Origin of the sequence: Nocardia vaccinii NBRC 15922 (assembly GCF_001613305.1) — a bacterium.
Lineage (GTDB): Bacteria > Actinomycetota > Actinomycetes > Mycobacteriales > Mycobacteriaceae > Nocardia > Nocardia vaccinii.
The window spans coordinates 1-57,671 of the sequence record NZ_BDCC01000069.1 but is presented as its reverse complement, the minus strand read 5'-3'; the positions used below and the strand labels follow the sequence as shown (position 1 = coordinate 57,671).

The 57,671-nt window shown below is 63.4% G+C and carries 51 protein-coding genes and 2 pseudogenes (1 of these 53 running past the window's edge); 39 read left to right on the top strand and 14 right to left on the bottom strand.

Going from position 1 to position 57,671, the window contains the following annotated elements; all coding sequences use genetic code 11:
* On the top strand, positions 1 to 30 hold the end of the coding sequence (locus NV1_RS35305; RefSeq protein ID WP_157117577.1) for a hypothetical protein. Its footprint begins 348 nt before the window's first position; only the last 30 of its 378 coding nucleotides appear in the window; its start codon lies off the left edge, out of view; its stop codon occupies positions 28 to 30.
* Positions 31 to 315: 285 nt separating this feature from the next.
* Here NV1_RS35305 and NV1_RS35300 read toward each other — a convergent pair whose 3' ends face one another.
* The 7 genes from NV1_RS35300 to NV1_RS35270 form a co-directional block, all read right to left on the bottom strand.
* On the bottom strand, positions 316 to 633 hold the full coding sequence (locus tag NV1_RS35300; protein ID WP_245714089.1) for a DUF222 domain-containing protein: 318 nt from the start codon (positions 631 to 633) through the stop codon (positions 316 to 318).
* 831 nt (positions 634 to 1,464) lie between these two features.
* Entirely contained in the window at positions 1,465 to 2,130 is a 666-nt protein-coding gene (locus NV1_RS35295) for a fumarylacetoacetate hydrolase family protein (protein WP_067901778.1), read from the bottom strand.
* Positions 2,131 to 2,166: 36 nt separating this feature from the next.
* Positions 2,167 to 4,500, bottom strand: coding sequence for a thiamine pyrophosphate-binding protein (locus NV1_RS35290; protein ID WP_067901841.1), 2,334 nt, complete (start codon positions 4,498 to 4,500; stop codon positions 2,167 to 2,169).
* A 358-nt stretch (positions 4,501 to 4,858) separates the two neighbouring features.
* A complete protein-coding gene (locus NV1_RS35285) occupies positions 4,859 to 5,581 on the bottom strand; it encodes an MlaD family protein (RefSeq protein WP_084526269.1) in 723 nt (240 codons plus the stop codon).
* A 338-nt stretch (positions 5,582 to 5,919) separates the two neighbouring features.
* Positions 5,920 to 7,239, bottom strand: coding sequence for a PucR family transcriptional regulator (locus NV1_RS35280; RefSeq protein ID WP_157117575.1), 1,320 nt, complete (start codon positions 7,237 to 7,239; stop codon positions 5,920 to 5,922).
* Positions 7,227 to 7,745: a creatininase family protein gene (locus NV1_RS35275; protein WP_084526267.1), complete on the bottom strand. Its 519-nt coding sequence runs from the start codon at positions 7,743 to 7,745 to the stop codon at positions 7,227 to 7,229. Before NV1_RS35275 ends, NV1_RS35280 begins: the two co-directional genes overlap by 13 nt.
* Positions 7,736 to 8,860 (bottom strand): tetratricopeptide repeat protein, encoded by a 1,125-nt coding sequence (locus NV1_RS35270; protein WP_157117574.1) that lies wholly within the window; start codon positions 8,858 to 8,860, stop codon positions 7,736 to 7,738. The genes NV1_RS35275 and NV1_RS35270 overlap by 10 nt, the downstream gene beginning before the upstream one ends.
* Between NV1_RS35270 and NV1_RS35265 the strand changes: the two genes are divergently transcribed.
* Together NV1_RS35265 and NV1_RS35260 are read left to right on the top strand one after the other, a co-directional pair.
* Positions 8,853 to 9,692, top strand: coding sequence for a hypothetical protein (locus NV1_RS35265; protein ID WP_157117573.1), 840 nt, complete (start codon positions 8,853 to 8,855; stop codon positions 9,690 to 9,692). The genes NV1_RS35270 and NV1_RS35265 overlap by 8 nt on opposite strands.
* Positions 9,689 to 10,474, top strand: coding sequence for a phosphotransferase enzyme family protein (locus NV1_RS35260; RefSeq protein WP_067901769.1), 786 nt, complete (start codon positions 9,689 to 9,691; stop codon positions 10,472 to 10,474). Before NV1_RS35265 ends, NV1_RS35260 begins: the two co-directional genes overlap by 4 nt.
* On the opposite strand, the gene NV1_RS35255 is transcribed toward NV1_RS35260, so the two are convergent.
* Positions 10,431 to 11,141, bottom strand: coding sequence for a TetR/AcrR family transcriptional regulator (locus NV1_RS35255; RefSeq protein ID WP_218027307.1), 711 nt, complete (start codon positions 11,139 to 11,141; stop codon positions 10,431 to 10,433). The two genes, NV1_RS35260 and NV1_RS35255, sit on opposite strands and share 44 nt — an antisense overlap.
* 70 nt (positions 11,142 to 11,211) lie before the next feature.
* The gene (locus tag NV1_RS35250; protein ID WP_067901763.1) at positions 11,212 to 12,171 is read right to left on the bottom strand and encodes a C-terminal binding protein; all 960 of its coding nucleotides are present in this window, start codon (positions 12,169 to 12,171) and stop codon (positions 11,212 to 11,214) included.
* Between the two features lie 212 nt (positions 12,172 to 12,383).
* Here NV1_RS35250 and NV1_RS35245 point away from each other — a divergent pair, with 212 nt between their 5' ends.
* From NV1_RS35245 to NV1_RS35195, 11 genes are all read left to right on the top strand, one after another.
* Positions 12,384 to 13,379, top strand: coding sequence for a LysR family transcriptional regulator (locus NV1_RS35245; protein ID WP_218027306.1), 996 nt, complete (start codon positions 12,384 to 12,386; stop codon positions 13,377 to 13,379).
* Between the two features lie 156 nt (positions 13,380 to 13,535).
* Positions 13,536 to 15,167 (top strand): flavin-containing monooxygenase, encoded by a 1,632-nt coding sequence (locus NV1_RS35240; RefSeq protein WP_067901758.1) that lies wholly within the window; start codon positions 13,536 to 13,538, stop codon positions 15,165 to 15,167.
* Positions 15,168 to 15,198: 31 nt separating this feature from the next.
* On the top strand, positions 15,199 to 16,569 hold the full coding sequence (locus tag NV1_RS35235) for an NAD-dependent succinate-semialdehyde dehydrogenase (protein WP_067901755.1): 1,371 nt from the start codon (positions 15,199 to 15,201) through the stop codon (positions 16,567 to 16,569).
* A gap of 18 nt (positions 16,570 to 16,587) precedes the next feature.
* Positions 16,588 to 17,475, top strand: a complete 888-nt coding sequence (locus NV1_RS35230; protein WP_067901753.1) for a fumarylacetoacetate hydrolase family protein — start codon at positions 16,588 to 16,590, stop codon at positions 17,473 to 17,475.
* A 108-nt stretch (positions 17,476 to 17,583) separates the two neighbouring features.
* Entirely contained in the window at positions 17,584 to 18,849 is a 1,266-nt protein-coding gene (locus NV1_RS35225) for an FAD-dependent oxidoreductase (RefSeq protein WP_084526265.1), read from the top strand.
* Complete coding sequence (locus NV1_RS35220) at positions 18,846 to 19,301, top strand: flavodoxin domain-containing protein (protein WP_067901750.1); 456 nt, start codon at positions 18,846 to 18,848, stop codon at positions 19,299 to 19,301. Before NV1_RS35225 ends, NV1_RS35220 begins: the two co-directional genes overlap by 4 nt.
* Positions 19,302 to 19,332: 31 nt before the next feature.
* A complete protein-coding gene (locus tag NV1_RS35215) occupies positions 19,333 to 20,529 on the top strand; it encodes a cytochrome P450 (protein ID WP_067901747.1) in 1,197 nt (398 codons plus the stop codon).
* Positions 20,530 to 20,613: 84 nt separating this feature from the next.
* Positions 20,614 to 23,475 carry an FAD-binding and (Fe-S)-binding domain-containing protein gene (locus tag NV1_RS35210; RefSeq protein WP_067901744.1) on the top strand — a complete coding sequence of 954 codons (2,862 nt, stop codon included), beginning with the start codon at positions 20,614 to 20,616 and terminating at the stop codon, positions 23,473 to 23,475.
* Between the two features lie 427 nt (positions 23,476 to 23,902).
* A complete protein-coding gene (locus NV1_RS35205; RefSeq protein ID WP_218027305.1) occupies positions 23,903 to 25,414 on the top strand; it encodes an APC family permease in 1,512 nt (503 codons plus the stop codon).
* Positions 25,415 to 25,794: 380 nt separating this feature from the next.
* Positions 25,795 to 26,145, top strand: a complete 351-nt coding sequence (locus tag NV1_RS35200) for a nuclear transport factor 2 family protein (RefSeq protein ID WP_067901741.1) — start codon at positions 25,795 to 25,797, stop codon at positions 26,143 to 26,145.
* A 267-nt stretch (positions 26,146 to 26,412) separates the two neighbouring features.
* The gene (locus NV1_RS35195) at positions 26,413 to 26,829 is read left to right on the top strand and encodes a hypothetical protein (RefSeq protein ID WP_067901738.1); all 417 of its coding nucleotides are present in this window, start codon (positions 26,413 to 26,415) and stop codon (positions 26,827 to 26,829) included.
* Between the two features lie 36 nt (positions 26,830 to 26,865).
* Here NV1_RS35195 and NV1_RS35190 read toward each other — a convergent pair whose 3' ends face one another.
* Positions 26,866 to 27,462 (bottom strand): VOC family protein, encoded by a 597-nt coding sequence (locus NV1_RS35190; protein WP_373864690.1) that lies wholly within the window; start codon positions 27,460 to 27,462, stop codon positions 26,866 to 26,868.
* On the opposite strand from NV1_RS35190, the gene tnpC reads away from it, so the two are divergent.
* A complete protein-coding gene (tnpC, locus tag NV1_RS35185; RefSeq protein WP_218027304.1) occupies positions 27,443 to 28,924 on the top strand; it encodes an IS66 family transposase in 1,482 nt (493 codons plus the stop codon). The two genes, NV1_RS35190 and tnpC, sit on opposite strands and share 20 nt — an antisense overlap.
* A 438-nt stretch (positions 28,925 to 29,362) precedes the next feature.
* On the opposite strand, the gene NV1_RS35180 is transcribed toward tnpC, so the two are convergent.
* The 3 genes from NV1_RS35180 to NV1_RS35170 form a co-directional block, all read right to left on the bottom strand.
* Positions 29,363 to 29,578, bottom strand: a complete 216-nt coding sequence (locus tag NV1_RS35180; RefSeq protein WP_067901733.1) for a hypothetical protein — start codon at positions 29,576 to 29,578, stop codon at positions 29,363 to 29,365.
* Positions 29,579 to 29,618: 40 nt separating this feature from the next.
* Positions 29,619 to 30,338 (bottom strand): hypothetical protein, encoded by a 720-nt coding sequence (locus tag NV1_RS35175; protein ID WP_067901731.1) that lies wholly within the window; start codon positions 30,336 to 30,338, stop codon positions 29,619 to 29,621.
* A 361-nt stretch (positions 30,339 to 30,699) separates the two neighbouring features.
* On the bottom strand, positions 30,700 to 31,572 hold the full coding sequence (locus tag NV1_RS35170; RefSeq protein ID WP_067901730.1) for a LysR family transcriptional regulator: 873 nt from the start codon (positions 31,570 to 31,572) through the stop codon (positions 30,700 to 30,702).
* 108 nt (positions 31,573 to 31,680) lie between these two features.
* Between NV1_RS35170 and NV1_RS35165 the strand changes: the two genes are divergently transcribed.
* From NV1_RS35165 to NV1_RS35085, 19 genes and pseudogenes are all read left to right on the top strand, one after another.
* A complete protein-coding gene (locus NV1_RS35165; RefSeq protein WP_067901727.1) occupies positions 31,681 to 31,989 on the top strand; it encodes a UxaA family hydrolase in 309 nt (102 codons plus the stop codon).
* The gene (locus NV1_RS35160) at positions 31,986 to 32,903 is read left to right on the top strand and encodes a UxaA family hydrolase (RefSeq protein WP_084526260.1); all 918 of its coding nucleotides are present in this window, start codon (positions 31,986 to 31,988) and stop codon (positions 32,901 to 32,903) included. Before NV1_RS35165 ends, NV1_RS35160 begins: the two co-directional genes overlap by 4 nt.
* 11 nt (positions 32,904 to 32,914) lie before the next feature.
* Positions 32,915 to 34,057, top strand: coding sequence for a UxaA family hydrolase (locus NV1_RS35155; protein WP_067901827.1), 1,143 nt, complete (start codon positions 32,915 to 32,917; stop codon positions 34,055 to 34,057).
* Positions 34,058 to 34,405: 348 nt separating this feature from the next.
* Positions 34,406 to 36,250 (top strand): sigma-54-dependent Fis family transcriptional regulator, encoded by a 1,845-nt coding sequence (locus tag NV1_RS35150; protein ID WP_067901720.1) that lies wholly within the window; start codon positions 34,406 to 34,408, stop codon positions 36,248 to 36,250.
* Positions 36,251 to 36,365: 115 nt separating this feature from the next.
* The gene (locus tag NV1_RS47050; RefSeq protein WP_157117572.1) at positions 36,366 to 36,575 is read left to right on the top strand and encodes an SDR family NAD(P)-dependent oxidoreductase; all 210 of its coding nucleotides are present in this window, start codon (positions 36,366 to 36,368) and stop codon (positions 36,573 to 36,575) included.
* A gap of 51 nt (positions 36,576 to 36,626) precedes the next feature.
* A pseudogene (locus NV1_RS47045) lies at positions 36,627 to 36,974 on the top strand (SDR family NAD(P)-dependent oxidoreductase); the annotation flags it as partial.
* 122 nt (positions 36,975 to 37,096) lie between these two features.
* Positions 37,097 to 37,285, top strand: a complete 189-nt coding sequence (locus NV1_RS46095) for a hypothetical protein (RefSeq protein WP_245714088.1) — start codon at positions 37,097 to 37,099, stop codon at positions 37,283 to 37,285.
* Between the two features lie 93 nt (positions 37,286 to 37,378).
* The gene (locus NV1_RS35140) at positions 37,379 to 38,209 is read left to right on the top strand and encodes a mycofactocin-coupled SDR family oxidoreductase (protein ID WP_067901714.1); all 831 of its coding nucleotides are present in this window, start codon (positions 37,379 to 37,381) and stop codon (positions 38,207 to 38,209) included.
* Positions 38,210 to 38,282: 73 nt separating this feature from the next.
* A complete protein-coding gene (locus NV1_RS35135) occupies positions 38,283 to 39,656 on the top strand; it encodes an MmgE/PrpD family protein (RefSeq protein ID WP_169813481.1) in 1,374 nt (457 codons plus the stop codon).
* 81 nt (positions 39,657 to 39,737) lie between these two features.
* Positions 39,738 to 40,853, top strand: coding sequence for an LLM class flavin-dependent oxidoreductase (locus tag NV1_RS35130; RefSeq protein WP_067901708.1), 1,116 nt, complete (start codon positions 39,738 to 39,740; stop codon positions 40,851 to 40,853).
* Positions 40,854 to 40,914: 61 nt separating this feature from the next.
* Positions 40,915 to 42,354: an aldehyde dehydrogenase family protein gene (locus tag NV1_RS35125; RefSeq protein WP_157117571.1), complete on the top strand. Its 1,440-nt coding sequence runs from the start codon at positions 40,915 to 40,917 to the stop codon at positions 42,352 to 42,354.
* A gap of 74 nt (positions 42,355 to 42,428) precedes the next feature.
* Positions 42,429 to 43,238, top strand: coding sequence for a fumarylacetoacetate hydrolase family protein (locus NV1_RS35120; RefSeq protein ID WP_218027303.1), 810 nt, complete (start codon positions 42,429 to 42,431; stop codon positions 43,236 to 43,238).
* A 156-nt stretch (positions 43,239 to 43,394) separates the two neighbouring features.
* Positions 43,395 to 43,889 (top strand): flavin reductase family protein, encoded by a 495-nt coding sequence (locus NV1_RS35115; protein WP_067901705.1) that lies wholly within the window; start codon positions 43,395 to 43,397, stop codon positions 43,887 to 43,889.
* A 12-nt stretch (positions 43,890 to 43,901) separates the two neighbouring features.
* On the top strand, positions 43,902 to 44,972 hold the full coding sequence (ribB, locus tag NV1_RS35110; RefSeq protein WP_067901702.1) for a 3,4-dihydroxy-2-butanone-4-phosphate synthase: 1,071 nt from the start codon (positions 43,902 to 43,904) through the stop codon (positions 44,970 to 44,972).
* Between the two features lie 43 nt (positions 44,973 to 45,015).
* The gene (locus NV1_RS35105) at positions 45,016 to 46,077 is read left to right on the top strand and encodes an Ldh family oxidoreductase (protein WP_067901699.1); all 1,062 of its coding nucleotides are present in this window, start codon (positions 45,016 to 45,018) and stop codon (positions 46,075 to 46,077) included.
* Between the two features lie 371 nt (positions 46,078 to 46,448).
* Positions 46,449 to 47,963, top strand: a complete 1,515-nt coding sequence (locus tag NV1_RS35100; protein ID WP_084526250.1) for an APC family permease — start codon at positions 46,449 to 46,451, stop codon at positions 47,961 to 47,963.
* Positions 47,964 to 48,014: 51 nt separating this feature from the next.
* A complete protein-coding gene (locus NV1_RS35095; RefSeq protein ID WP_157117581.1) occupies positions 48,015 to 49,205 on the top strand; it encodes an IS701 family transposase in 1,191 nt (396 codons plus the stop codon).
* Positions 49,206 to 49,381: 176 nt separating this feature from the next.
* Positions 49,382 to 50,293 (top strand): annotated as a pseudogene (locus NV1_RS35090) (IS701 family transposase); the annotation flags it as partial.
* A 20-nt stretch (positions 50,294 to 50,313) separates the two neighbouring features.
* Entirely contained in the window at positions 50,314 to 50,502 is a 189-nt protein-coding gene (locus tag NV1_RS35085) for an IS3 family transposase (RefSeq protein ID WP_169813480.1), read from the top strand.
* An 86-nt stretch (positions 50,503 to 50,588) separates the two neighbouring features.
* Here the strand turns inward: NV1_RS35085 and NV1_RS35080 are convergent, their stop codons facing one another.
* Positions 50,589 to 51,557: a helix-turn-helix domain-containing protein gene (locus NV1_RS35080; RefSeq protein WP_067901686.1), complete on the bottom strand. Its 969-nt coding sequence runs from the start codon at positions 51,555 to 51,557 to the stop codon at positions 50,589 to 50,591.
* Between the two features lie 1,947 nt (positions 51,558 to 53,504).
* On the opposite strand from NV1_RS35080, the gene NV1_RS35075 reads away from it, so the two are divergent.
* The 5 genes from NV1_RS35075 to NV1_RS35060 all read left to right on the top strand — a co-directional run.
* Positions 53,505 to 54,986, top strand: coding sequence for an NAD(P)/FAD-dependent oxidoreductase (locus NV1_RS35075; RefSeq protein ID WP_169813479.1), 1,482 nt, complete (start codon positions 53,505 to 53,507; stop codon positions 54,984 to 54,986).
* 26 nt (positions 54,987 to 55,012) lie between these two features.
* Positions 55,013 to 56,092 (top strand): aminotransferase class I/II-fold pyridoxal phosphate-dependent enzyme, encoded by a 1,080-nt coding sequence (locus tag NV1_RS42775; RefSeq protein WP_084526246.1) that lies wholly within the window; start codon positions 55,013 to 55,015, stop codon positions 56,090 to 56,092.
* Positions 56,093 to 56,134: 42 nt separating this feature from the next.
* Positions 56,135 to 56,266: a hypothetical protein gene (locus NV1_RS46515; protein ID WP_281181943.1), complete on the top strand. Its 132-nt coding sequence runs from the start codon at positions 56,135 to 56,137 to the stop codon at positions 56,264 to 56,266.
* The gene (locus NV1_RS35065) at positions 56,263 to 57,483 is read left to right on the top strand and encodes a cytochrome P450 (protein ID WP_084526244.1); all 1,221 of its coding nucleotides are present in this window, start codon (positions 56,263 to 56,265) and stop codon (positions 57,481 to 57,483) included. The genes NV1_RS46515 and NV1_RS35065 overlap by 4 nt, the downstream gene beginning before the upstream one ends.
* On the top strand, positions 57,480 to 57,671 hold a 192-nt coding region (locus NV1_RS35060; RefSeq protein ID WP_067901675.1), incomplete at its 3' end, for a ferredoxin. The genes NV1_RS35065 and NV1_RS35060, both read left to right, overlap by 4 nt.

Below are 57,671 nucleotides of genomic sequence, written 5' to 3'. Positions count from 1 at the left end.
CGGCTGTCATCCGGCGGTGTCGGGCGCTGACGCATCATGCGAGCCTCGACTTCAGCGAAGTCCTCGGACCGTGCCCGGGGTGCGGCAGCTGACAACGACCACTCTTCGGCATGTCAGTGTGTGCACGTGGCCGAGATGATCTCGTCGCGTTGACCTTTGGCCGTGCAGCGGCAGTTCGAGCCGCGCCTCGAGCTCGAACAGAAACCACTACCTCGCCGGTTACGGTGGCCGGCCGCCTCCACCTCAGCCGAACCGGGCTCAGCGGATCGGGCCGGAAACACTGTTGGATCCACCGTCCCGCACCCGTGCTCGGCGTCAACCTGCCGTCGTCACCGCTCTCCATGCCTTTCTGGGACGCGAGCGGGCCTGCGGGGCGGCGTATTCGATTCGCCGACGCGCCTCGGAGGCGCTGATCCGCAGCAGATCACTCAATAGCTCTGCGGTGTCCCGGTAGCCGGTGTCGGCGGCGAGACCTCGGCGCTCGGCCTCGGCGACGGCAGCAACCATGGCCGCGCCCAGCCGACGTCGGCGGCGTTCGGTTTCGACGAGGGTGCGCAGCAAGTCGACATCGGCAAGTTCCGACCATCTTCGCGTCGGAGCATCCGGTGCCAGTGCAGTCGAATGTGTGTTCACCCGAGCCAGGCTACCTCATCCTCGAACATATGTTCGACGATTGGTTCGGTCGGGCATGGCGCGTTCGGGCAGCGCCGCGACGGAGTGGCGGTGATGACCGGGCTGGATGCTCGGGCTGTTGCCGCGTGGGCGGTCGGGGCCGGGATCACGGTGGACCAGGTCGATCGCGGCCGGTACGCCGCGGCGTTCGGGCCGCCCTCGGCAGCGCGGTAACCAGCCGAACCGGCTAGTCCTTTCTCATCATCTCGTAGACCCCCTACCTATGTTGACCTGTTGTTTTGGTCCCCATCGTGTCCCGTTGATCCTCGCTGTTTCCCATGGATTCCCACAGTTTGGGGCGCAAAGTGGCACCCAAAGTGGCACCGGGATTCCCGTCGTTTCCCAACGTCGTGCTAACTGTTGGCGCGCATGGTCGCGACCTGCAAGGGGTGTTTGGGTGCGGCCGGCGCGTCGACTGATCCTCAACCTGGCAGCATCGGGATCACCAATTGCGGTGAGGCACTCACCACTTCCAGATCGATCGCATCCTTTGATGCTACTTTCGACCGCCCGGTTTCGTCCGGCGAACGGGCGCGACCTGGGGGTTCTTGGTTGTTGCGGGGTGTTGCCGGTTGTTGTTTGTTGCTGTTCGTGGACCTGTGACGTCCTGTGGACGTCCTGATACGAACCCGATTCGGCCACGTCCCGTGCTGTTTCGGAGCGATTGGGCTGGTGCTGGAGTTGCGCTGGATGGCCGGTTTCGGCGCCCGGATCGTCTGCCCTGGGCCGCAGAATCCGTGACGAGGTGCCTGCCGTGCAGCCCGATGGAGGTCTTGGGGGCTGCTACGCCGCTCAGGGGGCGATTCCGTCATGTGCCCATCTGAAATACCTTGGTACCGATATATGCGCATTTAAACATCTATGCCGAGTTTGTGATGGTCGGCTGTGTCGGGACTCGAGAACGTGGCGGGGACAGAACCCGCGGTAGCTTTTGCCTTTGAGGAACTGTCCCTGCGGCAACTGGACATCGCGGGCCGACAGATCATTGGCGATGGTTACCGCGAACACGTAGCCGGGCAGGTCCGCGTCCGTGATCGTGACCGGTGCATCGATGCGGCGGCCGATGACCAGGGCGAGTTCGATCTCGAAATCCAGCAGCCGCACATGCGCCGGCCGGGTGACCGGGTCGTGCGCGCCGGTGACCGCGGCGTCGGTCTTGTCGAAGAACAGGTTGAACGCGCGGGCGTCGGGATCCATGCCCGACTCGATCGCGTGCTGACGGTAGTTGGCGCCCTGGCAGATCACCCGGCACGGTGTCGTGATCGGCGAGAGCACCGTGACCGCGTCGAGCCGGTGGGCCGGTGCCCGGTCCCTGGCCGCGCGCCAATCCTGCTCGCCGGTCGTGATGAGTTCGGCGGTGCTGGGGTAGCTGCCCTGCAGCGGGGTGATCTTCGCGTCGGCGACCACTCCCCACTCCACGGCGTCGCCGACGCGATAGTGGATCAGATTCGTGACCATGATGGGCTCCTCACAGCGTTGGGGACAAGAGAGTGTTCACGGCGCGGGCACCAGATCGAGGCCGGCGCGCACGATCGCGTCGGTGTCGATGCCGTGGTGGCGATACACCGCGTCCAGGTCACCGGATTGGCCGAACTCGGTGACGCCCAGATGGATCGCCGGCACCCCGTGCACGGTGCCCAGGAAGGCGAGCGTGTGCGGATGCCCGTCGAGCACGGTCACCAGCGGCCGACCGCTTGCGGCGCCGAATAGGGTGTCGAGGATCCAGTGCGGACCGTGCCCGCGGCCGCGGCGCGCCTGCACCGCGGCGAACAACAGCCCGGGGCTGGTCACACACACGATTTCCGCCTCGATACCCAGCTCGTGCAGGCGGGTGGCGGCCGCGACCGCCTCGGGCACCATCGCGCCCATGGCCGCGATGGTCACCACCGCGCCCACCGGCCGACGTAACACGTATCCGCCGGCCAGGACATGAGTGCGGCGCCGCTCGCGCGCGGCGGGATCCGACGGTACGGCCGCGAGCCGCTGGTCGACCGGACGCGTCGACAACCGCACGTACGCAGAGCGGCCCTCCGGCCGGGTCAGCTGGGCCAGACATCCCAGCAGTGTCCATTCGGTGTCGAGGACGAACGCCGGTTCGTAGCTGACACAGCCCGGCTGTTCCAGCCCGATCGAGGGCGTGATGATCGACTGGTGGGCGCCGCCTTCGGCGGCGAGGCTCACTCCCGACGGTGTCCCGACCAGCAGCGAGCGGCCCCCGGCGTAGATGCCGAACGACCACGGTTCCAGCGCCCGCGCGACGAATGGGTCGTAGAGCACACCGATCGGTAGCAGCGGCTGCCCCCACCGGCTGCCTGTCGCGCCGAGTTCACCCAGCACACCGACCAGGTTGGTTTCGGCGATTCCCAATTCGATGTGCTGGCCGCCCGGGCCCTCGCGCCATTGCAGAATCGTGTCGGGGTCGTCGGCGAACCAGTTGGGGCGTTCGGTCACCGACCATGTCCCGACCTTCGTGACCCACCCGCCCAGGTTGGTCGTGGAACTCACATCCGGGCTGACCGTCACCACCCGCGCACCCACCTCCGGTGCGGCGCGCAGCAGATCCAGCAAGGTCCGTCCCAGCGCCGACTGGGTAGACGCCACCCGCGTCGGAGTGCGCCCGAAATCGGCCGGGACCGTCACTGGAGCGGGCGCGGGGACCGGTGGCCGCGCCAGCCGTTGCGCGGTTCGCGCGCACAGCAACCCTTCGTCGCTGCCGGGGTCGAATCCCGCCCACCGGTCGGTGAGATCGACTCCCAGGCGGGCCGCGACCGACTCCAGCTGTTCGGCGCTCAGCAGCGAGGAATGGTTGTGCGGATGTCCCTCGGTCGGCAGCCCGTGCCCCTTCACGGTGTAGGCGAAAATGACCGTGGGCCGGGTGTCCTCGATCGCGGCGAACGCCTCGCGCAGCGCGCGGTGATCGTGCCCGCCCAGGTTACGCAGCGCGGCCGGCAACGCATGGTCATCGACTCCGTCGAGCAGGGTGCCGATCGCGTCGGCGCCCGGACCGGACCCGGGCAGCCGCTCGCGCAACCCGGCCACAGGCAACCGCAGCAGCCGCTGATATTCCGGATTGCTCATCGCGTCCAGCCGCGCCCGCAATGCCGCGCCTCCCGGCCGGGTGAACAACGACTCCAGCAGCGCGCCGTACTTGACCGTGATCACCTGCCACCCCGCGGCCTCGAACATCGCCGCTACCCGCGAGGCGGCCAGATGCGGAACGACCCGGTCCAGCGACTGCCGGTTCACATCCACGATCCACACCAGCTCACCCAGCTCGGGCACCGCCGGATCCAGCAGCGCCTCCCAGCAGGCACCTTCATCGAGTTCCGCGTCCCCGATCAGCGCGTACTGGCGGCCCGACCCGCCCGCACCGAAATGCTGTCCGACGTAGCGGCGTGCCACTGCACCCCACACCGGCGCCGTCGCCCCCAGCCCGACCGAACCGGTCGAATAATCCACCGGATCCGGATCCTTGCTGCGGCTGGGGTAGCTCTGCAATCCGCCGAATGCCCGCAACGTCGTCAGAGACGACTCGTCGAGCCGGCCGAGGAGATAGTTGATCGCGTGCAGCACCGGCGCGGCGTGGGGCTTCACCGACACTCGATCCGCGGCAGTGAGCTGCTGGAACCACAACGCGGTCATGATCGACACCATCGACGCGCTCGACGCCTGATGCCCGCCGACCTTGAGCCCGGACGGATTCTCACGCACCCGGTTGGCGTGATCGATCATCGCCACCGACAGCCACAACACACGCCGCTCGATGCGATCGAGCACCTCGACAGGCGTAGCGGACACCAGTGCAGGCAACAGGAAACCCCCGACCATCAACACCCGGCGACGTCGCCACGACAACGCCGGTGACACGGATACGAACACCTCTATCGAAACGCCGGGCCCCGCCCACCGGCTTGGCCTCCGATACAAACCCACACCCGATGCTTGGACCCGAGTCCAACCCGAGGGCGAGTGGGCAAGAAGTCACCGCGCTCCCTCACGCGGCGGACGCGGTCACCGGGCCGGCGCACCGGTCGAGCGGCGAAGATGGCGGCCCTACTCCGCGATGTCACTGCGTGCGGGCCCGGCCCAGCCCACGGCAGTATCCGGCAGGGCTCCGCATGGTCTTGCCGATGGTTCCGTAGGACACGCCCTGCCCGCGCCCGGCGCCCCGGCCAGACGACATGTCTCACCGACAGCTCGCCGCGCTGGCCGCGAGCGTGCGCGAGCCCGGTCCGGTCATCCGGTCATTCCCATCATGATCGTTCTCCGACAGCATGGTCGTCAGCTCGTTGAGCTTGACGATGATGCTCGCGACCGCGTCCTTGTTGTCGACGCCGACCTTCAACGCGCCGGACAGGGCATTGAGGGTGTCGCGGATCTTGGCGCCCTGCCCGTTGACCATGTCGTAGAGCAGGGTGCCCGACAGCGGACCCTCCGCAGCGCCCGGCGCGGGCTTGAGCGCGTCGGCGAACTGATCGATGGTCTTGATCATCGTGTCCAGCTCGACCGGCGTGCGGGTCTGCTCGACGGTCAGGTGCGACTCGTCGGGCAGGGTCGGCCCGCCGGTGTAGCGCGGGGTGAGTTCGATGTGCCGATCGGTGACGATGGACGGCGAGATCAGTGCGGCCGTAAGGTCTTTCGGCAGTTTCACATCGCTCTTGACGACCATGTGGACCTCGACGAACTGCCCCTTGGGCACGATCTTGTCCACCTCGCCGACCTCGAGGCCGAGCACCGTGATCGGGTTGCCCTCGAACATGCCGGCGATATTGCGGAAGTCCGCGGTGATGTGCTGTGTCGTGCCGACCGCGTCCTGGACATCGGTCGGCACGACCGAACAACCGCCCAGCGTCACCACGGCACACGCCCCGGCAACCAGCACCCACCCACCGCGCGTCACCGACGTCATCGCCACACCCGCCCCACGGCCAAAACCACACCCGCCGCCGCGCCCGGTCGAAACCGTCCCCCGGCCGCGGCCGATGCGGCGACGCACGCCACCGAGTGGCGAGACAAGATAATCGAGAGCCCGGACGGGCACCACCGAGGCCGACGCGAGCAACGGCCACTCCTCACAGAAAAATCCCGGCGACGTTGCCGTGGCCGCACCGGGGACACGGATGCGAACACCTCTATCGAAATGCCCGCACCCACCCGCCTGCTTGGGCTCGGGTACAAACCCCCACCCGCTGCTTGGATTCGAGCCCAAGCAGCTCGGATGTCCGGTGATACCGAAATGCCAGGCGGTCAGCCGGTCGCGGGCGCGTCACCGAGGACCGCGGCACCGAGTTCGTCGGCGAGGGCAAGCGCGGCCTGCAGCGGCAGGCGGCGTTCGCTGATCTTGCGACCACGCAATTGCTCGGCGCGCTGCACGCGGTAGGCGACGGTGTTGCGAGCCACGTGCAGCAGCGCCGCCGCCTCGGCCAGACTGCGCCCCACATCGAGATAACACTTGAGCGTGGCCCGCACCGCCGCGACCGGCTCCCCGGGATCAGCGAGACCACCGAGTTCACGGCGCACGAACTCACGCGCCCGCTCCATGTCACCGCTCAGCATCGCCACCACGTCGAGGTCCTGGTAATCGAACACCCCCCGCGAGACCGCCGAGATCATGGCCACCCGCTCGGCCTCGAGCGCCTGCCGGTGACTGGACACGAACCCGGCCACCCCCGAGCCGGGAACCCCGATCGCGACGCGGACCTCGGCCGGTGGCCGCGGCCACCACGCCTCCGGCCGCAGCGGCACTCCACTCACCTGTGCACCCCACGCCCACACCCGGCGCCCGCCGACCGGCACGATCAACGTCGTCGTGCACCCGCACGCCGCCAGCACCGCCGCCGCGGCCTCTTCCAGCTGGTGAGCCCCGGCCCCCGTGTAGTCCTCGGTCCACACCACCAACGCCCGGTGATGCCGTGACAGGTCATAGCCGAGGATGCGCACCGCACGATCCAGCGGAACGTGCCCACCCCGCAGGATTTCCTGCAGTACCTCCCGGCGCACCGCGGCCGAACTGGCCAGCCACGCATCATGCGCGCGCCCGTACTCGCGAGCCATCTCGTCGCTGACCCGGTCGGTGATATCGAACAACACCTCGTTGGCCCGCCGCATCTGCGCGAACCGCTCACTCGCCGGAACCAGCTGTTCAGCCGCGTCGAGAACCCGCTGCACCGCCAGCGCGTGAGCCACCCGGATGCTGCGCAACATGTGCTCCACCCCCACACCACGGCTGACCACCTCCGCAGGACCCACCAACACCTCCGGGACGGCGGCCACACGGAAATCCCTCTCATCCGCCAATGCCGCGATAGCCTGCAACGCCACCGCTTCCCCACCCACCCGCACCATCTCCACGATGCCGTGCACACCCAGCTCAGGCACCTCGGCCACGATCCGGTCGGCCATCTCGCCCCCCAGCTCCACCGCCCACCCCACCGGACCCGCACCAAGCCGCGCTGTCAACTCCTCGACCGTAGCCACCGGCAGCACCGAACCCGCCAGCGCGCGCTCCTCACGCGGTCGGAGCAGCCGGATCCAACCACCCACACCAGCCGAATTCAACGCCGCCACACCCGGACACTAGACCAGCACAGCGCTGGCGTGCCCGCCGCTGGGCACCGCCGAATCGACCTGCCACCGAAATCCGCCCTCAGCCCGGTCCGTATCGCGGCCATGGTCCACGGCACCGTCACGCCGTGCCGAACAACTACGCATTCGGGCTGCCTGGTCCATGTCGCATAGTTTCCGCCGTGGCCGTTGACCAGGACGAGTTTGTCGATGCCGGAACGTTCCAGCGACAGCCGAACATCGTCGATCAGGGCTATCAGTGTTGCGGCGCTGATACTGACTGTGCCAGCGAAGCCCGCGTGTTCATGCGAACAAGAGATCGTGACCGGAGGCAGGAGAAACAAGTCGTAGGTGTCGGCGAGCCGTTCTGCGATGAGGCAGGCGATGGCGGTGTCGGTGATCAGCGGCAAATGCTCGCCGTGCTGCTCGAAGCTCCCCACTGGTAGCACTGCGGTATTCGCGCCCTGGCGAGCGACATCGGTCGAGGTCGCGGTGGTGATCAGGTCCACTGGTTTCTCCTTGTAGTCGGCAACGATGCCGTGCGCAGAGTCTTGCGCAGCTTGTAGTCGAGTTCGCGGGCGTGGCTAGAGTGTCCGACTCCGACCAGCTTGTTGGTGACGCGGTGCAGTTGTCGAGTAGTACGGCTCGAGCGGGTGTCGGAAACGATCGCGAGCGCGTGGTCGGCGACTTCGAGCGCTTCGTCGGGCTGCCGGAGAACAGCATGTGCCGTGGCGAGGCGAGCGAGTCCGACACCGAGATCACGTCGGCTGTCAGAGTTCCAGTCGGCAAGTCCTCGCTGGAGGGTCTCGAGAGCAGCGGCTGGCTTGCCGAGTTCCACCCAGCAGTGCGCAGCTTCCATCGCGATGAACCCGGTCGTGCAGTACCCGGCCATATCGACTGCATCGTCCTCGCCGGGTTCGGCGGCCAGAGCGTACGCCTGCTCGAGTGCTCGCGCGCAGTTGTCGGGATCACCAGTCATAGCGTGTCCGTGTGCTTGCTGTCGCAAGGCGACTGCGCGCAATTGGGGTGTCAAGGATGTCGGATTCGTCAGTGCGCTGTTGGCGAATTCGACGGCCAAGCCGGGCTTGCCCATGTCGCTGGCGATGTTGCTTTTTCGCATGCGCAGATAGGACAGGAATCGGGTATCACCCGATTCCTCGGCTTTGTCCAGGGCGGTGTTCGACCAGGACATGGCAGCCTGCAAGTTGCCGGAGTCTTGGTACAACCAGCCTATGAACTCGGCGTACCGTGCCGAGACGTCGAGCAGCCGATCGTGGCTGATGCCGCGACTGCCGTCGAGTAGTTGGTCGATGAACACCATTTGCTGTTCGGCCATAGGCAGGACCGAGAACGGTCCAGCCAGCATGTCAGTCGTTGCGTATTGCCGCAGAGAACCCAACAGGGAATCCGCGAGCGGCGGTCCTACTGGGACGCTCGCGGCGGGAACGGCGCTACCACCTGGCAGGCGCACCAGCGCACCTGCCGATGGGAGTGGGGGCTCTGTGATCTCGATGTCGAACCACAGCAGTGCAGTTGGAATTTGCAGCCGCCGCGCGTAGTGGACGAGGTTATCGAGGTCGCGAACTCGGTTGCGGCCGTTTTCTATTCTGCTGCGGGTGCGCACGAAGATCGCCGAACAATTGGAGCAGGCGCGGCGACTACAGCGCCGACGCGAATTGGCGCTGCTGGGCGCGGTCACAGTTCAGCTACTCGGGGAACTCACCGATGATGTGGCCGGTGATTCCGAGGCGGCGGTGCGGCATGTTCTGGCTGGTGAACTGTTGGCGCAGGAAGCCGGGCACACCGGGCTGAGGGCGTGGGTGGCCGGGACGAAAGCGCTGATCGCGGAGTGGTCTCCCAAGCCGCACACCGTGCTGGGCATCATCGAGGACGCTGCGGAGTGGGCGCCGGTGGGTGACTACCGGGTCAGGCTTTTTGCGTTGCAGGCGCGCTGCGCCGGCCGCCTCGGCGATGCGGGCCTTGCCCGTTCGGCTGCGGCTCGGACGGTGGCCGCGGCCGAGCAGGCGCGCGATGCGCCCGACGAAGTGACCGTGTTCGGCGGTGCCTGCACGTTCCCGCGCCCGAAGATGGCCTACTACTTGGGCTGTGCGTACCGGTCGATCGGTGATCATCAGGACGCCGAGCGGTGGTCGCTGGACGCCATCGACGAATACACTACTGGCCCACCCGAACAGCGTTCCTACGGGGACGAGGCGCTGGCCCGGGTGCAGGTGAGCCTGTCGCGGATCGCCCGCAACGAACTCGAAGGCGCGCAGGAGATACTGTCCCCGGTCCTGGCACTTCCTACCGAGCAGCGGATCACGTGCATCGTGGAGGGGATGACTACCGTTGTTGGTGCGCTGCGCGAGCACCGCCATGCTGAAGCGCCTATCGCTCACGACCTTCGCGAGACCATCCGCGGATACACCGCGCACTCGAGCGTGGCGCTGCGATGACCGATGTGGCCGCGCGCGATATCCTCACTGCCGCATGCGAACAGGTCGGCCTCGACGCGGCCGAGGCGCAATTGTTGCGGGCCCACAGCAACGCGGTGTGGCTGCTGCTGCGCAGCAGTGCTGTGGTACGGATCGGCCGCAAACAGCACGAGGGCCTGCGCTTCGAGGCGAGTGTGATGCTGATGCGGTGGCTGGCCGAACACGATATCCCGGTGACCGAACCGCTGACGGACCAGGTCGCCGAGATCGACGACGCCACGGTCACGCTGTTCACGCTGTGGCGCTACTACCCGCAACACGACCGCGGCGAACCGCCCATGCGGGACCCCGGCACCATCCTGCGTCGGCTGCACACCCTGACGGATCCGGTTCCGGTGGAACTGCACCCGTACCCGCCGTTGGCGGGGCTGACGACCATTCTCGGGGCGCCAGCCGCGGCCCGGGTTCTCGATCCCGGAGATGCGACCTGGCTGTCCGACCGGGCCAGCGAACTGCTCGACCGGTACGACGGGCTCGAGTCCGGGCTGGGTGTGGGGTTCATTCATGGTGACCCGTATGGCGGCAACTGCCTGTGGGATGGTGATCGGGTTGTGCTGGGGGATTGGGACGAGGCGAGTGTCGGCCCGCGCGAGCTGAATTTGATCCCCAGCTGCCACGATCACCTTCGATTCGGCGCCCCCGCTGTCGGTTACGTCAACGTCGACGACGCGGACATTCGACCGGTCCAGGTGCGGTGGCTCAGTGCCCGGTGGTGGTGCTCCAGTCGAGGACTGTTCTGGTGAGTGCTACTGCACGATCGACGAGATGCTCGAGGTGCTCATCGCTACCGTCCCAGTTGCACCACCGGGTGGCGCTCTCCAGGACGGCCATGACGATGCGGACGGCCTCCTCGGAAGATTCGGCCCCGAGTTCGGCTGCGGCTGCCAGGTACATGCGTTCGTACAGGGCCACCCAGTTGTCGGCCTCGATACGTACCTCGGTCGGCAGGAAGTTCGCCATCTTGTCGGTGGCTACCAGGAGGTCCCAGAGATTGCTTTCCGGCAGCCTCAGTTGACGGGTCAGATGCACGCGAACCATTGCCGCCCAGGCATCTTCGGTGCCGGTGGTTTTGTCCACCTCTGTGAGCATGGCGATGCCGAACTGGTGGAAGTGCCAGCGCAGGGACTCCGCCACGATCTCGTCGCGGCCGTCGGGGAAATGTGCGTAGATGCTGGGCGCCTTGATGTCGACTGCCTTGGCGAGCATGCGCATCGAGACCGAGTCGAAGCCGTGTGCAGTGGCCAAGCGGAGGAATTCGCTCAAGATCCTGCGTCGAGAGGGCGACTGCCCGGTCCAGTTGTACTTGTCCAGGTGGCGCCGAAGATCGTTGCTTGCCTCTGCCAGCGTTGCTTGCGTCATCGCTCCATCGCCTGTCGCCCTGCGGGCGGATCGTGCCCTGTCGGCGGGCACCGGTCTCGTTCGGAAGATTACAGGGCGGTGCGCCCCGGCTATCGGGGCGAATGGCAGCCGGCACACCGATCTAGGTGACGAGGTCGGAAATCGGCTGACCGGTCAGGGCCTCGCGGCAGCGCTGGACGACTCCCTCTTGCAGGGTCTCGAGTGCGCGGTTGGAACGCCACGAGACGTGCGGGGTCATGATCACGTTCGGAGCCGAACGCAGTACATGTTGCGCGGGTAGTGGTTCTTGGCTGAAGACGTCGAGCCCAGCGCCGGCGATGTGGCCGCTGTGCAGTGCGTCCGCCAGAGCCTGTTCGTCGATCAGGCCGCCACGCGAGACATTGACGATCACCGATCCCTTGCGCATGCGACGCAGCACGTCCGCCGAGACGAAATGTTTGGTATCCACGGTCAGCGGGATGTGCAGGCTGACGATGTCGGACTGCTCGAGCAGTTCCTCCAGCGGTGCTGCGGGCACGGTGTCGAACCCGAGGAAGGGGTCGTAGGCTCGCACGTTGGTGCCGATCGCGGCGTACCACTGGGCGACCCTGCGCCCGATACGCCCCATGCCGATGACGGCGACGTCGAGTTCCGAGAAGCGCGGGGTGTCGAAACCGATGTTCCCGGCCCAGGATTCGCCGGCGATGGCGGTTTGGCCCGCAGGTATGCGACGAGCCAGGGACAGGCCCATCGCGAACGCGTGTGATCCGACCTCTTCGCTTGCGGCTCCAGGCACGATCGCGACGGGGATCCCTTTGGCGCGGGCCGCGATGACATCGATGTTGTCGTAGCCGATGCCGTAGCGGACGACCGCGATGCACCGCTTCATCGCGGCGAAATCGTCCTTCTCCACGCGTGCATAGGGTGTCACCAGGACCAGGGCGGCGTCCGGTATCGCGGCGTGAAAGGTGTCCGTGTCCGATGCTACGACGATCTTCATGCCGAATTCTGCTGCGAACTTTCTCTCACGTTCGACTTCGGGGAATTGGTGTGGTGCGATCAGGATCGTACCCGGATTTTTCGGATCGATGACAGTGCTCATGGTTCCTCGTTAAGGGTATTCCGGCAATTCTCGGCGGGGTGCCGCATGATATCTCGAATGGAAAGTTCAATCGACCATAAATACTGTGTTCGAGCCGTGTCAACGCGCCAGGGATCGCCTGTTGATATTTTCCGTATCCGGTTCACTGGTGTGCTGCATAGGGAACAATCGTCCCTCGCGAAGGGTTCCTAACTAACGTGCGTTAGGATACGATGGCCGGACGGCAGTCGCAAGGAGGCACCATGGAGATTCGACAACTGGAGGCATTCCTCGCGGTCGCTGAGCACCTGCACTTCGGGCGGGCGGCCGATCAGCTGTTCATGGCCCAGGCGCCACTGAGCAGGACCATCAAGAGCCTTGAGAGCGAGTTGGATGTGCGGCTGTTCGAACGCAACACTCGAACGGTCGAGCTCACCAATACCGGCCGGGCGTTGGTGGATCCGGCGCGCGAAGTGCTTGCGGCCGCTCGGCGGGCGGCCGAGGTTGTCGGCGCTGCGGCGGCAGGCGAGGTCGGAGTCGTGCGTGTGGAATTCTCCGGAGTCGCCGCACATCCGTTTGTCGCCACGCTCGCACGGGATATGCGTACGGACAATCCCGGCATCCGTCTCGAGCTGTCGTCCCAGTTCATCTCGCGTCCGGTCATGCAGAACCTCCTGCTCGGGCGCACCGACATCGCGCTCGGCCGATGGGATCAGTTGCCGCCTGGCGTCTCGGCTCATGTCCTGATGCCGGACTCGCTTGCGGTGGCGCTCCCTCGAATGCATCCGCTCGCTACGGCCGGCACTGTGAGCTTCGCGGAAGTGGCAGGTGAGCCGTTTGTGTCCCTGCCCTATGCGGCAGGATCGGTGACGACAGATCGACTGTGGAGGCTCGGGTACGCTCACCGGACTGCCATCGACAACGTTCAGTTCGCACCGGACACGCAATCGTGCATTGCTCTGGTCAGTGCAGGCGTCGGGTGTCATCTCGCGCTTGCCTCGGTCGGGTTGCGAAACTTCAATCCCGAGGTCGTGTTCGTTCCGCTCGCACCGGCGGACGTCGAGCGCGTTCCGGATGTGCACCTGCGTGCAGCCTGGCTTGACCGCAGTGACAACGCCGCCGTCGAGATCGCGCTCCGACATCTGATTCCTGGTATTGCGCGAGAGCCGGGCGCGGATCAGAGCGGACGCACGCGGGAAAACGAAATGTTGCTGCTGGATCGGAAATAATCTTCACCACGATACGCATCACTCGGGTCTGGAATAAGATCTGGATCACACGTAACGTCGATATGTACCGGAAGAATTCGAAAAAATATTCCCAATGAATTCGGTGACCCGGTTCTATCGGGCGAAATTTTGCCGTGCCAGAAAAAGGAGAAGGTAATGAGTCGAAGCGCTCAGGTGCAGGAAGCCGATGCCCTCATCGTAGGCGCCGGCATGGGCGGGATCATGACGCTGCGTCGCCTGACCGCCGACCTCGGGCTCAACGCAGTCGTGATCGACAAGGCACCGGGCATCGGGGGTACGTGGTACTGGAACCGGTACCCGGGCGCGTTGTCGGACACTCAGAGCTTCATGTACATGCTCCCGTTCGAGAAGGAGCTCTACCTCGAGCAGGTGGGCAAGTGGAAGAGCCGCTACGTCCAGGGGCCGGAGATCCGTCGCTACCTCGAGGACGCGGTCGACTTCTGGGATCTGCGGTCGCGCTTCCAGCTCGAAACCGAGTTGCGCACAGCGGTTTTCGATGAGGAATCGCAGACTTGGCACATCGAGACCGACAAGGGTGCGTTCCGGGCGCGGTTCCTGGTGACTGCACTGGGGCTGCTGTCGAACCGGAACGTGCCCGACTTCCCGGGCATCGGTTCGTTCCGGGGTCGTATCGTGCATACCGCTGACTGGCCGGCGGATCTGGACCTCGCGGGCAAGCGTGTGGGTGTGATCGGCAACGGCTCGACCGGTGTGCAGTTCATGACCGAGGCCGCGAAGGTGGCGGGGCATCTCACTTCGTTCCAGCGGACCCCGCAGTACACCGTTCCGGCCGGCAACCGGGACTGGACCGAGGACGAGCTCCAGCACTTCGCCGACACCTGCGAGGAGCGGTGGGACGAGTTCGCCCGGGTCAAGATCGGTTTCGGCATCGACGAGGAGTACAACCGCAAGACCTTCGGGGTGTCCGACGAGGAGCGCGAGGCGATCTTCGAATGGGCCTGGGAGAAGGGCGGAAACTACACCTTCACCAACGAGACCTTCTGTGATGTGACCTCGGACCGTGCGGCGAACGACGCGGCAGCCGACTTCATCCGGCGCAAGATCGCGCAGATCGTCCAGGATCCGGAGACCGCCCGCAAGCTCACGCCCTGGGAGCCGTTCGCACGTCGCCCGATCTGCGACTCCGGCTACTTCCAGATCTTCAACCAGGCGAACGTCACGCTCGTCAGTCTGCGCGAAACGCCCGTGGAGAAGTTCACCTCCACCGGGATCGTCACCGAGGACGGCACCCTGCACGAACTCGATGTCCTCGTGCTGGCAACGGGATTCGACGCTGTCGACGGCAGCTATCGCGGAGTGGACATCCGCGGGCGCGGCGGCGAATCGCTGAGTGAGCACTGGAGCGAAGGGCCGCGCAGCCACCTCGGAATCACCGTCTCGGGCTTCCCGAACATGTTCATGGTCCTGGGGCCGAACGGTCCGTTCGTCAACCTTCCGCCCGCTATCGGACTGGAGGCGAAGTGGATCACCCGCGCGATCGCCGGTCTGCTCGATACGCCCGGTTCATCCATCGAGCTGCGCCCGGAGGCGGAGGAGGGCTGGCTGCGGACCTGTCTGGACGAACTCGAGGGCTCGCTGTTCCTGGAAACGGGTTCGTGGATCTTCGGTTCCAACATTCCGGGCAAGCGCAAGACCAGGACCGCGAACTTCTACGTCGGCGGTCTCGACAAGTACATCGCCATCTCGGAGACCGAAGCGCAGGACGGCTACCCGAGTTACCAGATCCATGTTCCCGCCACGGTCTGATGACGGACCCGATCTGTACAGGAGGACGAAGATGCCCACATTCACCACCGTTGACCCGCGCACCGGCGCGAATATCGCTGAGTACGAGCTGATGTCGGACGCCGAGACCGAATCCGCTCTGGCCCGCGCCACCGAAGCTCACCGCACATGGTCCCGCACCGCGCTGTCCGATCGCGCCGCTCTGCTGTCGCGTATCGCCGAGCTGCACCGCAAGCGCACCGCGGAACTCGCCCAGTCGGTGGCGAAGGAAATGGGCAAGCCTGTTGCCCAGAGTGAAGGCGAAATCGGGCTCGCCGCTTCGATTTTCGACTACTACGCCGACAAGGGCCCGGAGCTGCTGCGGGACGAGGAGCTGGAGGTCGCCGGCGGCGGACGAGCCCTGGTCCGAACCAGTTCGATCGGGCCGATCCTGGGTATCATGCCGTGGAACTACCCGCTGTATCAGGTGGCCCGGTTCGTCGCGCCGAACCTGCTGCTGGGAAACACCGTGCTGCTCAAGCACTCTCGCTCCTGCACGCAGACCAGCTTGATCATCGAATCGATCCTGGAGGAGGCGGGTGCGCAGGCGGGCGTGTATGAGAACCTGGTCGTCTCCTCGGACCGCGTCCAGGGGCTCATCGCCGATCCGCGCCTGCAGGGTGTCTCACTGACGGGTTCGGAGGAAGCGGGTCGCATCGTCGCCGAACAAGCCGGCCGGCATCTGAAGAAGTTCGTACTCGAGCTCGGCGGCTCGGACCCGTTCATCGTGCTGCCCGACGCGGATCTCGGTCATGCGCTCGACCTCGCCGAATCGGGCCGGTTCTCCAATGCCGGACAGGCGTGCACTTCCTCGAAGCGAATGATCGTGCACGAGCACGTCTTCGACGAGTTCCTGACCGGGTTCGTCGAGCGGGCCAAGAACTGGACGACCGGTGACCCGCTGGACCCGGACACGAAGATGGGGCCCATGGCCTCGGTCGCCGGCCGGACCGAACTCGCTGAGCAGGTCGAAGATGCCGTGTCCAAGGGGGCGACCCTGCACCTGGGCGGGGTGGTTCCCGATGGTGACGGGGCTTTCTACCCGGCGACCGTGCTGTCTGGTGTCACTGAGGGGATGCGTGCCTATCGCGAGGAGCTCTTCGGCCCGGTGGCGGTGCTGTATCGCGTGGAGTCCGCCGAGGAAGCGGTCCGCCTGGCCAACGATTCCCGGTTCGGGCTCGGTGCGGCCGTGTTCACCCAGGATCGCGAGGCGGCGAACGAGGTTGCCGACCGGCTGGAGGTCGGCATGGTCGGCCTGAATTCGCTGATCCGCAGTCAACCGAATCTCCCGTTCGGCGGCGTCAAGGCATCCGGCATCGGCCGCGAACTGGGCCGGCTCGGCCTCGACGAGTTCGCGAACAAGAAGCTGCTGCGGATCGCGTAGCGGGAAGGAAACGAATCCATGCGACTTGTCACCTACATCTCGGGCACCGAGCAGGTTCCCGGGATCCAACACGGCGACTTCGTTCACGATCTCGGCGCAACGCTGGCTGGGAGCGGAGTGAACCCATCGCCGTCCTGTGAGTCGGTCCGGGCGTTCCTCGAAACGTATGGGGATCGACTGCCCGCAGTGTCCCAGACCCTCACCGCGTGGCTCGACCAGACATCGCCGGCACCGGTGGGATCGGTAGACGAGCTGAAACTTGTTGCCCCGGTTACTGATCCGGCCAAGGTACTGTGTGTCGGGCTGAACTATTCCGATCATGTCGGGGAGACCGGGCGGCAGTTCCCGAGTCACCCCGATCTGTTCGCGAAGTTCGCTTCCAGCCTCATCGGGCCGCTGGAAGACATTGCCTGCTCGGATGTCTCGGCGAACCTGGACTTCGAGGGAGAGCTGGCCATCGTGATCGGCAGACATTGCCGACGGGTGCCCGAGAACGAGGCCCTCGACCATGTCGCGGGGCTCACGGTGCTCAACGACATCACTGCCCGCGACCTGCAGTACCGCGGAACCCAGTGGCTGGCAGGCAAAGCCGTCGACAGTGCGACGCCGTGCGGGCCCGCCCTGGTCACTCTGGACGAGATCGGGGACCCACAGTCACTGGATCTGACGACTCGGGTCAACGGTACGCAGATGCAGGGATCGAACACGAAGAACATGATCTTCCCGATCGCGCGGATCGTCTCCTACATCAGTGAGTTCCTGGCACTGAGCCCGGGTGATGTCATCGCCACCGGCACACCGGAGGGAATCGGCGCCAAGCGCACACCCCCGGTGTGGCTGCGGCCCGGTGATGTGGTCGAGGTGGAGATCGAGAAGGTCGGACGGCTGCGCAACGTAGTGCGCTGAACCTTCCGGCACTACCGGCACCGCGACCGCTGCCACCAGTTACCGAACTACCGTCTGCAAGTTTCGAACGAGGCCGCTGGGCCCCAACCCACCGTGAGGTGAGCCGCAATGAATTCAGCCCGCCAACCGTCGGACGTGTCGCCGACCGCTCCCGCGGTGCCGCCCCACCGGGTGGCGATCGTTGGATCGGGGCCGTCGGGATGCTTCACCGCTCAGGCGTTGCGTAAACGCATCCCGGACGTGCGGATCGACGTATTCGATTCGCTGCCCACGCCCTACGGGCTCATCCGTCACGGTATCGCGCCCGATCATCAGGGGGCCAAGGCCGTGCACCGCCAGTTCGATCGCTTGTTCGCCCAAGACGGGGTTCGGTTCATCGGCAACACCGTCATCGGCACAGATCTGCCGATGACGGAGCTGGCCGAATCGTACGATGCCGTCGTCCTCGCCACCGGGCTGGCGCACGACCGCGGGCTGGGTGTTCCCCAGGATGCCGCGGCCAGAGTGATCGGGGCGGGGGAGCTGCTGCGGTTGTTGAACTCGGATCCCGATTCGGCATTGCGGTATACGCCATCGGGTGTGCCGGATCTCGGATCTCGGATCGCGATCGTCGGCACCGGCAACGTCGCGGTCGATGTCGTGCGTCTGTTGACGAAGTCGGCAGCCGAGCTGGACTCCTCGGATATCGACGACATCGCCTTGCGCGCGCTGAATCTCAGTGGAATCACCACCATCCACGTCCTCGGCCGGAGTGGCAGGGAGCAGGCGAAGTGGGACGCGGCGATGCTCAAGGAGCTCGCGGCGGTGAGCACCGTCGATCTGCGGCTCGACGGCGAGCCGTTCGATGCGGGCACCGCGGCCGACGGGGCCACGGTTCTGGTCGATGTTCGCTTCCACCAAGCGCTCTACGCGATCTATCGCGAAGGTGAGCAGACGACACTGGTCACGCGTGAGCACGGCGAGGCTTCGAAGGCAACGCATTTCGCGGTCGACACCGTGATCTCGGCGATCGGCTTCGATGACGACTCGCCGCTGTCGGAATTCGACTACGCCCCGCACGTATTCCGGGTGGGCGGTTGTCACAGCGGTCGGCTCGGCAACCTCGCCGAGAACAGGAAACTCGCGGCCACGACCGCTCAGACGGTCGTCGAGCACCTGACCCTGCAACAGCCGATCCGCTCCGACGTCGATCCGATGCTGCCCGCAGGTCACGTCTCCTTCGAGGGGTGGAGACGGATCGACGCAGCGGAGACGCGTCGGGCGCTGCCGGGGCGCTGCCGCACGAAGTTCACCACCCGGGCAGAACTGCTCGGCGCAGCACAACCCACAGCGCCGTCAACGATCGCGCCCCGACTGCAGAAGGAAATATCATGACCACCACAATCCACATCTTCTTCGGAACCGAATCCGGCAACGCCGAAATGGCCGCCGACGACATCGCCGAGGTACTCCAGGGGCAGGGTTTCGAGACCGAGATCGCCGAGTTGTCCGATGCCGCGGCCGCTGGGCTGGTGGATGTCGGTTCGGCCATCTTCATCACCTCCACCTACGGTGAGGGTGACCTTCCCGAGGGCGCGGCGGCGTTCCATCAGGCGCTGCTGACCGATCGACCGAACCTCGGCACTCTCCGATTCGGCGCGTTCGGGCTGGGTGACAGCGTGTACGAGACGTACAACAACGGCATCGATACCCTCCGCGAGGCTCTGCTCGAACTGGGCGCCCAGCAGATCGGCGAAACCGCCAAGCACGACGCAGCCGCCGGGGATCCGGTCGGTGACCTGGCCACGGCCTGGGCCGGCCCCCTCATGGAACTCATTCCCGCCTGAACTGGCACAGTCCCGAATGCAAGGAGATGTCATGAGCGTCGCATCCGATACGACAGAGGTCCTGTTCCCCTGGAACGATGTGGAATTCCAGGCCAATCCGTACCCGTGGTACGAACGTGCGCGGCGCGTCGCTCCGGTGCATCACGCCCCGGACGGGACGTATGTGGTGACTCGATACGACGACACCATGAGTTTCGGGCATCTGCCGGTCATGAGCATCGTCGAGCCCGAAGTCGAGGGTGGGGAGCGGCATCCGTGGCGGGTCTTCGAGAACACCGTGCTCTGGCTCGATCCACCCGCGCACACCCGCATGCGCCGGATGACCAATCGGTGGTTCACCCCGAAACTGATCACCGAATACCTGGAAACGACACGGGCGTCGCTCGGTGCGATCCTCGACGGACTGGAAACGGGCCAGGTCGTGGACGCGCACTTCGATATCGGCGTCCGGCCGACCCACGACACGATGTGCCGGATCCTGGACATGCCGGAGGGCGACGTCGAGGGAATGTTCTGGGCTCTGTGGGATGCGATGCTGGCCCACTCCTCCGACCCCGTCGAAGGGACGCGTGAGAAGGCGATCGCGGGCCTCGAGTACATGTTCGCGCAGACCGAGCGCTTGCTGGCCGAGAAGAAGCAGAACCCCGGCAACGGTCTCGCCGACGAACTGCTCGCCGCGCACGAACGCGGTGAACTGACTTGGCGCGAGGCATTGGAAACCGCCGTCAATCTGCATATGTCGGGCGGTCCGAACCCGGCTTATGTCATCGGTTCGGGGTTGAAGCTCTTCGCGGATCGGCCCGATCTGATGGCCGCCTACCGTGAGAAGCCGGAGACCAGGCGCAAGTTCGTCGATGAACTCACCCGGATGTATCCGGTGGAACTGATCATCACCCGATTTCCTACCGAGGACATCGAGATCCGTGGTGTGAAGATTCCGGCCGGGTCGTGCGTCAAATTCCCGATCGGTGCGGCTAACCGCGATCCGGAAGTATTCGACAATCCCGACGAGTTCGATTACGAGCGCCCCAACGAGGCGAGTCGTAACCTCACGTTCAGCCTCGGCCCGCACACCTGTGCGGGCAAGGCGGTGTCACTGGCACAGATCGAGGTGGTGCTCTCCATGGTCGCCGACCGATACAGTCGGGTGGAGTTGGCAGGTGACCCGATCGAGATCCGTACCGACCGGCTCGTCATCTTCGACAAACTGCCGGTCATCCTCCACTGATCCCGACGCGATCAGCCCAGTCGCGGACATGAAAGAGACGCCTAATTGAACCCGCAACCGACCGAGAAGCCATCCGAAGCGTCCGTGGACGGACGCCGTTCCCGCCCCACCGCCGACGCTGTCGCGGCAGTCGTCGCGGCGCTCGGTGGGCTCGGGGTCGAGACCGACGACAGCACGCTGACTCGCGCGCTGTATTCCTCCGATGCCTCGGTCTATCGTGTCTCGCCCAGCGCCGTCGCGTTTCCTCGCCGCAGCGAGGATATCGAGACGGTGCTGGACGTCTGCGCGGTGAACGGCGTACCGATCACCAGCCGTGGCGCGGGAACTTCGATCGCGGGCAACGCGATCGGTGCCGGCGTCGTGATCGACCACAGCAGGTACTTCGACTCAGTGCTGTCCATCGATCCCGAAACCCGTTCTGCGCGAATGCAACCGGGCGTCGCGCACGCCACCTTGCAACGTAGCGCCGCGCCCCACGGTCTGCGGTTCGGTCCTGACCCGTCGTCACACTCGCGCTGCACGATCGGCGGCATGATCGGCAACAACGCCTGCGGGTCGCGGGCACTCGGGTATGGCCGGACCAGCGACAACGTCCGCGGCCTGCATGTGGTCACCGCAGCGGGGGAGCACCTGAGGCTCGGCAGCCTCGCCGGTGCGGAGGGGGCTTCCTCGGCCCTGCTCGAGTCGCTGCGAACCACGGTGACCGGATCGCTGGCAACCATCAGGACGGAATTCGGTCGTTTCGGGCGGCAGGTCTCCGGTTATGCGCTCGAACCATTGCTTCCCGAGAACGGGTTCGATGTGACGAAGCTGCTCGTCGGTTCGGAAGGCACCCTGGGCGTGGTGGTCGAAGCAGACGTCGCCCTGGTCGCGGATCCGAGTCACCGCGTCATGGGGGTGCTCGGCTTCGGAAGCATGGTTGCGGCCGCAGCGGCCGTTCCGGCCATACTGCCCTTCTCTCCCATCGCGTGTGAAGGCCTCGACAGCAGAATCACCGACGTCGTCCGCTCGCTGAGGCCGGGTGCAGTGCCCGATATGCCGAGGGGTTCGGGATGGCTGTTCGTCGAGTTCGCCGGCGAGAATCGAGCCGAACTCGAGGCCACGGTCGCAACGGTGGCCTCGGTGAGCGGGGCACTGGACTCTCGACTGGTCGGGTCCGCAGCCGAGGCTGCCGCGCTGTGGAAGATCCGCGAGGACGGCTCCGGCCTGGTCGCCCGCACACCCAGCGGACGTCCGGCACACGCCGGTTGGGAGGACGCAGCCGTGCCGCCCCAGTATCTTGCCGAATACCTCGTTCAGTTCGAGACACTGCTGACCGGGCACGGGCTGACGGGCGTACCGTACGGGCACTTCGGTGACGGGTGTGTGCACGTGCGGATCGACTTCGACCTCGACGACGCGCGCGGCCGGGAGCGCTACGAGGAATTCCTCGATGATGCCGCGAAACTCGTCGGCACATACGGTGGCTCGATGTCCGGCGAGCATGGTGACGGCCGCGCCCGTAGCTCGCTGTTGCCACACATGTATTCGGCCGAGGCAATCGCCCTGTTCGGCCGGGTCAAGCATCACTTCGATCCGGCGAACCTGATGAACCCGGGCATCATTGTGGATCCGCTGCCGGCTTCCGCCGAAATCCGGTACACGACGGCACCGAAGTCTCGTTCGCAGACGGCGTTCTCCTATCCGCACGATGCCGACGGCCTGTTCGGTGCTGTACATCGGTGCACCGGCGTGGGCCGCTGCGTTGCGCCCAATCCTTCGGCTGGTGCCGTGATCTGCCCGTCCTTCCAGGCCACCGGGAACGAGAAGGATTCGACCCGAGGGCGCGCTCGGATTCTGCAGGATGCGGTTGCCGGGAATCTCGGGCCTGCCGGTCTGGACACCCCGGAGGTGCGCCAGGCCCTCGATCTCTGCCTGGGCTGCAAGGGGTGCAAATCCGACTGCCCGACGGGCGTGGATATGGCGACCTACAAAGCCGAGGTGCTGCACAAGCGATACCGCGGCAAGCTCAGGCCGAGATCGCACTATTCGCTGGGCCGGCTTCCGCTGTGGCTGCGATTCGCGCGCCGGGCACCCCGCTTGGTCAACCGGCTCAGCCGGATTCGTGCAGCACATCCGGTCGTCGCCTGGATCGCGGGTATCGACTCTCGGCGTGATATCCCGACGATCGGTGCATCGGCTGATCGGGCAGCTTGGCGCGCCGCCCAGCGGGCGACGGTGGCGAGCGCCGCGGTCAAAGATGTCGTTCTCTTTGTGGACACATTCACCGATAGCTTCACGCCGGCGGTGGCGACCGCACTGCTGGACGTATTGCAGCAGGCGGGCTACCGCGTCCATCTGTCCGACCGCAGCGTGTGCTGCGGGCTGACCTGGATCTCCACCGGCCAGCTCGACGGTGCGCGTCGGAGGTTGGAGCAGACCGTCGCCGCCCTGCACCCCTACGTCGAGCAAGGCATGATTGTGCTGGGAATCGAGCCTTCCTGTACCGCCGCGCTCCGCGCCGACCTCACCGAACTGGTGGGTTCCGAACAGGCGGCCGAGGTCTCGGCTGCAGTGCGCACCTTGTCGGAACTGCTCATTGATGACCAGGACTATCAGCTCCCCGATCTGACCGGTGTGCAGGTGTTGGCTCAGCCGCATTGCCACCACCACGCGGTGCTCGGCTGGGACACCGACCGCCGTCTGCTGGAGAAGGCTGGTGCCGAGGTCACCACGCTGGGCGGCTGCTGTGGTCTGGCCGGAAATTTCGGTGCCGAGCGTGGTCACTACGACGTTTCGGTTGCTGTCGCCCAAACTCAGCTCCTGCCGGCGCTGCGCGCCGCCGCACCGACCGCGGTGATCCTCGCCGACGGTTTCTCCTGCCGGACCCAGATCGAGCATCTGGCGGGGCTGCAGGGTGCGCACTTGGCAGAGTTACTGGCCGGGGAATCTCATCTGCAAGGCTGAGGGATGGAAAGCGCTGCGGGCAACGAAATACGTTGCTCCGCAGCGTTTTTGCTTTCTCGGAACCGCGCATTCTTCGGCTCGTCTACGGATACAGTGTTTCACGCGTCTGAAATATGCCTGAAACGCATGTTGATTACCTTCCTGATGTGGTCCGAGGAGATCGAGCGAGGAATGCTGTGTGGCACCGGTTTTTCTTCGGGCGGTTCTACTCCGCTCGTGGAATTCTGGTCGCAGATGCGGCAACAATCGGAGTTGGTATTAGCATCAATGAGCTCTGGCTCTGGTCCTGTGGCCCCGGTAACGTCTACACGAAGTGGTGAGTTACAACACAATCGAGAAAGTTCTCGGTGCGCATCACCGAATACGCATCCGATCCGAAATTTAGCCGGACGAAGAGAAGGTCGATCCCCCGGTATCCACCCAGAGTATGCTCGCGGGGGCGTTCGAGGAAGAGAAAGCCATGACTACAGACAATGTCGCCCGGGATGTTGACGGCGGCTCTCCGGGGGTTGATTCGGGAAACGGCAAAAGCCGTCTCTCGGGAAATATGGGCGTTGGTGAGCTCGCGATCAGTGTCCTTGCCTTCTCGGCTCCATTGGCGACGGTTGCCGGATTCATCCCCGTGCTCCTCACCTTCAGCGGTCGCACGTCTCCATCCATTTATATCGGTGTGGCGATCTTGCTCATCCTGTTCTCCGTGGGCTTCACGACCATGGGGCGTCGAATTCCCAACCCGGGTGGCTTCTACTCTTTCGTCACTGCAGGGCTCGGTCGTCCGATAGGACTCGGTGGAGCATTCCTGGCGATTTACGGATATACCGCGATCGGATTCTTTGCTCCGCCCTTGTTCGCGGTCACAATCCAGAGTTATGTGACCGACCGGCTCGGCGGGCCGAAAATCCCCTGGTACTGGTACGCGCTTGCGCTGGTGATCGTGACAACCGCGCTCGCGTACCGCAGGATCGACCTGTCTGCCAAGGTCCTCACCGTTGTGATGGCGCTCGAAGTCGTCATCGTAACGGTCTTCGATATCGCCGCTTTCGTCCATGGTGCTCCAGCCGGCGGGGGTGGCGCCGATATCGCACTGCCATCGCTCACGGACAACAGTCTCGGGCTGGCGGTGTTGTTCGTGGTCGGCAACTTCCTCGGTTTCGAGGCCACTGTGATCTTCCGCGAGGAGGTCCGCAATCCTCAGAAGACCGTTCCCCTCGCGACTTACATTGCGGTGGGCAGTATCGGAATCTTCTACGCCATCGCAGCGTGGGCCTTCGTGACCTTCTTCGGCGCCGACAAGGCGAAACAGGCCGCCACCGACAACACCGCAGGTTTGTTCACCACGGCAATAGCGCGCCTGACCGGCTCGATCGTGGTTGACGTCGTCACTGTTCTGCTGATGACCTCGATTCTCGCTTCGGTGTTGTCGATTCACAACGTTTCGGCGCGGTACCTGTACTCGCTCGGCACCGATGGCGTATTGCCGGCTGCACTCGGGAAAGTGCATCCGCGTCACGGGTCGCCGGCCTTCTCTGCGGCGCTCATCGGAGCGATCTGGGCCGTTGCTATCGCGCTGTTCAGCATCTTGCGCGTGTCACCGGACAAGCTGTATCCGATCGCAAGTGGTACCGGAACTTTTGCCGTGTTGGTACTGTTGTTCGCTGCCAGTATCGCGGTATTCGTCTACCTCTATCGAAACCGCGCGACAGGATCGGACTCGGTGTGGCGGACTGTGGTCGCGCCGGTACTGGCCGCAATCGGGCTCGGAGGAGTCGTCTACCTCGCGATGGCGAACTTCTCCGACCTGATCGGCGGCACCGGCATCATCGCCACATTGTTCCTGGTCTTCACTTTCGCGCTTCCTGTCGCCGGTATCGCGCTGGCCTACTACCTGAAGGCGAAGAAGCCAGAGGTCTACCAGCGGATCGGGCGGCAGCAGTTGTAGGCGATGAATAGGTTCCACTGAATGAGGGGCAGGTGCCGCGGACGGCGAGATCGTCCGCGGCACCTGTATTTGTGATTCCACAGTGTTTCCTGCGGCCTCGGAGTTGAGGCGGCCCGCTTTGCCGATGTAGTGGGTTACGGGTTCAACCGAAGCGAAGGAAAACTTGTGCGAGTTCCGGGTGACGTGTATCGATGAACAATGAGCTCGTGAACTTCCAGAATATGGGGACGCGGACTGTAACCGTTCCTGCCGTGTCATTTTGGGACACTCGAGTTCATCGGATAACGCTCTACAGTTATTCAGGTATGACCGGTTATGGGTCCACAATGTCGTCGACGCACGACCACGGTTGAAATCCCCAACGAAGGAGAATATGTCTGATGAGCACGAATGCCGAGCTCTCGCACCAGCTGACCGACGCCATTAATGCCCACGACGTGCCTGCCATCGAGGCGCTCTTCGCCGCTGACAGCGTCTTCAAGCCCGCTCAGGCCGGCGTGGAGATCACCGGTCGGGAAGATGTGGCCAAGGCGCTGGTTGCGTGGCTCGACAAGCATTCGACATACCGCCTCGAGACCATTCGTGAGTTCTTCGTCGGCGACACCGGCTACAATGAGTGGCGTTTCGTCGCCAAGACGGTGACCGGTGAGGACATCGAGACCCACGGTGTCGACTACTTCCGCTTCGCAGGCGGGAAGATCGTGGAGAAGGATTCTTTCCGGAAGATCTGAACGTACAGTGCATTTCCTGCCCGCGGATCCCGCTGCCACTCCGGCGGCGGGATCCTCGTTCGTGTGGGGTAGCTTGTGCGACGGCTCGTGCAGCTCCCGTGTCCTCGGGACTCGGAAATATTCTGGCTGTTTCACGATGGGACATTCCGGCCGATGGCGGCGGCTGCATTATTGGATCGTCAAATCCATCCGACCCCATCGGCGTCGCGCGAATTGTCATCGTGAGGTTCGCAGCCGGCGTCGGACGCCTTCGAGGGCGTGATCACCATGAAAACCATCGACAACAACTTCTTCAGCTGGACCGCTCGCCGCTTCCCGCTTCCGAGTTCCCGGATGGATCCGGATCTCGGGAACCTCGACCTCGGGCTGATGGTCGGCGGACGCTCGGCGCGGCTTCTCGCCTTCGACGACACCCGCTACACCGTACTCGTGGTAGGCGAGGTGTTCGGTGCGAGTGATGTCCCAATGCGGATTGTCGTCGAGGAACTCTTGTTGATCGCTGGTGCGCGTTCGCATCGGCCGGCTGAGATTCTGATCGCAGCCGAGGCACAAGCCTGCACACCCCTTCACGCTGAGCTGGTCCGGCAACTATGTGGCGGCGGATCCCTCCGTGAACTTGCCATAGGGCTCGGTGCGCGATCGGTTGTCGTCGACTGGTTCGACCCTGTAGGGAAAGCCGCCTGAGAAGGAATCCGGTGGATTGGTCGGCTCGGCAGGCGCTTACTTCTGCTCTGCGAGGCCGGTGCCGGAGCGAAGCCACGGTGGAGGAACGAGGCGGGCGGAGGTGTTCTGCTCATATGGAAGTCGGCCGGGAATCCACCTGATCAGCTCGACTACCAATCCCCAGGAGGTCATCAGGTACGCCCAGTCCGCACCATCGATCGGGCCTCCCTGTTCCTTCTCCAGAGATCCCAGGACACGCACATCGTTTCTGTTCTTTATCTGTTCGAAGACGGACGATATTTCGTCCACATAGAACGCGATATGTGCACCGCCGGGCTCCGATGGGCGAGGCGGCTGCTTGTCCGATGTGGTCGGCCGCGTGTACTCGAGCAATTCTATATTGTGAGTGTCGCCGTGGTTCAGTACGGCGAGTCTGACCGTAGCGTTCTCAGGTTCTTTTTCACCCGGCCAGATATATCCACAGTTCTCGTACAGGCCTGCTCGGAAGACTATTTCACAGTCGAAAACATCCACGAAGAATGAGATAGCCTGTTCGTAACTGGTCAGGTTGGGGCGTTGATGCTGGTGGGCGCGTCGGCGTGATTTTGCCGGGTGGGTAGTGAATCCTGTTGCGGTGCCCGCTGATCCACGCATGTCGCCTGAGGAGCTGGCTGAGCAGTTGGCTCAACTCGCGGCCCGGCTGACGGTAGTGGAGACTGAGCATCGGGTGGTGCTGGCTGGCAAGGATGCCGAGATCGTGGCCTTGACTGCCGAGGTGGCGGGGTTGTTGGTGGAGGTCGGTAACCTGCGGGCGGAGAACGCCGAACTCAAACGCCGGCTGGGAATGAACTCGCAGAACTCGTCGAGACCACCGTCGTCGGATTCGCCGTTCGTCAAGCCTGCCCCGAAGTCGTTGCGCGGCAAGACCGGCCGCAAACGTGGAGGCCAGGACGGGCATGCGGGGTCGACGTTGGCGATGGCCGACCGGGCCGACGAGGCGGTCGCGCACGAACCGGGGGCGTGTGGTGGCTGTGGCCGGGATGTGTCCGGTGGTGAGCTGGTCGGCGCGACCCGGCGGCAGGTGGTCGACCTGCCGGTGCTGGGTCTGCGGGTGACCGACCATGTGTTGATCACCCGGCGTTGTGAGTGTGGTTGCGACACGACCGGCACCGCGCCCGCGTATGTCACCGCGCCGGTCCAGTACGGGCCGAGAGTGGCCGCGATCGGGACGTATCTGTATGCGGGACAGTTCCTTTCCCGTGACCGGACCGCGCGAGCCCTCGACGAGTTGTTCGGGGCCGCGGTGTCGCCGGGCACGGTGTCGGCGTCGTTCGCCCGCCTGGCCGGCAGCCTCGACGAGTTCACCGCCGTGGTGAGGACAGCGATCGCGGCGTCTCCGGTTGCCGGGTTCGACGAGACCGGTTTCCGGGTCGAACAGAAGCTGCGGTGGGTGCACTGCGCGCGCACCGAGACGTTGACGTTGATCACCGTGCACGACAAGCGCGGGGTCGAGGGCATGGAAGCCGCCGGGGTGCTGCCCGGCTTCGCCGGTGTCGCCGTGCACGATGCGTGGGCGCCGTATGACACCTACACCGGCGCCACCCATCAGTTGTGTGTCGCTCACGCACTGCGTGAGCTGGCCGCCGTCACTGAATACCTTGGGCCGCAGCGGGAGTGGCGGTGGTCCGAGCAGGCCGCTGACGCGCTGACCGCGCTGGGCCGGCTCCACGCGGGCGGTGCCCGCACCGGAGCCGAGGTCGACGGGCATGTCCACAGGTTGCGGTCCGCGGTGCAAATCGGAATCACCGACAACGCCGCCCGCACCGACGCGATCGGCCGCAAACATCACGCGCTCGCTCGTCGCTTGCGGTCTCGCCATGATGATTACCTGCGGTTTCTCACCGATCCGGCGATCCCGCCGGACAACAACGGCAGCGAGCGCGACATCCGGATGATCAAACTCCGTCAGAAGGTGTCCGGTTGCCTGCGGACCCTGACCGGCGCGGAGCATTTCTGCGCGATCCGCAGTTATTTATCGACCGCCGCGAAACAGGGCGCGCGGCACCTCGACGCCCTCGTCCAGCTGGCCGAGGGCCGCGCTTGGCTGCCCGCATAACCTAACCAGTTACGCCTGTTCCAGGTTCGGAACGGCAAATCCTACGTGGTCGATCGTCAGTCTGTTCGCATTCAAGGTGCTTTCCTTCTCTCGGCGGAAATGGCACCCGCACGCCGGGATGCGGGGTGCGGGGTGGGTCTACGATGGGAATACCGCCGAATCGGATCGAGGCGGTGCGCCAGGAGAGCTGGACCATCTTATAGTGCTGGCTCTGGTCGGCGGCATTATGCGTAGGAGAAAAACTGGAATTGACCTACCTCGGCCTCGGGTGATGGGGACGGAAATCCGGGGGGATTACTCACACGAAGGCCTCGTGGTGGAGAGCCGATTGGTCGGGAGTGGTGGCGGATTGCAGTGGGGTATGGCATCAGGTGTTCGAGCCGGAACGCGAAACGCCCGCCCAGAGGTATGGCTCGGGCAGGCTGTGACGCACCAGAGTCACGGGCCGAGGAACAATCGTTCGCAGGGGAGACGCGGTAATGCTCGATTGCCATCGGCGGCATCCTGGACCAATTCGGCTTTGCACGAATGCCTACTCCACAGCTCGTGCATCAGGTTACGGGCTGCTGCTGCGGTCGCGACGTAGTCCAGGCGCTTATCCTGTAGCCAGATCCGCAGGTGCATATCCTTTCCGGGCCGTGTATCGGTGGTCATGGATACTGCCGACCCCGATCGACTGCCATCGGATCGAACATCAGACGTCGCCTTGGCTGTGGAGAGTGTTGTACATCTGGACCGCGCTCGCGATACCGACCGGAATGCCGACTGCGGCCCCGCCGACGATCGCGCCGACGCCGCCGATCGTGGAGGCGCCCAGCAAGCAGCCGCCGACGATGCCGAGCGGGGTGCCGACGATGGTCGGGGCGGTGAGTACCCCGCCGGTCACGATCCCCACAGGGCAGCCGACCAATGCTCCCGTGACGCCGCCGACCATGCCTCCGACACCTGTCGCCAACCCGAAGTTGGTCGCCGCGGTTCCCAGCGCGGATTCGAAGTCGCCCATCTTGTCCACCGGCTTGGCTGTGGCGTTGGGCGTAGCGCTGTCTACCGGCCGGACCGTCGGATTGTTCTGCAGTGCAGCCGCTGTGGGTGTGGGGGCGCGGTACACCGGTGTGGTGGGTGCGGCTGGTTGTGGGACTGTGCGCCCCCAGACCGGCTGTCCCTGCGCGTTTTGGACTGATACCTGACCACCCGCGGTAGTCACCGTTCCGATCGGAGTCACGATCTGGGTCGACATGGTCGACGCATTACCGGTGTATTGGACGCCCGGCGCGATCTGTACTGTGACGGGACTGCCGTCGGTCGGCGGTGTACCGCCTGTGCCGGGGGCGGCGGCATTCGCTGTCACCGTCCCGGCTGCCACGGCACTCGCGGCCAGAGCGGTACCGGCCAGAACTCGTTGAATTTTCTTCATTTCTGACTTCCCTCTATTTCCGATTGTCGGCAAGGAATCGGTTGTCCGAGTCCGAGTCGACGTCGACCCGATATTCTGACGGCTGAGTTGTGGTATCGCGCGGAGCTGCTGAGTTCGCCGACTTTCGGGGCGTTGTATTGCTGTTTTTCGAGAGTCTGGTATCAATGGCAATGCGTGGAGTGTGTCATTTCGGGACACCGCCGTAGAGTCATCGCTCGAATTCCATGGGTTTCCGGCACGGCTGGTAGCTGATTCGGCAGTCCGGTCGATTGATGCAATCATTGTCAAATCTGGAGTCGGCCAAAGGATTTGGTCAGCCCAGTTCGGGAGTTGTATCGCTCGAGAAGTGGAACGTCCTCGATCAGAGGAATGACCAACGTTGCGTCAGATAGGTGGCGAATGCCGCTGCTACCGGGGGCAGTGTCCTGTTGGTCAACTGCGCGAGCGAAATCTGCCGGGTCAGGTCCGGATCCGTCTCCGCGGTGACGACTGGGCGGTCGTCCGTCGCAACGGAAGCGGGTACGAAGCCGAACCCCCCCAAATCCGCGACCAGTGCGGACACCAGGTGCGTGTCGTTGACTTCGACGACTGGAGTCGGGTAGGACTCACCGGCTGCGAAGAACCGTTGTGCCTCGATCGAAGCCCCCATGCTGCGGAGCAGCCCGATGTACGGCAGACCGACGAGGTCCGACGGCCGTACCGGCGTCTGATCGAGCAGAGGGTGGTCGCGGGGTAGGACCAGATGGAGAGGTTCGCGCATCAGTGGTGTGTTGGTAATGTCCTCGTCGTTTTGGCTTTCGCAGATGGCCAGATCGAACTGTCCGTCACGGAGGCCGGTGATCATCGCGCCGCGCAGTGACGTGACCAGGGACCAGCGCACATCGGGCTGTCCGTGGGTGTATTCGGCGAGCAAGTGGCTGATGGTGGGGCCGAGGGACGGCAAGCAAGTCAGTCGCACGACAGGGCTTTCGCCGGCCTTGATCCGCTCCATCTCGGCTCGTGCATCGGCGACCTCGGCAAGGATTCGGCGAGCCATCGGCAGCAATGCCCGCCCCGCGGTCGTCAGCCGTGCGCGCTGGCCCGAGCGATTCACAAGCTGGACGCCCAAGCTGGATTCGAGTGTCTTGAGGTCCTGGGATACCGCCCCTTGGGTCTTGTACAGCTGAGCTGCTGCGGCTGTCAGCGTCCCGGTATCGACGATGGCGATGAAGGTCTCGAGCTGCCGTAGTTGCACTAAGAGGGCATCCTTATGCTGCATGGCGCGGTCGGCTGCCTTGGCTGTGCAGAGTTTCGCGTAACCTGCGATTAATAGACTTCCTAATGATCCTATCAGTGACTGGTCATGTCGTTCGAGGTGGATCTACCGCAATCTGAGCATGTGCAACTTCTCGTACTCGACGCTCGCGACAACATCGCGATCGCGATCACAGATTTACATGTCGGAGGGGTGGCGACCGTGGGCGACCGAACACTCACAGTGAGAGACAACGTGTCTCGTGGGCACAAGGTGGCACTGGTACCGATCCGGACCGGCGCCGATGTCATTCGATACGGCGAAACCGTCGGCGTGGCGAGCGCTGACATCGAAGTCGGCGACCACGTCCACGTCCACAACGTCCTGAGTAAGCGTTTGCCAGGGAGGACGCAATGACGACCCCGCCGCTACAAGGTTTTGCCAGGCAGACGGGCCAGCCCGGTGCCCGCAACCATGTATTCGTTCTACCATCGGTGGTCTGTTCGGCCCTCGTGGCTCGCGAGATCGCCGAAGCCGCCGATGCGACAGCGGTGGCTCACCAGCACGGCTGCGGGCACATCGGACCCGACATCGTGCAGACACGTCAACTGTTCGTCGGTTTGGCGAGTTCGCCGAATGTCGCGCATTCCCTCGTTGTCAGCCTGGGCTGCGAAACGATTCAGGGCCGGGGTATCGCCAACGAGTTGGAACGACTCGGACATGAGCCCCGGTTCGTCGGAATCCAGGACAGCGGCGGAAGTTCAGCCGCCCGGGAAGCCGGCATCCGTGAAGCCACCGCGTTGAAGCGTTCCGCCGACAAAATCTCCCGTCACTCCGTGGATTCCAGCGACCTGACTCTCGGGGTTGCGGTCTCGCGGCACGACAGCCGGGTCACCGAGCTGATCACACATGCAGTTCAACAGGGAGCCCGGGTGGTTATCGCGGACGACGGCTCATCCCTGGGCGGGCTGCCGCTGGATACCGCCGAAATTGCGGTAGGTGAGGCTCCGACCGCACAGGTCAGCGTGGTCAAGAATGCCGGATCTGCTGGCTCGCAACTACTTTCGATCGCATCGTGCCGCGTGCAGGTCCTCGTCGAATTTCCGGCGAGCGATCAACCGCCGCTGAGCATCGCACTCGCGCCGGTCGTGAGCGTCCCGGAAAGCCACGGGCTGCACAAGCTGATCCCCGACGAGTTCGACGTCGATGCCGAAGCGTCGGCCGAGGAACTCTGGGACACCGTCCAGAGCGTCTTCTCCGGAAATCCGGCGAAGTCCGAGCTTCGGAACTCGACGACATTCGCCATCCCACGACTGCTGAGGACAATGTGAACACGACACTGATGGGTTATTCTCGGCCCGATGGCCGGTGGGGATTTCGGGATCACAATCTGGTGGTGCCACTTCACTCGGCGCTGTGCGACATCGCTTCGGACATCGCCGAGTCCGTCGAGGGAGAAGCCGTTGCTCTTCGTCACGAGTGGGACAACCCGAAGGAGCACCTCGACGGCGAGCGGGTGACCGCGGCTCTGGTCGGTTTCGCGACCCACCCGAACGTCGGCGCTACGGTTGTCATCGGACTGGGGCCGGACGTCGAACCCTTTGAGGCCGCCCTCGCTGCATCCGGCAAACCGCACAAGGTTGTCAGGCTCGACCAGGTCGGTAGTTTCAGTGCCCTGCAGGTAATCGCGGAACAGCAATTGCAGGCATTGATCGACAACCGAGTGCCGGCGGTACGACAGGAGGCGCCGCTCTCGGCGCTGTGCCTGGGACTGGAGTGTGGAAGTTCGGATGCGTTCTCAGGGATTACCGCGAACCCCGCGCTGGGCGTAGCCAGCGATCGCCTCGTCGAGGCGGGTGGCACCTCGATCCTCGCCGAGATTACCGAGTTGCTGGGGGCCGAGCACCTCCTGGCGCGGCGCGCGATCAACGAAGAAGTCGGTCGCCAGATTATCGAGGTCGTCAGCCGGTTCGAGCGTGATATCGCCCGGCACGGAGTGGATCTTCTCGGCAGCCAGCCGGCGCCCGGGAATATCGCCGGTGGGCTGTCCACGATCGAGGAGAAGTCCATGGGTGCCGCGCGAAAGGGGGGCGTCGGTCCCATCACCGGAGTCATCCAGTATGCGGAGCCGCCGCGCGGCACCGGTTTGTTCATCATGGATACGCCGGGACAGGACATCGAACAGATGGTCGCGATGGTGGCCGCGGGAGCGCAGATCGTCGCGTTCACGACCGGACGTGGCACGCCGACCGGGTCGCCGATTGCTCCGTGCTTGAAGATCAGTTCCAATTCCGAGGTGGCCCAAAGGCTTCCGGAGCTGATCGACATCGACGCAGGAACGATTCTCGACGGAACCGCGATCGAGGAGGTCGGCGAACTCATCCTCGAGGAGTTGATCGCCGTCGCCTCTGGCCGGGAGACCAAAGCGGAAATCCACGGGAACCGCGAGTTTGCTCTCAGCCATATTCGACCGATGGGTGTCTAAGGTACTGCGTCTGTCCCAAAACGGCACACACGGTTACTTTCCTGAAGAGCGACAATGAACAGAACATGATCCAGGGTCGCCATCGTCCCACCGATCGGCGGTAGGCCGGTTACGAGATAGATATCGTGCAAGGTTCAACGATTATGCGAGCACGTGGCGTCGCTCAATCATGCAGGGCGGTGTGCAGAGTTCGTTGCGGCCTTGCGTGGTTCTGTCGGTCTCAGCAGAAGCGGTCCGCCGCTGGTTCGGTAGCGGTGCGATCGATTGAAACGAACTCGAAACACGACTTCGGCAGGTTGCCCGATTGTCGCGGGTAGTGTCGGCTGGGATCGGTTGGAGGTTGCAGACATGTCAGAATTGGTCGTCCCTGGAACCGCTTCCACACGGTCGGCACAGGCGATCGCTGTGCGCCCGACCCGTGCTTCGCTCACCGAGCTGCGGGGGCTTCGGGAACGCTTCCTCGCCGATCCTGTGAACACCGATATCTCCGGAGTCCGGGATGTCATCGCTCGGTCGTGGCGGCGCAGTCTGGTGTGCCAGGTTGATCCGGAATCGGTCCGCACCGAGGTCCGTGAAAACAGGCTCGATGCGCCATTCCTCGAGATCGCGACACCGATTCTGGATCGGCTGGACGATATGGCGCGCCACACCGGTGCCTGCCTGTTCCTGTCGGATGCAACCGGTACGCACGCCATCAGGCGGGGCGACAGAGATGTACTGAGATGGGCCGACGCCCGGGCCGCAGTCGTCGGCGGTTACGTCGCCGAAGAGTTGACGGGTACGAATTCCGACGGGACAGCACTCGAGGAGGGGGTGAGTGTCCAGGTCTGGGGGCCGGAGCACTATGCCGAAGCCCTGCAGGAGACGTTCTGTACCTCCGCGCCGATCATGGACCCGCTGCGGAACCGAATCATGGCTGTGATCACGATGATGGTTCCCGAGAAGGTCGCACTCAATACGGCCCCGGGCGCACTTGCCTTCCCGGTCGAGTGGGCGGCTGCGGAGATCAGCCGTCAGGTCATGGACCGACTCGCGTACCGCGAGCAGGCTTTGTTGCGTGCATATATGCATGAATCACGGCTGCGGGGCGGCGATGCGGTGGTGGCCATCGACGAGCGGACCACGATCGCCAGCACTCGGGCGAAGCAGATGCTGACGACGAGCGATTATGCCGTGCTGTCCGGGTATGCGAGAGAGGCGCAGTCCTACGACGGGACGGTCGAGCAGGTACTTTCGCTGTCGGACAGCAAATCGGTGAGTATGACCGCCAAGCCGGTGACTGCGTACGGACGTATCGTCGGCGCTGTCGTGAGGTTGCGCGAGATCCGCGAGACGAACGATGGTAGTAAGCCGGTGCCGCTCTCGCGCAACGCTTTTCCAGCTCTGATCGGTGAGAGTGCGGTGGTTGTCAAGCTGCGGTCCGATGCTGCGGCGGCCCTGCGGCACATTGCTCCGGTGTGCATCACCGGTGAGCGGGGCACTGGCCGCGCTCACCTGGCTCGGCTCATGGCCGAGGTCAAATTCGGTGCCATCCGCGTCGTGGAGTGCGACTTCCACCGATCCGATGCCCTCGATGGCTTCGCCGCGGCCATCGAGTCCGCTGTGGAGAAGAAGCAACCCATCGTGGCACTCCATATCGACGAGTTGTCACCGGACATCATCGAAACAGCTCGCGAGCCCCTGTCGACGGCGGCGTCCCGTGGAATGCTCTTCGTGACCGCATACCAGGTGACCGAGGGCTTGCTCGACGTGCTGAGCACTACGGCACCGCTCGAGGTGCGAATGCCGGCGCTCCGATTGCGGCGAGACGACATCCCGCTACTGGTATCCCATTTTCTCGCTCGCGATGTGCACGGCCCGGCCCCGGTGGCGAGCGGAAAGCTGCTGCACGCGCTCACGAACGCGGAATGGCCGGGAAACATCTCGGAACTTCGCGATGTGGTATTGACCGCCGGCGATCGGAACCGATCCGGTCTGATATGCGTCACCGATCTTGCCGAGGCTCACCGGGCGTCGGTCGCACATGGGCGTCTGTCGCGATTGGAGGCGGCGGAGTTGGAGCAGATCCGACATGCTCTTGCGGAATCGCACGGCAACCGGGCGCGCGCGGCCGAGCTCCTCGAAATAGGGCGGTCGACGCTATATCGAAAGATCGATCTCTATGAGCGGCGAGGGTACGACCTCGGCCGCTGATCCATGAATTCGGCACCTGCGCTGCCGCTTTCGCACTGTGCACTCGGCATGTTTTCCTCTGACCTTGGTTCGGTGAGCGATCCGAATCAGTACAGTCCGGTCGAACATCGGACCGATGTGCTCATCCGGAACCTGGAATATGTTGATGTGCGGGGCTTGTCGACGTCAGAGGAGGTCGTGGAAATTGAATCGACTTGCAGGGAAGACTGCTTTCATTACCGGCGGAGCTCGTGGGCAGGGACGTGCGATTGCCGAGAAATTCGCCAGTGAGGGCGCGGATATCATCGTCTGTGACGTCGACTGGCCGATCAATACCGCGCAGTAACCTCTGGCGACTGCGGAGGATGCGTTGCAGACGGTTGACGCAGTCAAAGACGTGACCGCCGGATCGTTGCCGAGACGGCCGACGTTCGATACCAGACACAAATTGACAAGGTCGTCCGGATCGGAGATCGCCGAAGGGGAGCGGAGCGACGTCGTCGAAATCTGCCTCGGTGGTGTGTGGCGGACAGCAAAAGCGCTCGCACCACACACGATCGGCAACCGGAGCGGGTCGATCATTCTGACCTCGTCCACGAACGGTCAGGAGGGCGGGCCCGGCACCATGCATTACGTCGCTGCCAAGCACGGCGTCGTCAGCATCATGAAGTCCCCAGCGATCGAACTCGGACCGCACAATATCCGCGTCAACGTGCTGCTGTCCGGGCCGATCGACACCATCATCAGCGACAACCCTGGAACCAGGGCGCGGATCGTGGGTAAGCCGGGTGCCACCCGTGAAGAAGACCTGTCGGCCGTGCGTGACTGGCATCTGCTTCGAGGCCGATCCTCGTGCAACCGGAAGCGGTGGCCGACGGCGCGATCTGGCTCGCATCCGAGGAGTCGCCTCACGTCATCGGCCTGGAGATGGTTATCGACGCCGGCCACCGGGTCCTTCCGGTTGTCGATTTCAGCCCGGTCATCGACGATAAGCCGCCCGGTAACCAGGCTGTCACGTTCCAAGATGGGACGGTCCACGCCGACCGGATGCGCTGATGATGAATTGGTCGGCCGGACGGATCCGCGTGGAATGTCATGCCAATCCGCTGGTGGCAGTTCCCCGGCTGGCGCAGAAGGAAGGAGCAAGCAATGGGGCGTGTTGAGGGCAAGGTGGCATTCATTACCGGTGCCGCTCGCGGTCAGGGGCGTAGCCACGCCGTAGCGCTGGCGAAGGAAGGCGCCAATATCATCGCGGTGGACGTGTGTGCCCCGGTGGGTACCGCTCCCTACGCGATGGCGACGCGCGAGGAACTCGCGGAGACCGAGCGTCTCGTCAAGGATTCCGGCGGCGAGATCGTTGCTCGGGTCGCCGATGTCCGAGACCTCGATGCACTGACAGAAGCAGTGAATGAGGGAGTCCACGTCTTCGGTCGTCTCGATATCATTCTCGCCAACGCGGGCATCGTCAGCCAGGGCCTGACTGCGGAGATGTCGGTCGACAAGTGGCAGGAGATGATCGACATCAACCTGACCGGGGTATGGAAAACGGTTCGGGCGGGTGTGGGGCACATCATCAATGCCGGCAACGGTGGCACGATCCTGCTGACCAGCTCGTCGGCCGGGCTGAAGAGCCTGGACAACATCGGCCATTATGTCGCGGCCAAGCATGGTGTTACGGGTTTGGCGAAGGCGCTGGCCAACGAGCTGGGGAAGTACAACATCCGGGTGAACTCCCTGCACCCAAGCAACGTTCGCACTCCGATGCTGATCAATCCGGGCAATTTCAAGATGTTCCGCCCCGATCTCGAAGACCCGCAGCTCGAAGATGCCATCGAGGCATACGGCACCATTCATCTTCTCGATGTGCCCTGGGTCGAGCCGGAGGATGTGAGCAGCGCCGTCCTGTATCTCGTGTCCGACGAAGGGCGCTTCATCACCGGAGCGCAGTTCACCATCGACGCAGGTTTCCAGGCGAAATAGCTCTTCGGAAATCGACAACTGAAAGTGGTACTCGCGAATTCTATCGACGCCGAGTACTCGAGGAGGTTCGACCGTGTCGAGAAAAAGTTGTAGCCGAATCGGCCAGACACGTGAACTCGCGCAATTCGTGAGTGCCCTTTCGCTCGATCAGGTGCCGGGGACGGCAATCAAGCGCGCCCGGCAGGCGATCGCGGACGTTATCCGTGTCGCCCTCGCCGGTCGACGGCACAATATCGGGCAGATGATGCTCGCATATGTGGAAGATCAGGGCGCCCGTCCTGTTGCGAGCATTCTCGGTGGCGGCAGGACGACTCCCGAACTTGCGGGACTGGTCAACGGGACATTCGCCCATGCGATGGATTTCGATGATTCGAACCATCCGTTGTACGGCCATCCCAGCTGCCATTTGGTCCCCGCGATCTTTGCGGTGGGTGAAGAGCTCCGTATGCCGTTCGAGCAGGCTCTGGCAGCATACATCGCGGGTTTCGAGACCGCCGCTGCACTGGCCGGCGCGATGAATATGGCGCATTACGACACCGGGTTTCATTCCACCGGCACCATCGGCACCGTCGGTGCCGCTGCTGCTGCCGCTCGGATGATGAGCCTGGATATGGTCACGACCCAGCGTGTACTTGCGTTCGCCGCTTCGCGCGCGTCGGGTCTGCGAGCGAACACGGGCACAATGACCAAGCCCCTGCACGCAGGGACCGCCGCGATGTCTGGTGTTCAAGCCGCGCGCCTGGCGGCCCGAGGTTGGGGCGCCGATCCGGATGCGCTGGAGGGCGATCTGGGTTTCTGTTCGGCCTTCATGGGGCGACACAGCGGAGAGCCTGTCGAATTCACGGGTGATCTGGGCGGACGGTGGTCCATCACGGAACCATATGGCTTGGCCATCAAGGCTTTTCCGTCGTGCGGTGCCTCCCATCCCGCAATCCAGGCCGCTCTCGAGGCGCATGCGGAACTGGCGGGGGAGGACATAGCCCGTGTTCGTATCGGTGTCAGTGCCCTCGCCCTCCGGCTTCTCGTGTACGACAACCCGCTGACTGGTGACGAGGCGCGGTTCAGTATGCTTTACACCGTTTCGGCCGCCCTGATTCGCGGTCGTGTGGGGCTTGCCGACTTCACCGACGAGGCCGTCGCGGATCCGGCGGTCAAGGCCGTGATGGGAAAGTCGCACGTAGTGATCGACGATCGGCATCGTGACGGAACCGAGTTTCCGGCAACCGTTCAGATCGAGACCGTCAGCGGCCGTCGGATCGAGCGCACAGTGAATATTGCGCGCGGCAAGAATGCCGATCCGCTCAGCGAGTCCGAGCTTGAAGCGAAATTCGTCGATTGCGTGGGCGGGAACAGTGCGCATCTGTGGAGCGAAATCCGTCATGCGAAACAGGTAACACCGGTCAATGATCTTATCAGTGCAACGGCGCCGTTGATCGTCTCACATTGAAACACTCGGGCGAGCGCGAGAAAAGCGAAACTGTTGAAAAGGCCTTCGAAATACCGAGGGTTCCGTGTAAGGAGGATCGAAGTGGATATTGGGCTGTTCATGGTGCCGTTCCGGCTACCTGAGACGAGTTTGCAGGACGGCTTCGATTGGGATATGCAGGTTATCCGCTGGGCTGACGAATACGGGCTTTCCGAAGTATGGGTCGGCGAGCACACCACGCAGCGGTGGGAGCCGGTTCCCAGCCCGGAGCTGTATCTGGCGGCTGCGATCCAGCAGACCACCAACATCAAGTTGGCGACCGGTGCGAATATTCCGGCCAACCACAACCCGATTGCACTGGCACATCGGCTGATGCAGTTCGACCACATGTCCCGGGGGCGCTTGATGGTGGGTCTCGGTGCGGGTGCGACCCGTGAAGACCGCGAGATTCACGGCAACACCGAGCCTCAGGAAAGGATGGTCGAAGCCGTCAAGATCCTGCGCGCGGTGTGGGGAGCCGAAGGCCCAGTGCGATACGAGGGCAAGTACTGGACACTCGATATCCCAGCCTATGACGAGGGACACAGCGGTCCGTTCCTCAAGCCCTACCAGGACCCGCACCCGCCTTTGGCTATGGCTGGTCTGAGTCCCAACTCCGGCACGCTGAAGCAGGCCGGCATCCAGGGCTGCCTTCCGATGAGCTTCGCGGTGAACCGCGACTACCTGGCGGGGCATTGGTACAAGTACGTCGAGGGCGCCGAAAGCGTGGGTAACACTCCCGATCGTAATCAGTGGCGCGTGGCGCACACGGTTCTCGTCGCCGACACCGATGAAGAGGCGATGGAACTGGCTCTCAACGGTGCGCTGGGCCGGACGTACCGCGAATGGACGTTCCCGTCCTACGCGCGCTCCGGGATGCTGCCTCTCATGGCTCCCGAGCTCGACGAGCACGACCCGAAGACGCTGCCGCTGGAATATTTCGCGGAGAACCACTGGCTCATCGGTTCGCCGGATACGGTGGCGAAGAAGCTCGAACGTGACATCGAGGTGTCTGGCGGTTTCGGTACCTTGATCGCCTTCACCTTCGACTATCTGGACCAGCCGGAAGCCTACCGGCGCAATCTGGAACTCCTGGGCACCGAGGTTCTGCCGCGAATCAAAGACCTCAAGCACAAAACCGAGCCGCTTTCGTCGCTCCAGCCACCTGTTCCACGCTAGCTGCGGCTCGATCGCCCCATGCTGAAATCTGCTGCACACCAAGCTAACTCGGAGAATCCGGATGACGAATTCCTGTAACGATGTCATGCACCGCACGGAGATTTTCGTCGGCGGGAAATGGATCCGATCGGCGGGGTCGGAGGTTATCGACGTCATAGACCCCGCTACGGAAAACATTATCGGCTCCGTGCCGAACGGGACCGCCGAGGATGTGGAACGTGCAGTCCGTGCAGCGCGGGAAGCCTTCGGGTCCTGGTCGCAGACCAGTCCGGAGGAGCGGGCCGTATGGGCGCAGCGAATCGCAGATGCGGTCACTGCGCGTGCGGACGATTTCGCTGAACTCATCGCCCGTGAGATCGGTATGCCGCTTGCGCAGTCCCGCGCGATTCAGGTCAAATTGGGAATCGGTGACTTCGCCGTGATGCCCCAGGCGATCTCCGAGATCACCTGGGAGGAGAAGATCGATAACTCGATTGTCCTCCGGGAACCCATCGGTGTAGTCGGTGCGATCACGCCGTGGAACTACCCACTGCATCAGGTCACGGCGAAGGTGGCGGGCGCCCTCTGTGCTGGGTGCACGGTGGTGGTCAAACCGTCGGAGGTCGCGCCGTTCAGCGTGTTCCTCCTGGCCGAGGTGCTCGACGTACTGGGGCTCCCGCCCGGGGTCGTGAACATCGTCACCGGTGAGGGCGGGACAGTCGGCGAGGCGCTGGTCGCTCATCCTGGGATCGACATGATCTCCTTCACCGGGTCGACCCGGGCCGGCAGGAGAATTTCCGAGATCGCAGCTGCCCGGGTGAAGCCATTGGCGATGGAACTCGGTGGCAAATCGGCCGCAGTCGTGCTGGACGACGCGGACCTGGAACAGGCGATCACGGTCACTTTGTCGAAGTGCTATCAGAATGCGGGTCAGACCTGCAATGCCCTCACGCGTTTGCTCGTGCCGCGATCGAGGCTGGCCGAGGCGGAGTGGATCGCTGCCGCCGCGGCTGCCGAATACCGCCCCGGGCGTCCGTTCGGCGAAGGGTCTACGTTGGGGCCTCTCGCGAGCGAAGACCAGTTCCGGCGTGTGCGATCGCTCATCGACAAGGGGATCGAGGAGGGCGCGCGCCTCGTCCACGGTGGTGCCGACCGGCCGGAGGGACTCGAGCGGGGCTACTTCGTGGCGCCGACCGTGTTCTCGGACGTATCCGAGGACATGCTGATCGCGCAGGAGGAGATCTTCGGCCCGGTCGCGGTGATCATCGGGTTCGATGACGAAGAGGATGCGATCCGAATCGCGAACGGTACAGATTACGGACTTGCCGGCGCTGTCTGGTCAGCGGATGCGTCCCGAGCGCATCGAGTGGCCCGCCGGCTGCGCAGTGGTCAGGTCGCGATCAACGGGGGCGCCTACAACCCGCGAGCCCCGTTCGGCGGATTCAAACAGTCGGGCCACGGTCGAGAGGGCGGCCGGTTCGGCATCGAGGAGTTCCTGACCTACAAGTCCTTGCAGGTCTGAGCTGGACCGAGCGGCCTCGCGGCGCCCACCAAAGCGTCGGACTACAACGATGATTCGAGAAAGTAGACAGCTCGATGGCGTATGCAACATACGAGTACCAGGACAGCCGACATGTCGGCCTGGTCGAGCACGGCGGAGACGGCGATCGACTTGTGCCGCTGACGGGTCTGGCGGAGCTCGGACGCGCCACCCCGGACGATGTGTTGACCGCTGCGGCGTTGCGACCGGAGGAGTCGGTTGCGGTGTCCGATGTGCGGCTGTGCCCGGTGATCCCGGCCCCGGACAAGATCATCTGTATCGGCTTGAACTACCACGCGCATGTCGGCGAGACCGGCCGTGAGTTGCCGACCTACCCGGTGATGTTCACCAAATTCGCTTCGTCGCTCGTCGGGCCGAACGACGACATCCTCTTGCCCCGCGAGTCGATGGAGGTCGATTACGAGGCCGAATTGGCCGTGATCATCGGGCGTCGGGGGCGCCGCATTTCGCGTGAGAATGCACTCGACCACGTACTTGGGTACACAGTCGCGAACGACATCTCGATGCGCGACTACCAGAGAAAGTCCCATCAGTGGCTGCAGGGCAAGGCATGGGACCGGTCCACTCCGTTGGGCCCCTATCTGGTCCGTCCCGACGAAGTCGACGTCACTGCCGTAGGTATACGCGCGGCACTCGATGGGCAGAAGCTCCAGGATGCCAATACATCTCAGTTGATCTTCGATATCCCGACGTTGATTTCGACCATCTCGGAGTTCGCGACCCTGTTGCCTGGCGACGTGATTCTCACCGGTACTCCGGGAGGTGTCGGCATGAAGCGGGTCCCCCTATCTTCCTCGAGGACGGACGTCGGATATCCGTCGAGATCGACGGGGTTGGTTCTCTGACGAACACCGTGCGCACAGAGTCCTGACCTGGCTTTACAGGGGACGGGGAGCGGTGCCGGATGGAAGATTTTGGAACACTTCGCCCCAATCATGTTTCGTTACCGTTTATTTCGGGCGAGCGCCCAGCGATATCCACATCAGAGAAGGAGGTCACCGATGCGTGTGATCGAGCCGGTGACAGCCGACGACCAGTTGCGCCGCGCCTTCGGGTGTTTCCCGTCCGGGGTGGCAGCGGTCTGCGCCGAGATCGACGGGGTGCCGGTGGGGCTGGCAGCGAGTTCGTTCACCTCGGTGTCCATGGATCCGGCACTGGTATCGGTGTGCATTCAGCACACCTCGACGACGTGGCCGAAACTGCGTCGGGCTCGTCGTCTGGGGCTGAGTGTTCTGGCCGAGGGGCAGGATGCGATCTGCAAGCGCCTCGCCAGCAAGGTCGGTGACCGTTTCGATGGCACCAGCCGGACAGTGGCCGCCGATGGCAGCATATTCATCGACGATTCTTCGCTCTGGCTGGACTGCACCGTTCGCGCGGAGATCCCCTGCGGTGACCACGACATCGTCATCCTGAACGTGCACGGCACTTTCGCCGATCCGGTGTCTTCGCCGCTGATCTTCCACGGCAGCCGTTTCCGGCGCCTGGCTACGATGTGAGGCCGGGCCAGGATGACGCTGTTTCGACAGGACGACGCTGCAGCACGAGTCCGTGCAGCCGTCTCGGCGATCGCCGCGGGACGGCCGGTGATCGTCACAGACGACGCCGACCGGGAGAACGAGGGTGACCTGATCTTCGCCGCCACCCATGCGACGACCGGCCTGGTGGCCTTCATGGTGCGGCATACTTCGGGATTCATCTGTGTGGCACTGCCGGAGTCCGAGTGCACGCGTCTCGGTCTGCCCCCGATGTGTCATGAGAACGAGGATCGATTCCGGACTGCTTATTGCGTCACCGTGGACCTGCAGGGCACCGGCACCGGTATCTCGGCACAGTCGCGTGCCCGGACGATCGCGGCGTTGGCCGCGCCGGAAACGACTGCTGCCGATCTCGTGCGGCCGGGGCACGTGGTTCCGCTGCGGGCGAGAGAAGGCGGAGTTCTGACCCGCAACGGACATACGGAGGCCGCAGTCGACCTGGCCCGTCTTGCGGGATTGCCGCCGGCGGGGGCCCTGTGCGAAATAGTTTCGGCGGACCGGCCCGGCGAGATGGCCCCAGGCCCGGAACTACAGCGGTTCGCGGCCGAGCACGACTTGATAATGATCTCCATCAGGGATCTGATCAGTTATCGCGAGCGTACGGAGCCTCAGGTTCGTCGTGGTGCATCGACGTCGTTACCCACGGTGCACGGTCGGTTTCGGGCGATCGGGTACGTCGGTCGAGACGGCGGGGAACACGTCGCGCTGGTGGCAGGGCCGGTCGATCGAGTTACCGCGATGACGCCGGTCTATGTACACAACGAGTGCGTCATGGGTGATGTCTTGCGATCGAACGCGTGTGAGTGCGCAAACAAGCTCGAAGACGTGTTGGGAAGGTTCGCCGCCCAAGGTAGTGGCTTAGTCGTCTACCTCCGTGCACCCGGCGCCTCGGGCATGTGCCGCTCGCATGAGGCCGTGGACCCCACGGGCGGTACCTCGGTCATCGCAGAGTGGATCCTCGCAGACCTCGGCGCCGTACGGTCGGAGCGGAGCGAGGATCGAGAACCGTTTCCCGAGATCGAGCGTCTTCCATTTTCCGCATGAAGGAAGCAAGCGCCTCCCAGCGCTCACCGAAGGAGTTATCGACGTGGCCGACAAGGTCCATTTGACGATTCGGGAAGCCACCGATCTGGCTACCGCCGTTCTCAGCGCTATCGGAACCCCGCACGACATGGCCGGAGAAGTCGCTGAGCACCTGGTGGAGGCCGATTGTGTCGGGCACTCCTCCCACGGAATCAGCCGTCTGCCTTCGTATGTCGATTTCGTCGATCGCGGTGTGGTGATCCCGGATGCGAGACCACAGGTGATTTTCGACGGATCTTCGCCGGTGGTGAGCGCAAACTGGGGGTTCTCCCATGTCGCTGCCCGCATGGCCATTGATCTGGCATGCGAACAGGCCCGCACCCGGGCGATCAGCATGGCGGGTCTCGTCCGAAGCACCCATCTCGGCCGGCTCGGTGCGTATATGGAGCGTGCATGCCGTGCCAATTGCGTGGCTCTCGCCTTCGTCGGGGGGATGGGCGGCAAGCGTCTGGTCGCACCGTACGGCGGGCGACAGGGATTACTGGGATCCAATCCGGTCGCGGCGGGCTTTCCCACCAGCTCCGGAGCTCCTCTCGTGGTGGATTTCTCCACGGCATCGGCACCGATCGGCAAGATCATGGTCGCGGCGATGGCAGGTGAGCGTATGCCGACGCAGAGCCTGGTCGACCGGAATGGTTACCCGACCGATGATCCGAATGCGCTGGAAGACGGCGGAGCCATGCGCACATTCGGCGATCACAAGGGCTTCGGGCTGGCTGTGCTGATCGAATTGCTGGGAAGAGTATTGCTCGGATCAGCAGCACTCAGTGACGGCGGCGGCAGTGCCATCTTCCGTGATCAGGGATTATTCCTCGTTGCCATCGCGGCGGACGCGTTCCGCGATCTCTCCGACGTGCTCGACGATGCGGAGGCACTGCGCGAGTCGATTCATGCGGTGCCGCCCGCCGCGGGAATTGCCGGGGTCCTCGCACCCGGCGATGTCGAGCGGCGGAACCGGAATACGCATGAAAGCGGCTTTTCCATCAGCGTCGGCGCCTGGGAGAAGATCAGGGACGCCGCGGTGCAAGCAGGAGTTCGGGACGACAAGATTCCACATCCCGCATAGACCGGTTGAGTCACGGAATCTGTTCGAGGGCGCCGCATTGCGGCGCCCTCGATTTCGTCGTGCGAATGGTGCATCGGGCGGATCTCAGCGCTGCGACCCCGAATCCGAGTACGTCACGGTAATGGACGTATCAAAATGGAACACTCTGGTCCGTGACCACGCATCATACACTGACTCGAAGCATGCGACGCAGATCACACCCTAGCGATCGAGTGTCTGAATTCATTTATATGAGTGAGTCAGGACCTTGGACCGAATGTGCGGGTTAGATCAGTCCCCGGCCCGGTGCCGTATGCTTTGTCAGTACTTGTGGATTGCCTGTGTGCGGGCTGGATCTACAGGTATCCCGCAGAAAAATCTAGGAACCAACGATGACGATAGAGTCTCCTCCTGCAACGCCCGACCCGGCGTCGAGTTCGGACACGGGGCCGACACGCTTGTCGGGAAAGCTCGGTGTCACCCCGCTCGTGTTGAGCGTCTTGGCGTTCTCAGCCCCCATCGTGACGGTCTCGGGTTACATCGCGTTTACAATCAGCTTCGCTGGTCCGCAAGCGCCACTCGCTTACCTGCTAGCCACCGTTATTCTCCTCGTCTTCGCGGTCGGCTTCACCGTCATGACCAAACACATCCCTCGTCCGGGTGCGTTCTACGCGTATATCTCGACGGGTCTGGGGCGAGTTCCCGGGCTGGGGGCAGCGTTCTTGGCCGTCATCTCCTACATGATGATCATGGCCGGACTCTACTGTTTCACAGGTGTCACCCTCAGTTCGCTGATCGAGAACTTCGGCGGTCCGTCCACTCCGTGGTGGGTCTGGTCGCTGGCGTCCTGGGCGGTCGTCAGCGTGCTCGGCTACTTCCACGTCGAACTGTCGGCCAAGGTGCTGAGCGTGGTCATGGTGTTCGAGGTCGTACTGGTGATGATCTTCAACATTCCGACCCTCGGAAAGGGAGGTGCCCAAGGTTTGTCGACAGAGCCCTTCAATCCGATGCATTTCTCCCACGGCGACCTGTTCGTAGCGCTCCTGTTCGCGTTCATGAACTTCATCGGGTTCGAAGCGACTGCACTGTATCGGGACGAGGTGCGCCAGCCAAGCAGGACTATTCCCCGCGCGACCTACTTGTCAGTGATCTTCATCGGTATTTTCTACTGCCTGTCCTGTTACGCTCTTATTTCTGCCTACGGTTCGAGCGCATTGAGTGTCGCTCAGAAGAATCCTTCGAATATGTTCAACCTGGCGGTCGATCGTTTCATATCGAACGGGTTCTCGAAGGTGTCGATGGTGCTCGTGACGACGTCCTCGATCGCCGCATTGCTGTCGACGCACAATGTGATCGCGCGCTATATCCATAATCTCGCCTCGGACCGGGCGATCCCGTTCTATTTCGCCGCCGTGCACAAACGGCACCTTTCGCCCTACCGGGCATCGGTCGCCTCGGCGGTAATCGTGGTGCTGGCACTCGTGCCTTTTGTGCTCGCCGGCACGGATACGGGTGTGCTCTACGGTGCACTGGGCGGCCTCGGGTCGACCGGTGTCATGATTTTGATGGCGCTGGTGAGCCTTGCGGTCTTCGTCTGGTTCGTGCGTAATGGCGTGCCTTCCGCGGAAAGCAAGTGGAAGGTTTGGGTAGCACCGATTCTGGCCTTCCTCCTCATCGCCGTCATCGTGGTGTTCGCTATGAAGCGTTTCGATCTGGTCGTCGGAGGAAGCCCGGGGCAGAACCTGTGGATGGTCGCCATCCTCATCGGCACACTGCTCGCGGGTTCGCTCTTGGCCGTCTTCTTCCGTTACGCCCGGCCGCGGCGCTACCAAGCTCTCGGTCGCGCGGACCGAGGGGCCGACGAGATCGCTGAATCGGTTGGGGGCACCGAGGCAGTGTCCGGCTAGTACTCCAGCAGCACTTAGTTATGTTGTGCGGTAGGCTCTTTGGTCGTGTCGATCGATGAGGATCTGGTTGCGTGGGTCGCGGGGCTGGATGATCTGTTTGGGCTGGTGGCGGGCCGGTTCTATCGTGCCGAGCCGCGATTGCGGGCGCGGGCGTATGTGCGGGGGTTGCTGGCGCCGTTGGCGGGGAAGAATGGCTGGACGCTTGCGGAAGCGGCGGGTGATCTCACCCCGGATGGGATGCAGCGGTTGCTGAATAAGGCGGCGTGGGATGTGGACGGGGTGCGTGATGACGTGCGCGCCTATGCGGTGGAGCATCTGGGCGACCCGGACGGTGTGCTGGTGGTGGACGAGACCGGTTTCTTGAAGAAGGGAGTGAAATCTGCTGGGGTGCAACGACAATACTCCGGAACCGCAGGCCGGATCGAGAACTGTCAACTGGGTGTCTTCTGCGCGTATACGAGCGTGAAGGGCCGCACTCTGATCGACCGCGAGTTGTATCTGCCCAAGTCGTGGACCGAGGACCGCAACCGCTGCACCGAAGCGAACATTCCCGATAACGTGGAGTTCGCCACCAAGGCCACCCTGGCCAAGGCGATGCTCGCCCGAGCCCTCGATGCCGGAGTCCCGGCCCGATGGGTGACCGCCGACGAGGCATACGGCGGGGACTACAAATTCCGGACCTGGCTCGAAGGCCGTCGCATCGGGTATGTGGTGGCTGTGCCGCGCAGTCAGACCATCCCGATCACCGACGGCTGCACGCGTGCGGATCACCTTGTCGCACAAGCTCCTTCGGAGGCATGGAAACGCCTGTCCTGCGGTGCCGGCGCCAAGGGGCCACGCATGTTCGACTGGGCGGTAGCCTCACTACCGGTCTACGAGTGGACCACCACGGCGGGCTGGAGCCGCTGGCTGCTGGCGCGCCGCGCGCTGACCCCGAACAGCAAAGGCGAGCTGGAGATCGCCTACTACATGTGCTACGCACCCACCGGCACCAGCGACGACACCCTCATTAGGGTCGCCGGCTCCCGATGGGCCGTGGAGGACTGCTTCCAGACCGCGAAAACCGAGGTCGGACTCGACCACTACCAGGTCCGCCGCTACGACGCCTGGTACCGCCACATCACCTTGGCCATGCTCGCACACACCTACCTCGCCGTCACCGCCGCTATCGCCCCAAAAGCATTGGCAGCGGCCTCATCTCGCTCACCCTCGGCGAAATCCGCCGTCTTCTGGCACACGTGATCACCCGCAACTTCCCCCGCCCGACCATCTGGCGATGGTCGATCTGGCGCCGACGCCACCAATACCGCGCCAAACAAGCCCACTACCAGCGGCGACACCGATTACATAACTAAGTGCGGCTGGAGTACTAGTACTGCAACGGCGTTTCGGTGGTGGGGTTCTGGTAGATCTTGCGTGTGGTGTTGGATCGTGTTGTGGCCGAGTTGGATTCGTTGATGTCGCGGATCGGGGGCCGGTTCGGGCGTGTGGAGCCGCGGGCGCGGGCGCGGGAGTATGTGTCGGGCCTGGTGGCGGGTCTGGAGCGCAAGAACGGGTGGACGGTGTCCGAGCATGCCGGTGCGGTGTGCCCGGATGGGATTCAGCGGCTGTTGCGTACGGGTGGGTGGGATGTGGACGGGGTCCGCGACGACGTGCGCGCGTATGTGGTCGAGCATCTGGGTGATCCCGAGGGGGTGTTGATCTGCGACGAAACGGGTTTCCTCAAGAAGGGCAGGCGTTCGGCAGGGGTGCAGCGGCAGTACTCGGGCACGGCCGGGCGCACCGAGAATTGTCAGATCGGCACGTTCCTGGCCTATGCATCGCCACGCGGGCATGCGCTGATCGACCGAGAGCTGTATGTTCCGCAGTCCTGGATCGATGACCGCGACCGGTGCCGGGACGCGGGTATCCCCGACGAGGTCGAGTTCGCGACCAAGCCGCGTCAGGCCATCGCCATGCTCGAACGGGCGCTGGCGGCGGGGGTGCCGTTTTCGTGGTTCACCGCCGACGAGGCCTATGGTCAGGCCGGGTACCTGCGCGAGTGGCTCGAGGGTCACGGTGTGTCGTATGTGATGGCCACCCGCTGTGACCACGCGCTGACCACCCGCGCCGACCGCACCGCGCGCGCCGAGACACTGATCGCGGAGCTGCCCGCGAGCCGGTGGCAGCGGTTGTCGGTCGGCGCCGGCGCGCACGGGCCACGCGAATACGACTGGGCGTACCGGCAGATCGACGGGACCTGGAAACGCGGGCGCGGGCATTGGTTGTTGGCGCGTCGCTCGTTGACTCCCGACAGTAAGTGGACAACTCCCCCGCCGAATCGTTCAACTCCACCCTGAAGGTCGAGTTCGTGAACTGGCACCGCTTCCGCACCCGCGCCGAAGCCGCGCTGCGGATCGTCACCTGGATCACCAGCTTCTACAACCCGACCCGCCGCCACAGCCTGTGCGGCGGAGTGTCACCCATCAACTACGAGACCCACATGGCCGCCGTCCGAGCGGCCTCGGCAGCGGCCCTGTCAGGAGACCAGGCTGCATAAAGGAGCCTCCACACTTCGAGGGGATTGACAGGGCTTCGTAGCAGGACGGTATACAGGCAGAGCAAAGAATCATCGGGAAATCTTGTTCAGCTGCGGTGCATTTCTCGATACTCTCTAGGCGACATGCCATATTCCATTCTGAATTGACGCGATAACTTCGACGCGCCGAAAATCCCCCACTGGGATGCTAGAACGCCGATATTCTCATTGCGCAAGGTCGGGTTACGGAGGCATTCCGCGAATCGGCGAAGGCGCTGGGTCCGTATTTCTCGGGAGATGCTGGTATCTGCCTCGTTGAATATTCGATGCAAATTTCGTACCGACATGTGTAGTGCCGCCGCGATTGATGCGGGATCGAGTGCAGGGTCGGCGAGGTTTTTACTGATGAAATACCGAACAGTAGCGATGAGTTCGACTTTGGTCCCGGTGAGCTGAAAATCGTCTCCCAAGTTTTCGCGTAGTATGGCCGAGAGGAGCGGACGGATAGCTCGGTTTACGCAGAAAAGCGATATTTCGTCGAACTGCTCGAGATCTTTCGCAATTGAGCGCAACAGTGTGGCGAGGGAGCTCGTAATATCAGACTTCCCGGTAATTTTCCTCCCGGTTATCCGGTGAACCTGCCCGATAGGCAAGCAGAGCGTTTCCTTGGGAACGATTAATAATGCGAGACTTGTCCCCCCGGGGGAGTGTAGACTGTATTCGCCGTCCATATCGTAGACGCACATATCCCCAGCGTTAAGGGTAGTCATCCCGTGTCCCTGCTCTACTATTGTAACTCCGCGAATAACATAGCATATCTTCCATGACTGCATCTCATGCACGTCTCGATGCTTTCGCTGCCGCTCAACCTCGACAGGGCTCGACAGCATGCTGATATTCAGATTCGCATCTGCACGGCGGGCGACGACACGGAATTTCTGCCTGGCCGCTGCATGGCTATTGCAATACAGCGGCCCGAACAATCGTTCTGTCTTTTCGCGCCACTCATCCACATCGTTACTTTCGATGACGGTGCAAAGCTCGTCATACTCTTGCGAAGTGTTATCGAATCTCATCACATCTCGCTATGTTGGTCCCGAAAGGGGCGGCAGAATTTTGGTTTTGGTATGGGTCTGCAAACTTGCGATCGGTGGGACCTTCGGAAAATCCCATAAATACCCGATTTCCCTTTCGCTCCGCACCTGCGGATAGATCATGTCGCACCCACCGTGCTGATGATCCGCGTTCGCCGCCGTCTTCTGGATGCCGCATGCGGGGTGTCGTGTGTTTGCTGTCGCATTACCAGAGTATTGTCGCAGGTGACATATCACGGCCCATCGGACGACTTCGGCCGGTCGGTTCGGACTGCCGCAGGTCGACGCCTGGCTAGCGAAGTCTCGTTACAGCGGTAAGGCTAGCCGGTTCCGACGGTTTCGGCAAGCTTACCGAAGTCAGGTATCGAAAATGGAGTAAGCATCGAATTGCGCACTCCAACTTGATGGTTCGGATAGTGTGATGCCTTCTCTCGATGCGGCAGCCACGTGGTCACTCATCTGGGCACTCGTCGATTGACGGTGCACACAGTCCGTCACTGCGCATCTGGGGAGCCGCTTTCCAGATAACGATCGAGCCGCCACCCCAAGAGTTGCTGATTGATTGCCATCAATCCGGTTGGTCGAGTGCGTGCCGCTGGTACAAGATGACGCCGCGTGAAATATCCCCGAGCCGAGTCGGGGTGCTGGGCGACAACGGAATTGGCAACGTCTCGAAGTGCCGGCAATCATATCGGTACCGCCTGCTGTGGTGGTGCTTGCACGACGCGCAACCAGCACCTTGCCGCTTACGGGTGGGCTGGCGTAACACGACGAGGACGGGCCAGGTCCAGCGGCCGGATGTCGGTGCCGATCGCCAGGATTCGGCGTTTCGTCGAGGCGAACGCGGCTGATCCCGGGATGACTTCTGCGACGATCACCACTGCGCACAGCGCTTCGGTCCGCCTGTCGCATCGCCTGTCCGAGTGAAGGGCCCTCACGGTTACCGACCCGATCAGAAGGGCGACGGCTGAAGGGTGTACCCGGCGCGTACCGGCCAATCCAAGGTTTCGTCACCAGTCGATCAGCGCGATCGCGGAGCGCTGGGGGATAGTCGATGCCACGAAGTTCAGTTGAATGCTCCGCGCGGTCTTTGGTGCGTCACCCCGGGGAGTACCAGGCTACCGCGTTGTCCACCCTCGATAGCCGGAACCACCGCCGACTCCGGTGACGTGGCACGGACCGACAAAAAAGTGGGCACTGGATGAGAAGCATACGGAAAAATAATCTGACACTATATTCGGTGTAGGCGCGATTGGGTCTAGCAGTTGCGATTCATCGTGAAAATCAATCCGGCGAAACGGTACAACATGGTTATTCTATTGACTTCCGGAATGGGGCCGCAGTTTCCGGATGACATCCCCTCACGGAGTCCTCGTTCGAAATTGTGTTCAAATCGGGAACTTCTTGCGGGTCTGCTGGCTGGGCTGCAGTCTCTCGTCGCGGTCCGGGATGTACTCGACTCCACATTGCTGCCCTCGGGGCAGAGACGAGAGTTCGTCTCTGCCTGACGGGGCAAGTCGACATACCATCGGTGCACGGAAGGTCTCAGCCCAGTCCCCAGCGCGAGATGGCGGCAGAGGTATCCCGTCCGCAGAGAATGAGTCGCGTGGATGATCCCTCGATCTGTTCGGTAGTTGTCGTGCGGTGAGCCGGCTGGGCATGCCCGGCCCTGGTGAACAAGTGCTGCCGCCCATCTTCGTCGCAGCAGACCAAGCACTCGACCCTTCCGACGGGTAACGACTGTAGTACCCGCAATGACATCTTTCAAATAGTTGCGACCGGACTGGCGAGTGAGTTGCGCGACCTGGACGGGTTCGATGCGTGCAGCGTTGAGGCGCCTTTCGGGGCAGTTTGATTCTGATGTTCTACCACTATTGATTCTGTCGTTCTATTATTTCCGGGAGATGCCTCATGGTCGCTCAACATAGTATGGATATCGCCGTCGTAGGGAACGGCGTACTTGGACTGTCGATCGCCGTAGAAATCGCACGCCGGGCACCGAAGATCAAAATTGCGGTAATCGGCCCTCCGGGACGGACCCTCGCAGCATCCATGGCAGCTGGCGCGATGCTGAATTGCTTCGCCGAAGTGACAAAGTACACCCATCAACATCCCGCTGCCGAAGCCAAATTCGCCATCGCACGCCAAGCGCTCGACGAGTGGCCCGCGTGGCTGGACAGACTCTGCGACGACGTCGGGGACGACGCCGCGGCGCTGCGCACCTCGCGAACAGGGGGCACGTTCGTGCTGCTCAGCAGCAGGTCGGGGCACATCGCCCAGGATAACTTCCAGGCCATGCGCACAGCGCTCATCGAGTACAACGAGCCGCACGAGCAGGTCGACCCCCAGGACATCGAGGGTCTGGAGCCCAGCCCCGGTGCACGCCCCTCTCAGGCCGTGCACCTGCATCGCGAAGGTGCTATCGACGCGCGGGCCGTCCTCGCCGCACTGGAGGCGGCAGCACGCCGTCACGGCGTCCACATTGTTCCCACCACGGTACAGGCCCTCCTAGCCGACGCGGACACAGTCGCCGGCGTGCAGTTCGCCGATGGCAGCACGCTCAGTGCCGGCACCGTCATCCTCGCGGCGGGAAGTACGAGCAGCGCTCTCGCCGACAGCGTCCTGCCTCCCGGCGAGACCCCACCCATGCTGCACGGCAACGGTCTGGCTCTGCTCACCCAGCGCACTGCCCCCCACACCGCCCGCGAGGTACTGCGCACACCCATTCGCGCTGGATCATGCGGCCTGCACCTCGTGCCCTTGGCCGGAGAAGGTCGGCAGTATCTCGGCGCCAACAACATGGTTACTCTCGATCCGGCACACGGGCCCGGGCTCGGCGACTGCCAGGCGTTCCTGTACCAGATGTGCGAGCAGATCGACCAGAAGATCGCGTCCTCGCACATCACCCACTGGCTGCACGGAGCGCGCCCGATGCCCCTGGACTGCTTCCCCATGATCGGTGAGAGCAGCCTCCGTGGGCTCCACTTCGCCACCGGAACCTATCGGGACGGCTTCCACTGCTCACCGGTCATCGCCCGCCACGTCACCGATACTGTCCTGAACCAGGTCACCACCAACCCAGGCTTCGACTGGTTCACTCCGAAGCGCCCGCCGATCCAGACAATGACCGTCGAGGAAGCCATCGCGGAATTCACTGCGCACGAAGTGGATGGCTCCTACGAATACGGCCTGAGCCTCCCCTTTTGGCTCGACAGCGAAACGGTCGCTCAACACTCGAAGCAGAGGGCTCGGCGAGTTCACGAACAGTTGGATGAGCTCGTTGCTCTGCCTCCGGACATCGTCATGCCTCTCCAGGGTCTTACCGCCTCGGACGGTTTAGCTGACTTGCGTCTTTACCTCCATGCAGCGCGTGCTTATCACCAGAAACCTGCACAGGCTACGGTAGTGTAGCCCCTCCTCGTAAAGGTGTCGGACCAGTGCGAGAATGCATTCAGCCCTGGGGATTGCCGGGCCCTTCGGGAGAACGCCCTGAAAACTCTGGATTTATCAACCTTCGATTCAATGAGAATCCTTTCGGTGGACAGTATCGCCGCTACCCTGAGCACTCACCAGATTTCCTTGCCCCCTTGTATCTGAGCGCACTGGAAATTCTCGATCCAACCACTTTTCAACAGACGGGCGACATCACCACCGAAAGCAACGGACGCCATCCCTCAGAAGCGGATGCGGTGATCACTCGTGGTGCCACGGAAGCGCTTGATCTCGTACTGCGGGCGCTTTTTGAACCAGGGAAGGATGCCGTGGCGGTCACTTGGCCGAGCTTTGGCTTCTTCGAGCGACTCGCAACACTGCACAACGTTGCACAATATCGTGTGCCACTCGGAGGGGCGCGGTATGACCGATTAGATATCGACCGCTTGCTGTCGCTTCCGGTGAAAGGGGTTTTCCTTTGTGACCCCAACAACCCAACCAGTACCTGTCTGGACGCCGACGACCTGGACTGCTTGCTGGATCGCTTTGACGGGGTCGTAATCATCGATGAGACCTATTCCGAGTTCACCGCTCGACCTTCACACCGCCACAAGCTGGACTCCCACCCCAGCCTGATCTCGGTGCGGTCGATGTCAAAGGGCTTGGGCATGGCAAATTTGCGGCTCGGAGCTTTACTCGGAGCACCTGCCATCCTTGACGCAGTACGTAAGGTTCGACCGCCCTTCCCCATCCCGAGCCTAGTCGCCGAGGCTGCCACAGCGGAATTGACCAAACCCGAACAACTCGCGTCCAGGATCGATGCCTGCGTGGCAGAACGCGATCGGTTGGCGAAAAACCTCATGGAGTGTCCTGATGTGCTCGACGTCTTTGCAGACGCCGGATTCATTTCCATTCGGATCGCTGACCAAGACTTCGTGACGGCGAAACTGCACGATGCTCATATCGCCGTGACACCCGAGCCAGAAGGTTGGCACAACCATCTGCGGATCTCTATCGGATCCCCGTCCGAGAACGCGAAGTTGCTTGCCGCTCTCCAACGGAACGCTCAACGTACCACTCCCTGATTCCCCTCTGTCCCATTCGCATTCACAAGAAGGTGAACACACGTGACCGAACAACTCTCCATCGATGAACCGCAGCAACTGGACGTCCACCAACATCCGATCAAGCCGATGATCCTTGTCTGCAAGGGCTCGGCCCGACTCCTCGGGAACAGGGAGCAAGAGCTGTGGGTATGAATGTGACTCCGTTTACCCCACACGATGCGGGTCACTTGGCCGATCCCGACGACGCTCTCGAAGCCGCGCGTCGCGAGTGCCCTGTTAGCGCAGTCAGTGATGTCCTGTTTGTCGTGGCCTCTGATACGGATGTCCGTGCGGTGTTTGAGGATAATGCGGCTTTTTCGAACAGCGGGAACTTCACGATTGGTCGCGAAGATCGGAATCATCTATTTCCTGGTATTACAAACCTCGACCCGCCAGTGCATACGGAACTGCGGTCGAGGCTTCTTCGGAGCATGGCTCCCAAGAAGCTGCGATCCCTCGGTCCGCACGTCGCTCGAGTCATAGCGAGGGCGCTGAACGGGCTGCCGCCCGCCGGCGAGGTGGAACTCCACAAGGACTACATATCGCACATCCCGTCGGCCGTGACGTACTCCATGATCGGCCTTCCCCAGGAGAACTGGTCCGAGGTCGAGGTCCTGGCGGACGCGCTGGTCGAGGCTGTTCCTGCGCCCGAGACGAGTATGCCGGAATACCACAGACTGATGGAACTAATGGGTCAGGTGGTGCGCGATCGACGCGAACATCCCGAGCAACGCCGGGACGACGTCCTGGACAATCTTTGTTTCGCTGCGCCGGGGGAGCGCGAGATGGAAGACCTCGAGGTCGTCATGCACTTGAGGCAGCTCTTCGCGGCTGCGACGGACACAACCCGTGCGTTGATTGCGAATTGCATCTACCGACTCTTGGAGCATGATGACTGGGCGCGCGTCGTTGCCGACCGATCGTTGCTCAAAAGCGCAATCGAAGAGTCTCTACGATTCGACTCGCCAGCGCAGTTCATGACCCGATCGGTAGTACGGGACACCGTCATCGGCGGGTGTCCTGTGACCGCGGGTCATAAGGCATACCTCAGCATCCAATCAGCCAATCACGACGAGGCTGCCTGGGGACCGACAGCTCGTCAGTTCGATATAACCCGACTGATTGCTGTGCAACATATCGCCTTTGGGCGCGGTATTCACAGTTGCCTCGGGGCGCCGCTAGCCCGCATGGAGGCGTATATGGCGATCGACACCCTCATGGATCATTATCCGCGCATGGCTGCTGGCCGTCGAGCGGCGTGGGAGAAGTGCGATGGGCTGCTTCTGAGGCGCCCGAAGGAAGTATGGGCCCAACTTGTGGGGGAAATGCCTTCAGTGACCGGCACCAACGCTGGGCAGGCGGTCGAATGAAGCGGATCGTACTGGATCGTGTCAAATGCGAAGGACACGGCATGTGCGAAGTTGCGGCACCGGCTTACTTCGAGCTTGATGATGAAGGCGCGCTGGCGGTACTGGAGCCGCAGGTCAGCACTGATAATGAATCGCGGGTCCAGGAAGCGGTTCGAAGTTGCCCGGTCGCTGCTCTGCGACTCAAAGCA

What these genes read in the sequence shown, in the direction of transcription:
- NV1_RS35295 (WP_067901778.1), bottom strand. Translation starts at nt 2,130, where the DNA reads ATGGTCACGAATCTGATCCACTATCGCGTCGGCGACGCCGTGGAGTGG.
- NV1_RS35290 (WP_067901841.1), bottom strand. Translation starts at nt 4,500, where the DNA reads ATGGTCGGGGGTTTCCTGTTGCCTGCACTGGTGTCCGCTACGCCTGTC.
- NV1_RS35285 (WP_084526269.1), bottom strand. Translation starts at nt 5,581, where the DNA reads ATGACGTCGGTGACGCGCGGTGGGTGGGTGCTGGTTGCCGGGGCGTGT.
- NV1_RS35260 (WP_067901769.1), top strand. Translation starts at nt 9,689, where the DNA reads ATGACCGATGTGGCCGCGCGCGATATCCTCACTGCCGCATGCGAACAG.
- NV1_RS35250 (WP_067901763.1), bottom strand. Translation starts at nt 12,171, where the DNA reads ATGAGCACTGTCATCGATCCGAAAAATCCGGGTACGATCCTGATCGCA.
- NV1_RS35245 (WP_218027306.1), top strand. Translation starts at nt 12,384, where the DNA reads ATGGCCGGACGGCAGTCGCAAGGAGGCACCATGGAGATTCGACAACTG.
- NV1_RS35240 (WP_067901758.1), top strand. Translation starts at nt 13,536, where the DNA reads ATGAGTCGAAGCGCTCAGGTGCAGGAAGCCGATGCCCTCATCGTAGGC.
- NV1_RS35235 (WP_067901755.1), top strand. Translation starts at nt 15,199, where the DNA reads ATGCCCACATTCACCACCGTTGACCCGCGCACCGGCGCGAATATCGCT.
- NV1_RS35230 (WP_067901753.1), top strand. Translation starts at nt 16,588, where the DNA reads ATGCGACTTGTCACCTACATCTCGGGCACCGAGCAGGTTCCCGGGATC.
- NV1_RS35225 (WP_084526265.1), top strand. Translation starts at nt 17,584, where the DNA reads ATGAATTCAGCCCGCCAACCGTCGGACGTGTCGCCGACCGCTCCCGCG.
- NV1_RS35220 (WP_067901750.1), top strand. Translation starts at nt 18,846, where the DNA reads ATGACCACCACAATCCACATCTTCTTCGGAACCGAATCCGGCAACGCC.
- NV1_RS35215 (WP_067901747.1), top strand. Translation starts at nt 19,333, where the DNA reads ATGAGCGTCGCATCCGATACGACAGAGGTCCTGTTCCCCTGGAACGAT.
- NV1_RS35205 (WP_218027305.1), top strand. Translation starts at nt 23,903, where the DNA reads ATGCTCGCGGGGGCGTTCGAGGAAGAGAAAGCCATGACTACAGACAAT.
- NV1_RS35200 (WP_067901741.1), top strand. Translation starts at nt 25,795, where the DNA reads ATGAGCACGAATGCCGAGCTCTCGCACCAGCTGACCGACGCCATTAAT.
- NV1_RS35195 (WP_067901738.1), top strand. Translation starts at nt 26,413, where the DNA reads ATGAAAACCATCGACAACAACTTCTTCAGCTGGACCGCTCGCCGCTTC.
- NV1_RS35190 (WP_373864690.1), bottom strand. Translation starts at nt 27,462, where the DNA reads ATGCGTGGATCAGCGGGCACCGCAACAGGATTCACTACCCACCCGGCA.
- NV1_RS35180 (WP_067901733.1), bottom strand. Translation starts at nt 29,578, where the DNA reads ATGACCACCGATACACGGCCCGGAAAGGATATGCACCTGCGGATCTGG.
- NV1_RS35175 (WP_067901731.1), bottom strand. Translation starts at nt 30,338, where the DNA reads ATGAAGAAAATTCAACGAGTTCTGGCCGGTACCGCTCTGGCCGCGAGT.
- NV1_RS35165 (WP_067901727.1), top strand. Translation starts at nt 31,681, where the DNA reads ATGTCGTTCGAGGTGGATCTACCGCAATCTGAGCATGTGCAACTTCTC.
- NV1_RS35160 (WP_084526260.1), top strand. Translation starts at nt 31,986, where the DNA reads ATGACGACCCCGCCGCTACAAGGTTTTGCCAGGCAGACGGGCCAGCCC.
- NV1_RS35155 (WP_067901827.1), top strand. Translation starts at nt 32,915, where the DNA reads ATGGGTTATTCTCGGCCCGATGGCCGGTGGGGATTTCGGGATCACAAT.
- NV1_RS35150 (WP_067901720.1), top strand. Translation starts at nt 34,406, where the DNA reads ATGTCAGAATTGGTCGTCCCTGGAACCGCTTCCACACGGTCGGCACAG.
- NV1_RS47050 (WP_157117572.1), top strand. Translation starts at nt 36,366, where the DNA reads ATGTGCTCATCCGGAACCTGGAATATGTTGATGTGCGGGGCTTGTCGA.
- NV1_RS35140 (WP_067901714.1), top strand. Translation starts at nt 37,379, where the DNA reads ATGGGGCGTGTTGAGGGCAAGGTGGCATTCATTACCGGTGCCGCTCGC.
- NV1_RS35125 (WP_157117571.1), top strand. Translation starts at nt 40,915, where the DNA reads ATGACGAATTCCTGTAACGATGTCATGCACCGCACGGAGATTTTCGTC.
- NV1_RS35120 (WP_218027303.1), top strand. Translation starts at nt 42,429, where the DNA reads ATGGCGTATGCAACATACGAGTACCAGGACAGCCGACATGTCGGCCTG.
- NV1_RS35115 (WP_067901705.1), top strand. Translation starts at nt 43,395, where the DNA reads ATGCGTGTGATCGAGCCGGTGACAGCCGACGACCAGTTGCGCCGCGCC.
- ribB (WP_067901702.1), top strand. Translation starts at nt 43,902, where the DNA reads ATGACGCTGTTTCGACAGGACGACGCTGCAGCACGAGTCCGTGCAGCC.
- NV1_RS35100 (WP_084526250.1), top strand. Translation starts at nt 46,449, where the DNA reads ATGACGATAGAGTCTCCTCCTGCAACGCCCGACCCGGCGTCGAGTTCG.
- NV1_RS35080 (WP_067901686.1), bottom strand. Translation starts at nt 51,557, where the DNA reads ATGAGATTCGATAACACTTCGCAAGAGTATGACGAGCTTTGCACCGTC.
- NV1_RS35075 (WP_169813479.1), top strand. Translation starts at nt 53,505, where the DNA reads ATGGATATCGCCGTCGTAGGGAACGGCGTACTTGGACTGTCGATCGCC.
- NV1_RS35065 (WP_084526244.1), top strand. Translation starts at nt 56,263, where the DNA reads ATGAATGTGACTCCGTTTACCCCACACGATGCGGGTCACTTGGCCGAT.